This is a genomic window from Ferroplasma sp. Type II (genome assembly GCF_000496155.1).
In genome coordinates, this window is record NZ_KI542707.1 from 1 (window position 1) to 51,795 (window position 51,795).

49 protein-coding genes, 1 rRNA gene and 4 pseudogenes are annotated in these 51,795 nt (G+C 36.7%); 28 read left to right on the plus strand and 26 right to left on the minus strand.

Features of this window, described 5'->3' with window-relative positions; translation table 11 throughout:
- Nucleotide 1: 1 nt before the first annotated feature.
- From AMDU4_RS04725 to AMDU4_RS04735, 3 genes and pseudogenes are all read right to left on the minus strand, one after another.
- The gene (locus AMDU4_RS04725; protein WP_021786838.1) at nucleotides 2-319 is read right to left on the minus strand and encodes a helix-turn-helix domain-containing protein; all 318 of its coding nucleotides are present in this window, start codon (nucleotides 317-319) and stop codon (nucleotides 2-4) included.
- Nucleotides 320-392: 73 nt separating this feature from the next.
- Nucleotides 393-554, minus strand: a pseudogene (locus AMDU4_RS04730) (IS200/IS605 family transposase); the annotation flags it as partial.
- 79 nt (nucleotides 555-633) lie between these two features.
- Nucleotides 634-1,647 (minus strand): TrmB family transcriptional regulator, encoded by a 1,014-nt coding sequence (locus AMDU4_RS04735; RefSeq protein WP_021786840.1) that lies wholly within the window; start codon nucleotides 1,645-1,647, stop codon nucleotides 634-636.
- A gap of 357 nt (nucleotides 1,648-2,004) precedes the next feature.
- On the opposite strand from AMDU4_RS04735, the gene AMDU4_RS04740 reads away from it, so the two are divergent.
- Together AMDU4_RS04740 and AMDU4_RS04745 are read left to right on the plus strand one after the other, a co-directional pair.
- A complete protein-coding gene (locus AMDU4_RS04740; protein WP_290704228.1) occupies nucleotides 2,005-2,208 on the plus strand; it encodes a hypothetical protein in 204 nt (67 codons plus the stop codon).
- Nucleotide 2,209: 1 nt separating this feature from the next.
- Nucleotides 2,210-3,208, plus strand: coding sequence for an alpha/beta hydrolase (locus AMDU4_RS04745; protein WP_021786842.1), 999 nt, complete (start codon nucleotides 2,210-2,212; stop codon nucleotides 3,206-3,208).
- Between the two features lie 416 nt (nucleotides 3,209-3,624).
- Here the strand turns inward: AMDU4_RS04745 and AMDU4_RS04750 are convergent, their stop codons facing one another.
- The 5 genes from AMDU4_RS04750 to AMDU4_RS04770 form a co-directional block, all read right to left on the minus strand.
- Entirely contained in the window at nucleotides 3,625-4,611 is a 987-nt protein-coding gene (locus AMDU4_RS04750) for an ABC transporter ATP-binding protein (protein WP_021786843.1), read from the minus strand.
- Between the two features lie 8 nt (nucleotides 4,612-4,619).
- The gene (locus AMDU4_RS04755; RefSeq protein ID WP_021786844.1) at nucleotides 4,620-5,402 is read right to left on the minus strand and encodes an ABC transporter ATP-binding protein; all 783 of its coding nucleotides are present in this window, start codon (nucleotides 5,400-5,402) and stop codon (nucleotides 4,620-4,622) included.
- Complete coding sequence (locus AMDU4_RS04760) at nucleotides 5,383-6,354, minus strand: ABC transporter permease (protein WP_021786845.1); 972 nt, start codon at nucleotides 6,352-6,354, stop codon at nucleotides 5,383-5,385. Before AMDU4_RS04760 ends, AMDU4_RS04755 begins: the two co-directional genes overlap by 20 nt.
- Nucleotides 6,355-6,358: 4 nt before the next feature.
- Complete coding sequence (locus AMDU4_RS04765; protein ID WP_021786846.1) at nucleotides 6,359-7,363, minus strand: ABC transporter permease; 1,005 nt, start codon at nucleotides 7,361-7,363, stop codon at nucleotides 6,359-6,361.
- Nucleotides 7,364-7,523: 160 nt separating this feature from the next.
- Nucleotides 7,524-9,332, minus strand: a complete 1,809-nt coding sequence (locus AMDU4_RS04770; RefSeq protein ID WP_021786847.1) for an ABC transporter substrate-binding protein — start codon at nucleotides 9,330-9,332, stop codon at nucleotides 7,524-7,526.
- A 423-nt stretch (nucleotides 9,333-9,755) separates the two neighbouring features.
- On the opposite strand from AMDU4_RS04770, the gene AMDU4_RS04775 reads away from it, so the two are divergent.
- Nucleotides 9,756-10,529 carry a HesA/MoeB/ThiF family protein gene (locus AMDU4_RS04775; RefSeq protein WP_021786848.1) on the plus strand — a complete coding sequence of 258 codons (774 nt, stop codon included), beginning with the start codon at nucleotides 9,756-9,758 and terminating at the stop codon, nucleotides 10,527-10,529.
- Here the strand turns inward: AMDU4_RS04775 and AMDU4_RS04780 are convergent.
- Nucleotides 10,524-11,294, minus strand: coding sequence for a sulfite exporter TauE/SafE family protein (locus AMDU4_RS04780; protein WP_021786849.1), 771 nt, complete (start codon nucleotides 11,292-11,294; stop codon nucleotides 10,524-10,526). The genes AMDU4_RS04775 and AMDU4_RS04780 overlap by 6 nt on opposite strands.
- Nucleotides 11,295-11,394: 100 nt before the next feature.
- Between AMDU4_RS04780 and AMDU4_RS04785 the strand changes: the two genes are divergently transcribed.
- Nucleotides 11,395-11,868, plus strand: coding sequence for an NOB1 family endonuclease (locus tag AMDU4_RS04785; RefSeq protein ID WP_021786850.1), 474 nt, complete (start codon nucleotides 11,395-11,397; stop codon nucleotides 11,866-11,868).
- Between the two features lies 1 nt (nucleotide 11,869).
- On the opposite strand, the gene AMDU4_RS04790 is transcribed toward AMDU4_RS04785, so the two are convergent.
- The 3 genes from AMDU4_RS04790 to AMDU4_RS04800 form a co-directional block, all read right to left on the minus strand.
- On the minus strand, nucleotides 11,870-12,451 hold the full coding sequence (locus AMDU4_RS04790) for a hypothetical protein (protein WP_021786851.1): 582 nt from the start codon (nucleotides 12,449-12,451) through the stop codon (nucleotides 11,870-11,872).
- 121 nt (nucleotides 12,452-12,572) lie between these two features.
- Nucleotides 12,573-14,246: an FAD-binding protein gene (locus AMDU4_RS04795; protein ID WP_021786852.1), complete on the minus strand. Its 1,674-nt coding sequence runs from the start codon at nucleotides 14,244-14,246 to the stop codon at nucleotides 12,573-12,575.
- Nucleotides 14,246-14,563, minus strand: coding sequence for a Rieske 2Fe-2S domain-containing protein (locus tag AMDU4_RS04800; protein WP_021786853.1), 318 nt, complete (start codon nucleotides 14,561-14,563; stop codon nucleotides 14,246-14,248). The genes AMDU4_RS04795 and AMDU4_RS04800 overlap by 1 nt, the downstream gene beginning before the upstream one ends.
- 128 nt (nucleotides 14,564-14,691) lie before the next feature.
- Between AMDU4_RS04800 and AMDU4_RS04805 the strand changes: the two genes are divergently transcribed.
- Nucleotides 14,692-15,534 carry an SMP-30/gluconolactonase/LRE family protein gene (locus tag AMDU4_RS04805; protein WP_290704231.1) on the plus strand — a complete coding sequence of 281 codons (843 nt, stop codon included), beginning with the start codon at nucleotides 14,692-14,694 and terminating at the stop codon, nucleotides 15,532-15,534.
- A gap of 82 nt (nucleotides 15,535-15,616) precedes the next feature.
- Nucleotides 15,617-17,012: pseudogene (locus AMDU4_RS04810) on the plus strand (MFS transporter).
- Nucleotides 17,013-17,048: 36 nt separating this feature from the next.
- Here the strand turns inward: AMDU4_RS04810 and AMDU4_RS04815 are convergent.
- The 4 genes from AMDU4_RS04815 to AMDU4_RS04830 all read right to left on the minus strand — a co-directional run bounded on the left by AMDU4_RS04815 (nucleotide 17,049) and on the right by AMDU4_RS04830 (nucleotide 21,121).
- A complete protein-coding gene (locus AMDU4_RS04815; RefSeq protein ID WP_021786857.1) occupies nucleotides 17,049-17,621 on the minus strand; it encodes a DUF99 family protein in 573 nt (190 codons plus the stop codon).
- Entirely contained in the window at nucleotides 17,618-18,481 is an 864-nt protein-coding gene (locus AMDU4_RS04820) for a ribose-phosphate diphosphokinase (RefSeq protein ID WP_021786858.1), read from the minus strand. Before AMDU4_RS04820 ends, AMDU4_RS04815 begins: the two co-directional genes overlap by 4 nt.
- A gap of 165 nt (nucleotides 18,482-18,646) precedes the next feature.
- Nucleotides 18,647-19,573, minus strand: coding sequence for a zinc-binding dehydrogenase (locus AMDU4_RS04825; protein ID WP_306766119.1), 927 nt, complete (start codon nucleotides 19,571-19,573; stop codon nucleotides 18,647-18,649).
- A gap of 132 nt (nucleotides 19,574-19,705) precedes the next feature.
- Nucleotides 19,706-21,121: an MFS transporter gene (locus AMDU4_RS04830; RefSeq protein ID WP_021786860.1), complete on the minus strand. Its 1,416-nt coding sequence runs from the start codon at nucleotides 21,119-21,121 to the stop codon at nucleotides 19,706-19,708.
- Nucleotides 21,122-21,355: 234 nt separating this feature from the next.
- Here AMDU4_RS04830 and AMDU4_RS04835 point away from each other — a divergent pair.
- The 4 genes and pseudogenes from AMDU4_RS04835 to AMDU4_RS04850 all read left to right on the plus strand — a co-directional run bounded on the left by AMDU4_RS04835 (nucleotide 21,356) and on the right by AMDU4_RS04850 (nucleotide 24,359).
- Nucleotides 21,356-21,812 (plus strand): annotated as a pseudogene (locus AMDU4_RS04835) (peptidylprolyl isomerase).
- A gap of 72 nt (nucleotides 21,813-21,884) precedes the next feature.
- Nucleotides 21,885-22,235, plus strand: a complete 351-nt coding sequence (locus tag AMDU4_RS04840; RefSeq protein ID WP_021786862.1) for a hypothetical protein — start codon at nucleotides 21,885-21,887, stop codon at nucleotides 22,233-22,235.
- Nucleotides 22,236-22,240: 5 nt separating this feature from the next.
- Nucleotides 22,241-22,477: a hypothetical protein gene (locus AMDU4_RS04845; RefSeq protein WP_021786863.1), complete on the plus strand. Its 237-nt coding sequence runs from the start codon at nucleotides 22,241-22,243 to the stop codon at nucleotides 22,475-22,477.
- Nucleotides 22,446-24,359, plus strand: coding sequence for a type B DNA-directed DNA polymerase (locus AMDU4_RS04850; protein WP_021786864.1), 1,914 nt, complete (start codon nucleotides 22,446-22,448; stop codon nucleotides 24,357-24,359). Before AMDU4_RS04845 ends, AMDU4_RS04850 begins: the two co-directional genes overlap by 32 nt.
- Here the strand turns inward: AMDU4_RS04850 and AMDU4_RS04855 are convergent.
- The gene (locus tag AMDU4_RS04855) at nucleotides 24,324-25,412 is read right to left on the minus strand and encodes a Cdc6/Cdc18 family protein (protein WP_021786865.1); all 1,089 of its coding nucleotides are present in this window, start codon (nucleotides 25,410-25,412) and stop codon (nucleotides 24,324-24,326) included. The genes AMDU4_RS04850 and AMDU4_RS04855 overlap by 36 nt on opposite strands.
- Before the next feature lie 437 nt (nucleotides 25,413-25,849).
- Here AMDU4_RS04855 and AMDU4_RS04860 point away from each other — a divergent pair, with 437 nt between their 5' ends.
- Both AMDU4_RS04860 and AMDU4_RS04865 read left to right on the plus strand, forming a co-directional pair.
- Nucleotides 25,850-26,770 carry a hypothetical protein gene (locus AMDU4_RS04860; protein ID WP_021786866.1) on the plus strand — a complete coding sequence of 307 codons (921 nt, stop codon included), beginning with the start codon at nucleotides 25,850-25,852 and terminating at the stop codon, nucleotides 26,768-26,770.
- Between the two features lie 571 nt (nucleotides 26,771-27,341).
- Nucleotides 27,342-27,590 (plus strand): hypothetical protein, encoded by a 249-nt coding sequence (locus AMDU4_RS04865; RefSeq protein ID WP_290704234.1) that lies wholly within the window; start codon nucleotides 27,342-27,344, stop codon nucleotides 27,588-27,590.
- A 469-nt stretch (nucleotides 27,591-28,059) separates the two neighbouring features.
- On the opposite strand, the gene lysS is transcribed toward AMDU4_RS04865, so the two are convergent.
- From lysS to AMDU4_RS04880, 3 genes are read right to left on the minus strand one after another with little or no spacing between them, the layout of a single operon-like run.
- Nucleotides 28,060-29,583: a lysine--tRNA ligase gene (lysS, locus tag AMDU4_RS04870; RefSeq protein WP_021786870.1), complete on the minus strand. Its 1,524-nt coding sequence runs from the start codon at nucleotides 29,581-29,583 to the stop codon at nucleotides 28,060-28,062.
- A gap of 2 nt (nucleotides 29,584-29,585) precedes the next feature.
- Nucleotides 29,586-30,167 carry an orotate phosphoribosyltransferase-like protein gene (locus tag AMDU4_RS04875; protein ID WP_021786871.1) on the minus strand — a complete coding sequence of 194 codons (582 nt, stop codon included), beginning with the start codon at nucleotides 30,165-30,167 and terminating at the stop codon, nucleotides 29,586-29,588.
- Complete coding sequence (locus AMDU4_RS04880) at nucleotides 30,164-30,589, minus strand: HIT family protein (RefSeq protein ID WP_021786872.1); 426 nt, start codon at nucleotides 30,587-30,589, stop codon at nucleotides 30,164-30,166. Before AMDU4_RS04880 ends, AMDU4_RS04875 begins: the two co-directional genes overlap by 4 nt.
- Nucleotides 30,590-30,679: 90 nt before the next feature.
- Here AMDU4_RS04880 and AMDU4_RS04885 point away from each other — a divergent pair, with 90 nt between their 5' ends.
- Both AMDU4_RS04885 and AMDU4_RS04890 read left to right on the plus strand, forming a co-directional pair.
- Nucleotides 30,680-31,573 (plus strand): ribokinase, encoded by an 894-nt coding sequence (locus tag AMDU4_RS04885; RefSeq protein WP_021786873.1) that lies wholly within the window; start codon nucleotides 30,680-30,682, stop codon nucleotides 31,571-31,573.
- 48 nt (nucleotides 31,574-31,621) lie between these two features.
- A complete protein-coding gene (locus AMDU4_RS04890) occupies nucleotides 31,622-32,452 on the plus strand; it encodes an Mrp/NBP35 family ATP-binding protein (protein WP_021786874.1) in 831 nt (276 codons plus the stop codon).
- A gap of 189 nt (nucleotides 32,453-32,641) precedes the next feature.
- Here AMDU4_RS04890 and AMDU4_RS04895 read toward each other — a convergent pair.
- Nucleotides 32,642-35,552 (minus strand): 23S ribosomal RNA (locus AMDU4_RS04895).
- A gap of 451 nt (nucleotides 35,553-36,003) precedes the next feature.
- A complete protein-coding gene (locus tag AMDU4_RS04900) occupies nucleotides 36,004-36,243 on the minus strand; it encodes a hypothetical protein (protein ID WP_021786876.1) in 240 nt (79 codons plus the stop codon).
- Between the two features lie 85 nt (nucleotides 36,244-36,328).
- On the opposite strand from AMDU4_RS04900, the gene AMDU4_RS04905 reads away from it, so the two are divergent.
- From AMDU4_RS04905 to AMDU4_RS04920, 4 genes are all read left to right on the plus strand, one after another.
- Nucleotides 36,329-36,553, plus strand: a complete 225-nt coding sequence (locus tag AMDU4_RS04905; RefSeq protein WP_290704236.1) for a winged helix DNA-binding protein — start codon at nucleotides 36,329-36,331, stop codon at nucleotides 36,551-36,553.
- A gap of 68 nt (nucleotides 36,554-36,621) precedes the next feature.
- Nucleotides 36,622-37,236 (plus strand): peroxiredoxin, encoded by a 615-nt coding sequence (locus tag AMDU4_RS04910; RefSeq protein ID WP_021786877.1) that lies wholly within the window; start codon nucleotides 36,622-36,624, stop codon nucleotides 37,234-37,236.
- A 90-nt stretch (nucleotides 37,237-37,326) separates the two neighbouring features.
- A complete protein-coding gene (locus AMDU4_RS04915; RefSeq protein ID WP_021786878.1) occupies nucleotides 37,327-37,554 on the plus strand; it encodes a hypothetical protein in 228 nt (75 codons plus the stop codon).
- A 70-nt stretch (nucleotides 37,555-37,624) separates the two neighbouring features.
- Nucleotides 37,625-37,963, plus strand: coding sequence for a carboxymuconolactone decarboxylase family protein (locus AMDU4_RS04920; RefSeq protein ID WP_021786879.1), 339 nt, complete (start codon nucleotides 37,625-37,627; stop codon nucleotides 37,961-37,963).
- 11 nt (nucleotides 37,964-37,974) lie between these two features.
- On the opposite strand, the gene AMDU4_RS04925 is transcribed toward AMDU4_RS04920, so the two are convergent.
- Nucleotides 37,975-38,328 carry a hypothetical protein gene (locus AMDU4_RS04925; RefSeq protein ID WP_021786880.1) on the minus strand — a complete coding sequence of 118 codons (354 nt, stop codon included), beginning with the start codon at nucleotides 38,326-38,328 and terminating at the stop codon, nucleotides 37,975-37,977.
- A 58-nt stretch (nucleotides 38,329-38,386) separates the two neighbouring features.
- The gene (gene purM, locus AMDU4_RS04930) at nucleotides 38,387-39,394 is read right to left on the minus strand and encodes a phosphoribosylformylglycinamidine cyclo-ligase (protein WP_021786881.1); all 1,008 of its coding nucleotides are present in this window, start codon (nucleotides 39,392-39,394) and stop codon (nucleotides 38,387-38,389) included.
- A gap of 187 nt (nucleotides 39,395-39,581) precedes the next feature.
- Between purM and AMDU4_RS04935 the strand changes: the two genes are divergently transcribed.
- A complete protein-coding gene (locus AMDU4_RS04935; RefSeq protein ID WP_021786882.1) occupies nucleotides 39,582-40,016 on the plus strand; it encodes a ferredoxin family protein in 435 nt (144 codons plus the stop codon).
- Nucleotides 40,017-40,032: 16 nt separating this feature from the next.
- On the opposite strand, the gene AMDU4_RS04940 is transcribed toward AMDU4_RS04935, so the two are convergent.
- Nucleotides 40,033-40,620, minus strand: a complete 588-nt coding sequence (locus tag AMDU4_RS04940) for a hypothetical protein (protein ID WP_021786883.1) — start codon at nucleotides 40,618-40,620, stop codon at nucleotides 40,033-40,035.
- A gap of 121 nt (nucleotides 40,621-40,741) precedes the next feature.
- On the opposite strand from AMDU4_RS04940, the gene AMDU4_RS04945 reads away from it, so the two are divergent.
- The 3 genes from AMDU4_RS04945 to AMDU4_RS04955 all read left to right on the plus strand — a co-directional run bounded on the left by AMDU4_RS04945 (nucleotide 40,742) and on the right by AMDU4_RS04955 (nucleotide 46,166).
- Complete coding sequence (locus tag AMDU4_RS04945) at nucleotides 40,742-41,932, plus strand: argininosuccinate synthase (RefSeq protein ID WP_021786884.1); 1,191 nt, start codon at nucleotides 40,742-40,744, stop codon at nucleotides 41,930-41,932.
- 437 nt (nucleotides 41,933-42,369) lie between these two features.
- Nucleotides 42,370-43,692 carry a lyase family protein gene (locus AMDU4_RS04950; RefSeq protein WP_290704242.1) on the plus strand — a complete coding sequence of 441 codons (1,323 nt, stop codon included), beginning with the start codon at nucleotides 42,370-42,372 and terminating at the stop codon, nucleotides 43,690-43,692.
- A 155-nt stretch (nucleotides 43,693-43,847) separates the two neighbouring features.
- Nucleotides 43,848-46,166 carry a valine--tRNA ligase gene (locus AMDU4_RS04955; RefSeq protein ID WP_021786886.1) on the plus strand — a complete coding sequence of 773 codons (2,319 nt, stop codon included), beginning with the start codon at nucleotides 43,848-43,850 and terminating at the stop codon, nucleotides 46,164-46,166.
- Here the strand turns inward: AMDU4_RS04955 and glnA are convergent.
- Nucleotides 46,160-47,484 (minus strand): annotated as a pseudogene (gene glnA, locus AMDU4_RS04965) (type I glutamate--ammonia ligase). The gene AMDU4_RS04955 and the pseudogene glnA overlap by 7 nt on opposite strands.
- A gap of 345 nt (nucleotides 47,485-47,829) precedes the next feature.
- Between glnA and AMDU4_RS04970 the strand changes: the two are divergent.
- The 6 genes from AMDU4_RS04970 to AMDU4_RS04995 all read left to right on the plus strand — a co-directional run bounded on the left by AMDU4_RS04970 (nucleotide 47,830) and on the right by AMDU4_RS04995 (nucleotide 51,580).
- Entirely contained in the window at nucleotides 47,830-48,804 is a 975-nt protein-coding gene (locus tag AMDU4_RS04970; RefSeq protein WP_290704245.1) for a hypothetical protein, read from the plus strand.
- A 24-nt stretch (nucleotides 48,805-48,828) separates the two neighbouring features.
- Nucleotides 48,829-49,161 (plus strand): nascent polypeptide-associated complex protein, encoded by a 333-nt coding sequence (locus AMDU4_RS04975; protein WP_021786890.1) that lies wholly within the window; start codon nucleotides 48,829-48,831, stop codon nucleotides 49,159-49,161.
- A gap of 70 nt (nucleotides 49,162-49,231) precedes the next feature.
- On the plus strand, nucleotides 49,232-49,360 hold the full coding sequence (locus AMDU4_RS04980; protein ID WP_290704248.1) for a hypothetical protein: 129 nt from the start codon (nucleotides 49,232-49,234) through the stop codon (nucleotides 49,358-49,360).
- Nucleotides 49,357-50,640, plus strand: a complete 1,284-nt coding sequence (gene cca / locus AMDU4_RS04985; protein WP_021786891.1) for a CCA tRNA nucleotidyltransferase — start codon at nucleotides 49,357-49,359, stop codon at nucleotides 50,638-50,640. Before AMDU4_RS04980 ends, cca begins: the two co-directional genes overlap by 4 nt.
- A gap of 148 nt (nucleotides 50,641-50,788) precedes the next feature.
- Nucleotides 50,789-51,337: a hypothetical protein gene (locus AMDU4_RS04990; protein ID WP_021786892.1), complete on the plus strand. Its 549-nt coding sequence runs from the start codon at nucleotides 50,789-50,791 to the stop codon at nucleotides 51,335-51,337.
- A gap of 9 nt (nucleotides 51,338-51,346) precedes the next feature.
- Nucleotides 51,347-51,580, plus strand: a complete 234-nt coding sequence (locus tag AMDU4_RS04995) for a hypothetical protein (RefSeq protein ID WP_021786893.1) — start codon at nucleotides 51,347-51,349, stop codon at nucleotides 51,578-51,580.
- Nucleotides 51,581-51,795 lie beyond the last annotated feature (215 nt).

Here is a 51,795-nt window from a genome sequence, read left to right on the forward strand (position 1 = left end):
TTTATTTTTTACCTTTTTCCTTTTCATTTATTCTTCTAAAGAAATTATCATATGCTTTGTCTAACCTATTTGCAACATCCTGAAGTACCTGTGAATATATATATTTATATTCAGGGAATTCTTTTTTTAACTCTGGTAATTGATTCTGCTGGTATGTATAATTAACATTTATATTATAATAAAAATCCTTCTTTAATTCATATGCCATCTTTCTCTGTTCTAACATTGCATTGTATAAATTATAGGATAAATCAAGAATATAATCTATCTTTTTGATTTGCTCTTTATTCGGGTATATTCTGAATTTATAAGCCCTCATGCCTTTTTGCCTCCTGTGAGTCTACATATTCTTTTAAAACATCTTGTATAATGATTTTAACCATAACACCATTATGGGAATGATCCTTATCGCATTCTATATCCAGTACATCAACATTGAATGTTTCTGATATTTCCCTTAAAAATACTTTCTTTCTGTATTTTACAACCTGAATAAAGTGGTAATACAAAGAGTACACTGAATGCTGACCCTTATCCAGATTATATGGTGACATAGTTGTATAATAACTTAATAGGCTATAAAATTTGCACTTTCATCCCCCCTCTAACGAAAGGGGACTTCCCGCTTATATGTTAAACCGCCCTTGTAATAGTTATATTGATCAATTTAATATCCTCATAAAGCGCCGATTTACCCCCTACAGAATATGTTTTACCTTCAGAACTTATATAAAATGTCTGTCTTTTTCCGTTAATGCGCTCCGTTTTAATGATATTTCCCTTAATTGTTATATCATTTTTTTTGCAGAATCCATTTAATTCACCTTTAAGGTTTATATTATTTTTAAGGTAATAATCTATTATATCGCACGCAAGCCATATATTTGTCAGCCGGTAATAAATAAAATCTCCTGGAGATTTAATATATTCCGATGGTGCCCATATTTCATAATAGAAATAATAGCTCAGGGCATGAAGGAGCTGATCCTCCTCCAGATATATGGCATAATCACCGTTGTCTAGCCCTCCCTTCAGATTTGATAATACCCATGTTCTGTCAACTAGAACCATTTCAAGCGGTTTTCCGTCTATGTATTTCAGTATGACTCCTTCGGTCACATTCAAAAGTTCCTTCTTTGGAGTATCATTAAATAACACTAAACCCACAGTTATTCCATTTTTTATCTGCCTTGGCAAAATCGTGCTTATATATTTATATGATTCGTGGGAAAGTGCCATTATAATTTCATTCCTTGCTGAATATACCATTGATTTTATCCTGTCCTGAACGTTTTTGTTGCCTTTCACAAACCATATATATGGATCTTTAAGAGGCACCGTTTCAACATGTTTTTCTATATAAGTGTCTAGCTCTTGCATGTAGTTATCCATCCATAGCATTTCCTTACGCATAACAGTATCAACAGGAACTGCTCTGTATAAATGCTTCTTGCCTGTAACAACATCTACGAATCCCTTTTCCTGCAAGGCATTAAAAAGATCATATATTCTTGGCTGCGGAACACCGGCGATTTTAACCGCTCCTGTAGGGGTATTAGGGCCATAAAGCAAAAGGACTCTATAAAGCTTTATCTCATAATTGGACAAGCCGAATCTTGAAAGACTTGAAAAAATGTCTTCACCCATATATTTTATATGATTATTTTATATAAGAATGTATTTATGCTATAGTGGTTATATAAAGTTGACACTATAATTTTATTTTATATCATTTGCTATTGAAAATACTAGGTATAGAAAATCACATGTGACCAAGAATGGTGGGATACTATGAAATTGCTGATATTAGAGGAATAAATGGGAATGTTATAACCAGATATGTCGGGGAAATGTATATTCCTCTATGTGTAGATGTCTGATTCTGAAATAAGGGATATACTTCATATAATAATAAAATGAAGGATAAAGATAGTGCAATACTAAATTAGAGCATTACAAAATAGGAAATTGGGTGGGGTTAATCATCTATTCCCCAGAGGGAGTATGGAAATATTTTTATTTAGCAATCACTATCTAATGCCAAAGGTATTCTGTAATAAACAGGGGAAATCAATCATTATAAAAGGAGTAGAAAAGAATATGAATACAAATATAAAAAAGGTCAAAATGATAACAGACAGCAAAGGATTGAAGTCCAGCGCCCAATTCCTCCCAACGTTTTCCTATGAGGTCTCCCTGGGGATGTAAGATGACAGATGAGATAAAGTTTGATCCAGAACTTAAAGCCGCAATAGAAGAAGGACGTGCACATACTAAAATGATTCTGGACGCTATTCAGTCATTCAAGGATCCAGATGAAAGGGCAATGGCACTTAAGAGAGCATTGCTGAAATTTGACTATTCAGACAATATTGGCAATACCCTGGAATTGAATGAAGCATCAGAACAGATCACCATCCCAAGGAGCAATTCTGGAGGCTCCATAAGGCTTAAGATTTACAGACCTGATTCACATGACCGGAAATTACCGTGTGTATACAACATTCACGGAGGGGGAATGATAGTTGGTAGTATTGATAACAGTGAGGCTCAGCTATCATCTCTTTCAGAGACTCTCGGGGCAATAATAATTGATGTTGATTACAGACTAGCCCCGGAAAACCCATATCCTGCAGGAGTGGATGACTGTTATGACGGACTGGTTTGGGTATGGAACCATGCTGACGATCTTAATATAGATTCTTCCAGGATAGGGCTATTTGGTGAAAGTGCTGGCGGAGGCTTGGCTGCGGCCACAGCTCTTAAAGCTAGGGATAGTGGTGGACCAGAGATACTGTTTCAGGCCCTCATAACACCAATGCTGGATGACAGAAATAATACACCATCCAGCCATATGTGTTCAGGCCTATGGCCATCATGGCCAAGGGAAATGAACGTTCTTGGATGGCGTGCCCTGCTTGGGGATCGTGTGGGAATGGATAATGTCTCACCCTATGCAGCACCGGCACGTGCCGAAAACCTATGTAATTTGCCATCTGCCTACATTGAAGTCGGAGGTATGGAAGTTTTCAGGGATGAAGACATATCCTATGCCAGGAGACTTATGGAAAATAATGTTCCAGTGGAGCTTCATGTTTATCCAGGCACATTCCACACATGGTATGCACAAGTTCCTGAGGCCACGGTGTCAAAACGTGCACTCAGAAACAGGATGGAATGGATTCAAAATCAACTGAAGAAAAAATAAAGGAGATTTTACGAAATAACCAATGGACAGACCCTGGTTGAAATACTAATCAATCAGTGCGCCCGTTTTAAACTTGAGTTACGGATGCCCTCGAAATCTCATGATGTGTCAGGCTCAGAGCGTGGAATATTTCGACCTCTATAGCGCCATTCTTTTCTGGGAGTGAATCAAGAGGCCTGTTTTACTATCATCACTTGTGTATGTTTCCCAGGGATAGTACACCCTTTTATCTATGTCTATGAGGTAATGTCTGAGTATGGGTCAAACACCTGAAAGTAACATAAAGGATGCTGTTTCTGCATAGGAATTGGTATGATTTTCCAGTATTCATGACATACCATTCCTCTCCATCATAAATAATTGGAGATCCATTGCGATGGTAATTATGAATGAGATGGAATTTCTCACTCACAATGTTATATTCTCTGTGCCCATGAAGGATAAAGTCTGCATCTCTGAAAGTGGTAAGCATTGTCCGCAGCTCTCAATTCAGGATGAATTCCGGTACATTCTGGTTCGGCAAAATTACATCTGGGAGAAAAATAACATCCCTCAGGTCTTGAAGTAAAATCTATGGTTGAACCCTTAATTATCATGCTCCTGTCTAATTTATGGCCTATCATTGGTATGCTTTTCATGAGCTGGTATGTATAGGGATGTGCGGGGTGTTCAAGCACATCAGCATATGTTCCCGATTCTACTATTTCTCCACCATACATCATGATTATTTCATCTGACATAGCGAAAAGTATGGATAAATCATGCGATATGAATATCATGGTTAGCCCCAATTTTTCCTGTATTTTTTTTATATCTGCAAGTATTTCATGCTCCACAAGAACATCAAGGCCGGTTGTGGGCTCGTCTAATATGATAAATTCTGGGGACAATAAAAGCGACATTGCTATTACAACACGCTGTTTCATTCCACCAGAGAGTTCGTGCGGAAAACTGTCAAGCACATTTTTATTTAGACGCACCAGTTCCAGTATTGATGAAATCTTTTCATCGAATTTGTCCTCATGCACATTATGGGCGATCATTACGTCATAAAACTGTAGGCGTATTTTTTTTACGGGGTTAAGTGCGTTCATTGCGGCCTGGGGTATAAAGGATATCTGTGTTCCACGAATTTGTCTCAGTTCGTTTGCCTTCATTTTGAACAAGTTATTTCCCTTAAATAAAATATCTCCTCCTGTGATTTTGCCTGGATATTTGAATGAATTATAGAGAACTGATGCAAGGGTGCTTTTGCCCGATCCAGACTCACCTGCTATACCGAGTATTATATTTTTTTTCACAGAAAAATTGATTTTGTTTAGTATAGGCACATAGCCATTTTCAGTTTCATATCCGGCATTTAGATTTTTTACATTCATCATTTGATAAGAATCATTGTACATTGTTACACCTATATTCTTTTGTAGGGGTTCGGGGCTGCTTCAATTAACTTTCTCGTATACTCCTTTGATGGATTATTTATTATGCTATCTGTATATCCTTCCTCAACAACTTTGCCATCCTGCATTACATATAGTCTATCTGTGATCATGCTTACAGTATTCAAGTCATGTGTAATATATATAATGCTTATGCCCAGTTTATCCTTTATCCTCTGGAGAAGCGTCAGTATCTCTATCCTTACTGAAACATCAAGCATTGAAACGGGTTCATCGGCTATGAGTATTTTCGGGTTTACAGCCAGAGCCCTCGCAAGATAAACTCTCTGTCTTTGGCCACCTGAAAGCTGGTGAGGGAATTTTGCCCTGTATCCAGGGTTAAGCGTCACCATATTCAGTAATTCGTTTATCCTGTCGTCTATATTGCCGTTGTATCTAGATAAAATGAGCGGGCGTTTGATATGCCACTCTACACTGTGATTTGGGTCCAGAGAGGCATATGGATCCTGAAATACCATCTGTATTTCTCTCCTGTATCTTTTTATCTGTTTTGAATTGTATTTGGTAATGTTCTCATCCATGAAGTATATATTTCCAGAGGTGGGTTTATATAAAAATACAAGGATTTTTGCCAGAGTACTTTTGCCGCTTCCGCTTGCACCCACTATTCCTATAAGTTCCCCATTTTCCAGGGTTATATCTATATTGCTTAAAGCCTGTATTTTGTCTGCAGCAAGCAATCCGTGCCTGGAAATGAAGGTTTTACTCAGGTTTTCAGTTCTCAGTATTGACATTTAAATCATCACTTATTTTCTTATTCTTTTTACTTTTTTTGCTGTCGAATCTCCTCAAAGAAGGATTTCCTATTTCGTCCATTCCAAAATTGAGGAGTATAAAGGAAAACATTAATATGGAAATCATAAAGCTGGGGGGAAGAATCCACCACCACATCCCTGTAAGATATGCTTCGTTGTTTATGGCCCAGTATAGCATTGTTCCCCAGTTAATCTGCAAGAGATTCCCTACTCCAAGGTATTCCACGAAGGTCAACCCCATGGTCCCGTACATTGCTGTGAAAAAGAAATTTGATATTATCACAGGAAATATGGCGCGGATTATCTGCCTAAATATTATGCTTAACCTTGATTCCCCTATTAATATCGACGAAAGGATAAAATCCCTTTTGGCAATAGATAGTGTAATAGATCTGAACGTCCTTGCACCAAACGCCCAGCCAGTTATTATGAGTATAAGTATGGTAGGCAGGTATCCCAGTGATTTATGAATTCCAAGGAAAAATGAACCGAATAGCATTATCAGCAAGACTCCTGGAATTATAAGGAATATATTTATAATGCCGGTTATAAATGTGTTTACCCGTTCTGATGCAAAGCCTGCAGAAATGCCTACGGCTATGGAAATTAATGTCCCAAGTATTCCAACAGCAAATCCCACCATAAGCGTAGGCGCTGCACCATAAAACAATTGTGAAAATACATCCTGCCCATATATGGTTGTTCCAAGAAGATGGGCATAGCTAGGGCCCAATCCTCCGGTAAATTCATATCTATTAGGATTGTATGGCGTAAAAAACTGCCCTAGTATCCCGAATATAATCAGCGATGCCAGCAATATGAAACCAGCTTTTGACTTATTATTGACAAGCAATATTTTAAGTGGTTTTACCATCTTGCCTGCTATTAATCTTAAATTTAAGGACTTCTTTGCATCACTCTGACTTTCCATAAAGTTATTCACTCTCCTGTCTTATTCTCGGATCAAAAAATCCGTAGAGTATGTCAACAATAAAATTTCCAACTAGCACTGCTATAATAACCATAAGGAAAATTCCCTGTATCAATGGGTAATCAAGATTGTCTATTGCCGTAATCATATATAATCCAACGCCAGGATATGAAAAAATTGATTCCTCTATGATAACACCGCTCACTGAAAGTCCCACAGACATAGCAAATCCTGTTAGATTGGGAAGTATGGCATTTCTATAAGCTATTTGATTTATCTGGTATTTTTTATAGCCTAAGTTTTCTGAGTAGTTTATGAAATCGCTGTTGACATTTGGTATAATGTTGTTCCTCATTCCAAGCTCCCATCCCCCAAGGGAAGTTAAAATAATAGTAAGTATGGGAAGTACAGAATGATACAATGCACTTATTATAAATGGTAGATTAAATCCTATATTCACTGAAGTACTGTATGCACCTCCAAGGGGAAACAATTTCAGGTCAAGTGAAAACATATCAAGCAGTATGAAAGCGAGAACGAATGCTGGAAATGAGGCCATAAACATGGCAAAAATATCAGTAAACAGATCTTTTGAAGAATTTCTATGTATTCCTGCGTATCTGCCCATTCTGTTTCCAATGAAGAATGATATTGTTATGGATGTTATAACAAGAAACAACGTCCATGGCAGTGCATTATAAAGTATGTATGACACTGGTTCCGGGAAAAATGCTATAGAAACGCCGAGGTTACCGTGCAGTAGGTCTGCAAGATAGTTATAATACTGAACATAAAGTGGTGCATTGGATATGCCGTATTCAGATTCCAGCTGATGAAGATATGTAGGATTGACGCTCCCGCCACCTTCTCTCAGTATTGTAAGATAAACGGTCTCGGCTGGATTTCCAGGCATAAGCCTTGGCAAAATAAAATTTAATGTGATTGCACCGTAAAGGACAGCAAAAAATGCAATTGTTTTTTTTAAAATATATTTATATGGAATAATCATGTTATTTCATCTCCCGATTTTAGCAAGTGGCTTCACACTTTTTTCACTACGTATACTAGTAGGGAAAATAATATTAGGAGAGTAATAATAAAGCTTTCGCTTTCTTTCATCTCCAAGCTTACGAAAGGAAAATTCTCCGTTATAAATGCTGAATCTCACGTTAATCCTTTTCCCTTCTTCTTTTCCTGTTGTATACAGTTAGCAATGACAATGCAACCAACACGGCTATTATCCCTCCGGCTATTTCATAACTTAGATAGGGGTTTGTTGCTTTTTTGATACCAGCAGTCGAGTAGAGATGAAGCATTACTATTTCCATGGGTCCGGGGTACCATGGCATCGGTATTCCATATGGATTATTCTGGTTCGGGAACCCCTGGATTGTAGTGTTAATATATTCATACCAATCTGCAGAATATACTAGTGGAATCACGGGCATCTGATTTAACATTACACTAGTCATATTATTTATAAGTGCTCTCTGACCGCTTGGGCTTGACGTTTTTGGAAATTGATTGAAATATGTCATGAAATTCGTTCCTGTGTAATTCCATCTTTCTTCATTTACACCTGTCGAATTGCCACTTGCCGTTGTCGAATTGCCAACAAGTCCTTGATAATCATACCATGGATTAGGCCCTATTCCTGTAACGGTTACCAGAGCCATTTGGAAGTTTCCAGAGGCAACATCACTCTGCACCTGGCTTAAAGTAGGTGTTGATATATGTACATTAATTCCTATCTTTGCAAGGTCTGATGCTATTATTGAAATATCTGTATCCCAATCTGTATATCCAGCAACGGACATTAAATTGATAGTTGGTACTTCCGTGCCGTTTGGCTCGTATAGCCTTCCATTCCTTCCAATGGTAAAGCCATGGTTTTTCAGTAAGCTCAGTGCCTTAGCTGGATTATACGCTGCAAGGCTTGCGGCTTCCGCCTTATTTGTGGAGTTAAGATACGAAAGCTGCTGCTGCAGTATGTTTGCGGCATTAGCCGGGCGTTCATACCCGTATTCTCCGACCTTACATATTTTAGTCCTGTTTATGGAAAGGCTTAACGCCTGCCTGAAATAACTCTGATTCATTGGGTATATATGATCGTTGGTTATCATGCTAACTGGCTGTCCAGGAGGGAACCAATAATGTGCATTGGGATTTTTCGATGTCAGAAGTGTGGTTATATTTGGTTCAAATGCAGATGTCCACTGAACCTTACCTTGCTCAAGGGCAGTTGTCAGAGCGCTCCCGCTTGTATAATCAACATAAACAACGTTTTTTATATGAGGTTCATTTGGCTGCCAGTAATGGGGATTTGCTGTCAGAACTATTTTCTGGCCGCTGAAGCTGCTAAGCACATAAGGACCTGTCCCTACTGGATTCTTTACAATCTGTGTGTTTGGTGATTTTACTCCCTGCCATAGCTGCTTCGGTACCATAAAAGTGCCTCCTATATAAAACAGGCATTGAGTATTTTCTTTGGTAAAATTAAAGTCCACTGTATACTGGCCTGCGGCCGATATATTCCCAATATTTGACCAATATCCATATAATGTCTTCTGCTCATTGAACATATATACAACATCGCTGGAATTGAACGCCATTCCGTTGCTAAATGTGACATTATGCCTTAAATTAAGAACGAGCTGCGTATTATTATTATGCCATGTATAATTTGTTGCAAGCCATGGTATTACTGTACCGTTGTATGTATTTATCTGCAATAGTGGTTCATAAATTAGTGACATTATGCCTGCAGGTGGAGACCATACATTAAACGGGTTAAAGTTGTCCACAAAGGCTGGCGTCGGTCCGGGGGATATATAAATAGTCCCCTGCTGGGCTATAGAAGAAGATGAGGGTGTGTTATTGGCACCCCTCGTATTTTGCAGTCCTCCATATAAACTTGTTCCCACCATTATTACAACTGTTATAACAACAAGGAACGAAACTAACTTTTTATTATTCATAGGTTTTCCCTCATAAAAGTAAGAATTTTAATTTATATTTAAAAGTTGAGTGTTTACTTTAAAGATTAGTATATAAAATTGTAAATTATCAAAACATTGACTATTATATTTTTACATATTAATTATGTTTTTCTGACAAAAACTATGATGGAAATTCAACAACCTGAAACTGTCAATTTTTATATCATTTCTTGAGGAAATTCAGTGTGCTATAATATCTAGAATTTAGTTCCAATATAAAGGTCATAATTTATAGAAGAGCCTTAAAAAAAGATGAAGTTAAACAACAGAAGGATGAAATACATAATTAGTTTTAATATAATGAATTTACAGTAAATTTATTATACTATCTTATCGCAGAATATAATAGAGAATATATAATCATGAATAAGATTATTTACCCTGTTTAATATTGATTAGATAATGGAAATGATACGGTACTCAAGACAAATAGTTTTAAAATATATTGGAGAGGACAATCAAAGGAAATTGCTGGAAAAATCTATCCTTATAGTTGGCCTGGGCGGAACAGGAAGCACCGCCGCGGAAATGTTTTCACGGCTCGGTGTGAAAAAGTTAATTCTTGTGGATCGTGATAAGATAGAACTTACTAATCTTCACAGGCAGATACTCTATGGCATGGATGATTTAAAAAAATACAAGGCAGAAACGGCTGCAGAAAAATTAAGGAACATTAATCCCGGTGTTCAGGTTGAATTTTATAATGAAACTTTTGATTCTTCAATGGCATGGCTGGTAAACTCCGTGGATCTTGTGTTCGATGGAACAGATAACATGACAACTAGATTTATTATTAACGATGCCTGTGACAAATATGGAAAACCATGGGTTTTTACCTCTGCAATAGAAATGTATGGTGAATTTAAGGCCGTGATTCCTGAAAAAACATCCTGTTATGCTTGCTTCAACAGTGAGCCGACAGAATTGCCGGCATGTGAGGTTTCCGGAGTATTGAACACAGTTCCTACCATAATTGCATCCTATGGAGTCAATCTTGCAATGAAAGTTTTGCTGGATTACAAAATAGACGGCAGTATTTACTTCATAGATGCTTTTAGTTTTGAAATTAACAGAATAGACATAGAGAGAAATAATAAATGCAGATGCTGCCATGAAAAAAATTATAAGTATCTTGGAAAGGAATATTCAGGAATAGGGAAATCAATACTTTTATAATACAACAATTTTTACTATTTCACTTATTACAACTATTATGAAAACTATTCCAAGAAAACGGTAGATATATTTCTGGTCTAGTTTATGGGCAAAAATTGAGAAATAGTACCCTGAGACAAGTGCTATTATACCTATTAATATTGCAGCCAGAAAATCAATATGCCCTATCCTGAAATAGCCTATGGCCCCGCTTGAAGCAGATAAAAACATTGCAAGTGTGGCAGTTCCGACCATATCCTGGGCTTTCATTGAGAAAAATACCATAATAATAAGCACAAACATAATGCCTCCACTTGTCCCTATTATCCCCGTAAGCATGCCTATGGGTATGCTTAGCAGAAATCCTATAATAATTGCCACACTCCTCTTTAGCCCTAATTTTTTAACGTTTTTTCTGTTAAGATTGTATGATTTCCTGAGAACATAATAACTCATATACGCCGTCATCAGGGTGAAGGCAATTTCCAGTGGAAGCACGGGTACTATTCCAGCTATAAGGGCTCCAAACTGTGCGCCCAGTATTGCACCAAAACCAAGAATTATTCCTATTCCCGGTTCCAGCGTTTTCTTCTTAAGATAGACGTATATTACAATTATGGTGGTTATCACATCAACAAGGAGGCTGGTACCTATTGCTGTTTTGAAATTAATGCCCATATATGAAAGAACAGGCACTACAACAAGTACCCCGCTGCTGCCGGTGATTCCTGTAAGTGCACCAACTGCAATCCCTATGATAAGTACGATTATGTAGAACAACAGCATATATTGAAAATTGCTGCTTAACTAAAATAAACTGTTAAAAACAGAAATTGTTTTATAATAAATTCAGGTAGTTTTATTACTATAAAGAATATTTTGTAATGTGGGTGAAAAGAAAAAATATATTATAGACACTTCGGCAATATTATCCGGCAAATTAAACATATGGGAAAATGATTATATATACCCAGATTCAGTAATAAAAGAGATAAGAAGTGGGTCTCTTGAAAAAATTCTTGAAGTGGCAGACATTAAAACGTGCAGCCCAGATCCTGAATATATAAAAATGGCAGGTGAAGCAGCATTAAAAACCGGTGACTATCATGTACTAAGTTCTACGGACATTGATGTCATTGCACTTGCCATTGAACTCAATGGCATAATAATAACAGATGATTATGCAATACAAAATGTTGCAAGGTACTGTGGAATTGAATACACAGAAGGAGGAATTTCAGGAATAAAAAAGAATATAATATGGAAATACAGATGCACCGGGTGCCATAAAATATACAATGAATATCGTAAAATATGCCCTGTGTGTGGACATGAAGTAAAACGCTATTCAAAAAAATAGGTTATCTGCGGTGCAGTTCATAATCTATGACGTCTATAATTTCCCTGATCTTGTCCTTATAAACAGAGAAATTATTATATAGATTTAAAACAACAGGCATCCATTCTATAAGATCTTCTGGAGGTATAAGTGTAACTTTATAATTGCTTCTGAATTCTTTAACGGTCTTTCCTGATGGCTCATGCATTACGATAAATTTTTTGTATATTCCTTTGTAAAACTCAAAGGGATCAAATACTGAGGGTTGAATTATAAAAAGATGTTCGAAATATTTTCTTGAAATCTCTACATGTGCAAACATCTTTCCATACTGTTTCCCATAATTGAATAACCTTATATGTAATTCCCATGGGAACGTTAATTCCCTGGCCATACTGTATTTTTCACCCTTGAAAAAACTTGGTGTTGCATCATGAAAGCCGTTTTTTATGAGATTTATGGCAATGCGATCCGTTGATTTTTCTGGAAAAAGCAGTGAAAATAATGATTCATCAGAAATTTTGTCTGTTTCAATATGTATATTTCTCCCGTCCTCCAGTACTATATTTTTTGGAAAATTTACGGTGACATTATGCATATCCATTATGGTTGATACTCCAGTGGTAAATTATTGTTTCCACATTTTTCATTTTATAGGGAGAATTTGGCGGCGCGGGATACGGGAAAATCATACTGTGCATATCTTTGATTTATAAATATCTGGTTTATCTATTAACATAGTCATAGAGTTTTTCTATGAATTCGTGTGAATCCATAACCATGCCGAAATCCGAATGCTTGAATATATTGGCTTCAGGATCCCTGTTGACAGCTATTATTTTATCTGCATATCTAATGCCCACAGTATGGTTATCCGAACCAGATAGACCAATAGCAATGTATAACTCAGGCGATATTGACATGCCGGTGATACCTATCTGGAATTGCCTTGGAATTCTTTCCATGTCTACAACCCTTCTTGTTGCTCCCACAGAAGCATTTATCTTTCCGGCGATTTCAAGAATTGCTGATATGTCGTTTATATGTACCCCAGTGCCAATTCCAAATATAATGGGAGTATCCAGCATGTGCATCCTATTATCAATGGGAATGGTTTCAAGTTCCTGGAAATACTTGCTTTTTTCCAACCTTACATTCTGCACTTCGTATGATTTACTGGTGAATTTAATTTTGAACATGCCCTTTCTCACAGTTGCCATATCCGGTACTGTTTTCGATTTTATAACTGCTATTATGCCGCCGCCAAAGGATGGCTTATACTGGATCATCTTGCCATTCTCAAATTTTATGTCCACACAATCGGCGGTAAGTCCGAGACCCATGGATGCCGCAATATGCGATGATATATCCCTGCCATTAAGATTGGAGGGGGCAAGAACGTGGCTGACCTTATTTTTTCTTATAAAATTCTCCACATATTCTGAGAATGAAACATTGTCGGAATTTTCCAGGAATATATATTTATGGCATGCCATTCCAGCCAGGCGGGAAGGGGCAATATTTCCGATGATTATTATTCTATGACCTCCAATTTCCGCTATTTTAGAAGAAATTTCAAGGGATATCCGGGGATCATCCACAGCCAGTCCCAGAAAGATTTTCTCTGTGGCCGGATTGCCAAGAGTTAAGTGTTCTTCTTCCTGTACAGGCTTTCTAGATTCGTTCATTATTCGCAAAAGTTCCTGAAATGTGATAAGTTTATTATTTCTTGTACCGTTCATGGAAAATGTATCGATAACCTCAGTTGGTGAGTCGCTTCCTTTCCATGTAGTGAACCCAGAATCGTATATAGTTATATTTTCAACTTTTGCATATGGATCTATTTGCCGGGCCCTGTTGATTTTCTCACTAACAGAGAATAATGCAGGTAATGAAACTTCCAGTTTTCTCAGTCCGTTATCTTCATCCCTTGACACTATCACGCTGTTTTCCATTATTTCTATTGAGGATACGTTTGAAACAAAGTTATAGCCAGCCATTTCTGCAGTTTCAGGTGGTACCTGGGATGTTTCACCATCCAGTGATGATTTCCCCGATAAAACTATATCAGGATTTATATGCATAATTAGTGATGAGAGTATACGTGATGTCACGTATGTGTCTGCACCTGCAAAATTACGGTCGTTCAACAATATGGCATGGTTTATGCCCATCTTCATTGAGTCGTTTAGTATATCCGATGCATCTACTGGGCCCATAGAAACCACATATGTTTCACATTTATATTTCTCAGACAGCCTTACTGCGGCTTCAACTGCCTTTTTATCATAGGAATTGAATAATAGCTTCACACCAGTTCTTATTATTCTCTTCGTTTTTTCATCGAATTTTATTGCATTAACATCTGGTATCTGTTTGACCAAAACCATTATCTTCATCAAAGTTCCACCATTATCATCCCATCTTCAACTTTTGTATTGTATACATTTAGATTCTTTATTGGGCCGCTTTCACCTTCCGGACCTGAAACTACCTTTCCATCTTTCAGGTTAAAAGATGCAAAATGTGCTGAACAGACAATATTGCACCCCTCTATGAAGCCTTCGGAGAGAGAGGTTTGCTCATGTGTGCAGTAAAGGTCACTAACGTATATTTTACCATTTACCTTTGCAACAAGCAATGGAACGCCACCTACTGTAACATCCCTAATCGTGTTGTCATCGAGTTCCTTGCCTTTAAACAGAGTTTCCCACATGATTATTAATAATTATGAGGATTATAATCTTTATGGGAATATTTATTACATGAAAATCAATAAAAATTTTTGTATAAGTTACAACCATTCACGCCAGAAATATATAATATAAAGGTAATAATACTTACATGATGAAAGCTAAGATAGTGAGTGAATCACCTCAGTCAAAACTGGGCGAATCACCTGTATGGAAAGATGGTGTATTGTATTATGTCGATATTTTAGAGGGAAAAATATACTCATATGATGGAAATATAAAGGTACTGCATAGCGACAGTATGATCCCATTCATAGTCCCATGCAATGATGGGTTAGTGTTTGCAACTAAGGATTCCATAAAACACCTGATATTCAAAAACGATGAAGTTAAAATGCTTTTTGACATGGAATTCGAACCAGATATCAGGTTTAATGATGGAAAATGCGATATGAAAGGCGTGCTTTTTGCGGGTACTATGGACATGAATGAAAAGGAACCATTAGGATCTTTATACAGACTCGATGACCAAGTTAACAGAGTTCTGGATGACATAACAATATCCAATGGAACAATTTGGGATGCGGATAAAAAAATTATGTATTATATAGACTCCCCAACAAGAAAAATAAGGGTTTTTGACTATGATGCAGGTAATTCCTCTATTATTGGTGAAAGGAAAAGCATAGATGTTTCTTCATTTATGGGAGTCCCAGATGGTATGACTATAGATTCCCTTGGAAATTTATATGTGGCCTTCCATGGAGGATCATGCGTAGTTGTTTTTGATGGTTCTGGAAAGGTTCTGAGAAAAATTTACGTGGGGGCAAAAAACGTAGACTCCTGTGTATTCGGAGGTGATGATATGAAAACACTGTATATTACAACGGCTATGGATGAAAAGGGAAATGGGGGGCATCTATATAAAATAAAAAATGATGTGGAAGGCATGCCCACAGCGGAATTTAAATTCTGCAATTCGAAATTAATATAATAAATATATATAACACATATGAAAATATATACTATATGGGGTAATTATATATATTTTCAGATTATATTAATAATTGAGGTTAATGGCGGATATATTTGACGATTTAGATAAACAAAAATTTGGATGGTTTCATGCCCGATCAATACTAACCACAGGCATGGGAGTATTCACTGACGGCTACGATTTGTCCTCTGTGGGAATAGTTCTTCTCATTATACTATCATCATATGGCATTACATCCAGCACCCCGGGCTATGTGTTAATAACAAGCCTTGTAGCTGGTACCGCACTTATTGGTGCTGCAGCAGGTGCTTTAGTTTTTGGAGAGCTCGCGAGAAGAGGAAGAGTGAAATTCTATGGTGTTGATGTCCTAATACTTGGTGTTGGTGCATTGATGCAGATATTTGCAGTAAATGTATGGGTTCTCATAATAATAAGGCTTATCCTGGGAATAGGGGTTGGAGCTGATTATGTTATGTCTCCTATAATAATGGGAGAACACTCCAATGCAAAGGACCGGGGCAAGGCCATGGGTTTTGGATTCGGAATGATGTGGGGGTTCGGAGCCTTGACGGCTGCCTTTACATTCATGGTTTTCGGCCCTATACTGGGTGTTTCTGACGCAATATTATGGAGAATTGTCCTGGCAGCTGGTGCAATACCGGCGCTTGCTGTAGTATATTTGAGAAGAAATGCCAGAAACGCCAAGATTTATTGCCAGAATAGCTGGGGACAAAAAAACTTTCGAGCAGGAAGTAAACTATATTGCACACAAGAGTGTAAGAATTCAGGGAGATATACAGGATAAGCACAATTTTAAGTATTATTTCCATAAATACAAAAGGCAATATATTGCGGCAATGTTATTATGGTTCTTTTATGACCAGGTAGCCTATGCAGGCATATTATTTGGCCCTACCCTGATTGCGAAAAAAATGGGATTATCCCCTGATGCCTGGACATATTTAATGGAGGTATTTACCATAGTAGGAGGAATAGTCATGCTGGCGCTCATTGACAGGAAGGGAAGGAAATTCCTTCAGATAGCCGGTTTTATGGGCATGGGCATATTCCTGTTGATATTTGAGGAAATAAGTGGACTGGGAATTGTAGCTGCACTCCCAATAGCGGGAATGTTGGTTTACGGAATAGGGATGAACTTCTTCAACCAGGCAGGTCCGGGATCAATAACAGCTTCCGGGTTATATGGCGTTGAACTTGCACCGGCGAAGATAAGATCGCAGATACAATCTTACACAGTATCTGCCGGCAGAACCGGTGCAGCAATTGCCACATTTGTTTTCCCTGTACTGTTTCTAACTGTAGGTGAAGTATATGCCTTTTACTATCTTGCCGCGCTTGCAATGATTTCAGCCGTTGTCACACTAGTATTCATACCAGAAACAAAGGGTGCCCTTGAGGATTCTTCTAATGAAACAAATGAAATGAAAGATGTTGTTGTGGCTGGCAGCAAATAATTTTTTAAATTTTATGGTATATTTTTTTTATCAATTTTATGTTTTTCCATGGCTTTCTCCATTTATAATTGCGGTGGCTATCAGATGTGCCATTCTTATAGGTTCTGGTATATTTCCCATCACAGTAGTCTTTTTTATCAGGTAAATGGCTTCATTCTGCGATATGCCAGAACAATTTATATACAATTTTTTTCCATCATATCCAATTTCATTTACTGAAGTCTTTTTTAATATTTCTATTCTCTCAGCATAATCAGAAAAATGCAATTCCAATGCAGAAAACATGGAATCCATATCTGGCTTTTTCCTTGTTATAGAAATTATTGGGATTCCTGTTGCCTGGTTTATCGTTGAAATATCCATGATATTGAATCCGGCAAATGTAATGCCGTTGGACATGATAAAATCTATATCTTCCCTGAAACGCCCATAGACCATTGATAATATTGTTTCAGTGGAATCTATGCCATCAACTGTTATATTCCTGACTGAAATTCCTTCCACATAGGAATTTACCCTCATTAAAACTCCTACTAGAACAGTTTTTGTATCAGAATCCCTTTTGAATGGGCCATCGTCCAGCCCAAGGATCCTGAGTCCGCTTTTCATATGCTTATCTTGCTTTTCAACGATGCGGCAATTTCATCGGCAACCGTTATATTGCTGTATTTTGTCTCTATTGTGTCAGTTACGGCAAGCTCGTTCACGTATTTTTCAATTTTTTCATTGCTGTTATTGGCAAATACGCCGTGTATAGCGCATGCATATATATTTTTGGCACCACTCCTTCTCAGCATATTGGATGCTTTCATTATTGTGCCGCCAGTTGAAATGATATCATCGAGCAGGAGTATATTCTTATCCCTGTAATCCTCTTCCGGAAGTATCATCTTTACTGTAGTAGAATCTATTCTTTTTTTATCAATATAATATGCCGGAATACCCAGTTTTGCAGCCATTAATTTAACACGTTCATAACCGCCATCATCCGGTGACATGACAAAATCTATATTTTTATTCTTGAAGTAGTTATATATTGGGTTTATGATTTTTATATTTGTAAATGGTATATCAGAATAATCAAGGGTTTGTTCATTATGGAGTTCCACAGTGATAATTCTGTCGGCATACTGATTTATTGCCTTTGTAAAGACCTTTGATGATACGGGTTCACCATTATTATACCTCATATGCTGCCTTGCATATCCAAAGAATGGAACAACTGCGGTAATGCTTTTAGGGTCTTCCTCCTTGATGGCATCCAGAAGCAGAAGATATTCAACAATATCAGAATCACTTCTTGTGTTTCCCACAAGAAGTACATCCTCTCCATTAACATCGTCAATTATCTTCAGATACATTTCATTGTCCGGAAATCGTTTCCTGACAACCCCGGAAACATTGCATGAAAAAATGCTTGCCAGTTTCCTTGATACGTTATAAGCGGTAGATGAGGGAACAATATACATTTTATTATCTATACTTTATCAATAACTTTTAAAAAAGGTTTTTGTTTATTTAAATTTTAACATTGATGAATGATAGCCACTTCGAACGAAGTTAAATACAGCTCCATGAAGATTCCGCCAGCAACCTTTGAAGTGGGAAGCTCCCTGCAAAATCTGGGAAGGAGGTCACTTATACTGTATTAATAATCTGCCGAATACATTCCTGTCAAGCATATCCTTATAGCCTTTGTTTATGTCAGAAAGCTGTATTTTTCCACCTATTACGGGTAATATCAGTGATTTGGACAGTTCAAGTGCTTTCTTGAGGTCTTCTTTCGTGGAGCTGATACTGCCTTTTATACTGATGCCCTTTAGAATAATTAGACCAAGTGGAAGTTCAACAGGCTCCGGTTTCAAATTTCCTATTACTACCAGCCTCCCACCGGTCTTCAGGCTTCTCAGGCTTTTTGAAAATGTTGCAATACCCACATCCTCCAGCACAATATCTGCCCCCTGACCGGTTATATCTTTAACGTCTTTGTTATATTCCCTGTCCGGTGAAACAATATATTCCGCACCAAGCTTATAAAGTTCTTCCTCCTTCCACTTTGAACTTGTTTCTGCAATTGGATGTCCTCCCAGCGCCTTTACCATCTGAACAGCGTGTACACCTACACCTCCTCCAGCTCCGGTAATAAGAACATGGTCTCCCTTTTTGATTTTGCCTACTCTTGCTATTGCGTGGTAAAGCATTGCTATGACACATGCAGCAATAGGGATTATTTCATCCGGAACTCCTTCCGGTACCTTTACAAGAGACCTTGCATTGGCATTTACATATTTTGAATAGCCGCCGTTTATTCCCTCCCCATAAGCAATTTTATTGGGACACAAATTTTCATTACCTGAAAGGCAGAATTCGCATTTTCCGCATGGTATGTATATAAGGCTTGACACTTTATCGCCTATGCTGAAGCCCCTGACATTCCTGCCTTTTTTTATTATTGTTCCGCCTATTTCATGGCCGGGTATTATGGGAAGTGAAACTCTTGGAAAGAATCCTTCCTGTGTAAGTATATCTCTAAAACAAACACCGGTATATTTTTGTTCTATTGTTACCTCGTTATTCCGGGGTCTGGTAGTTCATAATCTCTTAAAACTATTTCAGAATTTAATTTTTCCAGAAATCCAGCTTTCATTCCTTAAAATATCAAATATATATTTAAAAATTGTTAAAAATAAAAATTAATCAGATTCCCGGTGTTCCTGCGCCGATCCTGGAGATTGTTTTTCAGATCCGGATCCGGGTTTCTTTGTTCCATGCATGGCGTTGATTTCAAGTGTTTTGTCCTTTGTTTCAAATGACAGTAGATAAAGAACTATTCCGCCTATTACCACCATTATGGTATCGTATATGAAGGAATAGAACAGCCCTATATACGCATATAATGTCAGTGCCGGCAATGCAAGCCCAAACTCAAATAGTTTTTCCCAGCCAACTGCCAGACCTCTGGATTTTGTTGTGGAAACCTCTGCTGCAGGGAGGTACTGAAGAGTCCCAACCAGCCCCACATTTATGAAAAAGAATAGGCCAAACATAGATATTACAAGGGGAATTGTCATTGCATGGTATACATCAGCGAATATTAGCACAGCCAGTGGTATGGCGCCAAGAACGAAACCGAAAAGTCCCATTAATCTTCTTCCTATCCTGTCCACTACAATAAGTGTCAATACAACACCAAATGTTCCTATTATATCTATTATAAGTGCCCCTTCTTCGGCAAAGAATGATGAGGCTCCAAGGCCTGTCAGGACTGTAGTTGCATATACGCTCACAAGGTTAACTGTTAGGGCATATGCAGCCCCTATCCAGAATATGTATGCAACCGTTTTCCTGTTCTTTGAATTAAAAAATTCGTGCATATTTTCCCTGATTGTCTGTGGTTTATCTACTATTATTGTTTCGGGATCTATGTCTATGCCCTCCTTATGCAGCTTCTTAAGTATTTTTGGTATAAGGTCTTTCCTTCCTGAAGCTTTAGCCCATCTCAGTGATGCTGGCATCTCAAACCTTAATCCAAATAATATTATTGCGGGTACTGCAGCTATAAGGAAATCATATCTCCATGCAAGAAGTACTCCCACATAATATGTGAATCCCATACCTATTACCACAGTCGCTATTGTTCCAAACATAAAAAATAGTTTTTCTGTTGATAGGAGCCCACCTCTTCTATGGGATGGGGAATATTCTGAAAGAAGTGGCACTGCAGCTGCATAATCCATTCCTATAAATATTCCAAGTGCAAGCCTTGTTAGGAAATATGTTATATAACCAGTGGATATTGCACTGAGAACTGCGAAAACTGCCATCCCTATTGTATCATATAAAAATATCTGTTTCCGCCCTATTGCATCTGATGCTATTCCGCCGAATATTGCACCGCCTGCCACACCTACCCAGTAGGCAGCTGTGGCTACCGCAACAAGTACAGGGGGCAGATGGAATAGTATGCCTACCGCAATCAGCGATATTGATGCACCAAATTCATTAAATGCATCTGTAAATGGCCCAAGTGCAGCAGTTACAGCCAGTCTTCTTTGGAACTTACCAACCTTTGCATTATCTATGGCTGCGTAAATATTATCATTCTGCATAGGGTAATATCATATTATATTATTTAAATTTATCTTATATTATTGACGAATATTTAAATACTATAATTTTTAACTTATGATTATTTCCTTATAATAAGCACATTGTATAATAATTTCTATGGTAATTTTTGCTTTTTTCTTTATGTGTATATAATTCTATTAATAGTTACATAATTACACCATACTATGGCGTCTGCGTGGAAAAGTATATAATTATAGATATTATCAGAGCATATGGCAATAGCAGAGCTGGAAACCAGTATAGGGAATATTGAAATTGAACTATTTGAGAAGGATATGCCAATTACAGCAGGCAATTTCAGAAAACTTATTGAACAGGGATTCTATAATAATACTATATTTCACCGGGTTATACCTGATTTCATGATACAGGGTGGTGATCCCACAGGAACTGGAATGGGTGGCCCGGGTTATAAAATAAAGGATGAGTTCACAAAAAACAACAGAAATGACAGAGGAACTATAGCTATGGCAAATGCAGGCCCGAACACTGGAGGGTCACAATTTTTCATAAATGTGGTGAACAACAACTATCTTGACAAAATGCATCCTGTATTCGGAAAGGTTGTGAAAGGGACTTGATGTGGCAGATAAAATAAGCAAAGTGAAGAGGGACAGGAACGACAGGCCTCTTGAAAAGGTTGTGATCAAGAAAGCCACTATAAAATAAAATTATTAACCTCATTTTCTCATTTTTTCCTCAATGACAAAACTATTTTCTTAACATTATCATTTTAATTTTATGAAGTATTTCAGGATAATAGAGATAGAAAATGTTGATATATCATCCGAAATAGCAAAATATAAGTCCACAAAACTTTTGATATCCGATGGGATACGATTAGGAAGGAATATCATGCATTATGATATAAAAATACAGAGAATTCTGACTCCTTATCAACTGGAACGCATAATAATAGATGGAGGCATTGAAAGGTATCTTATATTGATTTCCTCCTCTGTTTTTGACTCCTGGAGCCTTATAGTGATCGATGAATTAAGTTTTATAATGGAGCAGGCAGCATACAATGGCAATATGATAATATTCGAAATTGTAGGTTATAAAACGGTAAATGAGGCATTTATGGGGTGATAAAAATGGGAAGAAACACACAGTCGCCCAGGGAATATGTAAAATCAATGGAGGAAGAGATACTCTCCATGCATACATATATGAAAAAGGGAGATATTGAAGTACTGAAAACCATTCTTTCAATGGCAGAGAAACACTCAAATGAAATCTCTAACTTTAATCAGTTTTTCGCTGCCATTATTGTGGAATTGTATAAGAAAATAGATGAATATGGAGACAATAATAAACGCCACTGGTTCTGATTTGATAGAACTGTGGATCTATAAATCCGGAAATATAGTTAAAAAGTATTTTAATAACAGGACATGGATATTTGTTGCAGGTGATGCATATAATTTATCCATGCTTGAGAGGAGCCTGGACGCTACTAATTACATTTATCGCTATACTTCAATGACCGATATTTACGGATTTCACAGGGGCATTCAGATATATCTCAGGCCATCGAAGTCCATGGATATTGCATCTAGAATCGAAAGATCCTTTGGTTACAGACTGAAAATTTATAATGCTGATATAAACAGCATTTTAAGGTTCATGGTAAGCAGGAGGCTTGAATTCTACAACATCAATAATCCATATGAAGGGGATATAAATTTGCCCACTGCAAAAATAGAGCCATTTTCTGCTGGTGGAAGAATAAAATATGCTGTTATAAATGGCCACAAATATTCCAGCAATATATATGAGGAAGTTTACAGGGCAATAGAAGAGAATACCATTATAGTATACCGGAATTATAGCAATGAATTCAATATATTGATTGAGGAAATGGAAAAACATGGTTATTATATTAGCAGTAAATTTTATAGAGAAAAGACTTTTGAATCCTATGGAAGGCATTCATACATGCCAATGAACGTTAAAATAAAAAATAAAATATGTATAAATTCAAATTCATTTGTGTATAATGATGCAGGCCTTACAGGTTTAATTGAACTATCCAGAGTTTCCTCACTCCCGATTGAAACGGTTTCTTATATAACACCTGGAACAGTTGTATCTGCTGTTGAGGAAAAAGAAGCATTGAAAAGAAAAATACTTGTGCCTCTCAGAAAGGATGATTATGAAATTCCTAAAAACCCCCTGAAGTTTTTCAGTGCTGATAGAGGTGGCGTAGTTTTTAATCCAGATCCAGGAGTTTATACCAATGTATACGAAATTGATTTCTCATCAATGTATCCGGGAATAATTGTGGAGTATGGAATATCTCCAGAGAATATTTCAGGAGGAAATACAGCATTTCTATCTATGTTTCTTAGAGAATTACTGGACAGAAGGCTTTTGTACAAAGCGATGGCTAACAGATTAGAGATTTACGAAAATAGAAATAAGACATTAAAAACGCTTCTTCTTAACTCGTTCGGATATACAGGGTATAAAAATGCTAAATTTGGAAGGATAGATGCACATGAAAAAATAACAGGTATAGGAAGGGAAATAATAAGAGAGGCTATGAGAATATCAGAAAACAATGGATTTACAGTTATGCATGGAGTTGTGGACTCCCTCTGGCTTTCGGGAAACGGCAATATAGTGAAAACATTGAAGGAGATATATGAAAAAACAGGAATACATATAGTCCTGGATTCCAGCTACATATGGATTGCTTTTCTGCCCCAGAACAATGGCATTGGGTCTGCAAACAGATATATAGGATTGAAAAAAGATGGAAGTTTTAAGGTAAGGGGTATAGAACTCAGAAGAAGGGATGCTCCACCAATAATAAAGAAATTTCAGCAGGAAGCTCTTGACATCCTTAATTGTAATTTTGATGAATTGCCATCAAGAAAAGAAAATCTGGAGAACCTGAAAAAGCATTATATGAAACTTGAAAATTTTGATATTGAAGATTTTAGGATAGAATTGGGCATCAACAGGCATATTGACGAATATAAATCCAAAAATATTACATATTATCTACTGAAAAACATTGACAGGAAAAATAAAATATATCCGGGAATGGTTATTTCAGGAATTGTAATGGATAAAGCACACAACATTGTAAAAAATGGTTCAGAATTTTTTGACAGAGAATATTATACAAAGCTTTTGAAAAGGTCGTTTAAACCCTTTGATTTTATTATTTCAGAGTCTGGGAATAAGATCCCGTATCTTTATTGAAAGTATGGAAACAGGCACATCATTTATGGATATGAGTTTTGATACGCTGGACCTGTTTCCGCTACTCCTTAGGGATGATGATATAATATCCATGCCTTCAAGCTTGCGGATTATTTTGTATATTTCTGTTCGTTTGAGTTCAACACCATATTCTTCTCCTTCAAGCTCAACCTCTTTTTCTATTGAGTGCACATCAACTGAAAGAGAATCCGAAAGGAGGGAACATATTGCAAGGAGTACAACAAGCTCACTCTTATCCAGAAGTGAGAGTTTGCTTTCTGTTATATATGGATTTATAAGTGATACAGCAGATCGCACATCATCATTTTCTATTGTTTTTGAAAGCCGGTATTCTGCCATGTATGCCGCTTTTTGCAGGAGTTCTATGGCGAATCTGGCACTACCGAACTGACCGGAGATTTCAGATATATACTGGAGTATGGAATCTGGGCATGTGCCAGGATCAAGAGCCATAGATGCCCGGTCAGTTATAATGCGGTTTATTTCATCGCTGCTGTATTTATTGAATTTGAGCTCCACTATTGTTCCATATTTCCTTTCCATATACATAAATGGGCTCTCCATGGATATCAGGATAGTGCTTAATTCAGTCCCGTAGATTTCGGATGCCCTAAACAGGTTGTACAATCCTGTGGAATCACCTTTTAGTATCCCAGTGGCTTCATCTATTACAAGAATTATATTTCCACGGAAAGATATTAGGGAATTAAGGGTGGAAAAAATATCTGAGTATGAAAGCCCGCGATATGACACCGGCCTCCCCAATCTTGAAATAACATGTTCCAGCAAATTTTTTACATTTCTGAATGACAGTGCATTTTCGTAAATAATGGATTTGTTGTCCCGCATGAGAAATTTCACAGTAGAGGTTTTGCCAGTGCCGGAATCTCCATGAATTATGATATTGTTTGTTATTCCACTTGCTGATGGGTCAATAACAGTGGACTGGATAGTAGCTATTTTATCATCCCTGAAAAATAATTTCTCAGGTACATAGGAAGTGTCAAGAGGGGCAGGATTTACAACTATCATTGCATATGCAATTTCATTAAAGTAATAAATTTTCCCGTTTTAGAATTCCGTTACTTATGGTTCCGTGACTTTACACCTATTTTATTTTCATTGACTTGGGAGTACCATTTTTCAATGTTTTCCAAATACTATGGTGTGGGTACACTAATCTTTAATCATACTTTCCATATCCATTGTTTTACCTATGAGGTCAGAGATCTCTGATTTACATTCTATTTTAGATGTTACACTCTTTCCCCTTGCTGCGTAATTGAGATTTATGTGCTTCAGGTATCATACTATGAATATAAGGGAAACAGATTTATCATGTGAGTAGATTTTATTATAAAAGAATTGCAAGATAATTTCTACATAGTGAAATAGTATATTTAATCGAATGGAAATATTTAAATAAAATATAATATATATATATATATATATATATATATATATATATTATGAAACAGAGATATATAATGTTGATATCTGTAGCCATAGTAGCTTTGTTTATAATGATGGCATTTTCAGATTCTGTTTATAGTGATAAAAATAATAATATGCAAAATAGTGCTGATAGCAGCAATAATGTAAAAATTGGGAATATTACATTCATGCACAATTATAACATATCCAGTAATTACATATCAACCAGCAATATAAATAAGACATCAATAAACAGTGTGTACAGTTATGAAAATAGGGATGTTAAAAATAATGATAATAATACAACTTCCTATAAGTACGATTACATAGCAACAAACAGTACAAATTATTTATTGCAATATTATAATAATTCTAATGTAAAGTATACAATTGCATATACAGATACATTCAAGCATTATAAGGTGGAGATAGGGGATATAATATACAGAAATGGCAATGGGAATATATCATATGTCTATGCCAATATAGTTCCTATAAATTCATCTAAAATATTATTGGGAAATGAATTTACACTGGATAATAAGGGTACATACGGCAATGTAATGGAAAAATTAATAAATAGTATAAAATTAATATCATTTAACTATATGTATTCCAGTAATAAGACATTAAATAGGTTTGGCATAGAATATTCATATATTGCAACGGCAATGGGTAATATGTTAAAATCAACGAATAATGAGATTAAAAATGTTAACATAGATAAAACTGTTAGTATACTTATAGACTGGAGTTACATTTGCGATTTAAGTGTGTTGCTTGAAATAGTATCTGTTATTGGTTTAATTGGTTCGGCTGCAGCGTTGGTAGCAGCCACAGGTGGTCTTGCATTGCCTATTTTCTTTTTGGTTGTTTCCGTGATTGGGGTAATAGGGGGATGGACTGCCATGGGATACAGTTGTCATTGGCCATTAGGGAATCCCTGGTTTAATTGAGGTGAGAAATATAATGAATAAAAATAAAGTTTATAATTATATAATATTAATCGTTATAACTTCGTTTTATTTTGAGTCGATTCTCGGAATTATAGTATCCATTCATGGTCTAGCAAAAAATCAGCCAATTTTTAAATATCTTTTAATTTTATATGTCTTCATTTTAATTGTAGCGATATATGGTACTTTATACTTATTTTTTAAAAAGCATAAAATCCTTATAAAGAGTAGAAAGTGAAACGTTTAAATGTTGAGATTTTTCTAATAACATCTTTTTTATTCATAAATAATTGGGTTTTTTAGTGCCGATACAGGCAGCATTCTTTTCAACGTGGTCTTCAGTGATATATCCATTTGACGCGTAATTTACTATATTTAAAATCGAAATTTTATCCACATGATCATAATCAATATGTATGGGTATAATAAATTACAATATTAGGGAGAACCGGTTCCTGTAAATTCATCTAAAATATTACTGGGGAATGAATTTACACTGGATAATAAGGGTACATACAGCAATATAATGGAAAAATTAATAAATAGTATAAAATTAATATCATTTAACTATATGTATTCCAGTAATAAGACATTAGATAGGTTTGGCATAGAATATTCATATATTGCATCGGCAATGAACAGTATGTTGAAATCAACGAATAATGGAATTAGAAATGTTAGCATAGGTGAAAGCAATGGAATTATAATAGATGCAAATTGGTGGTGTGCTGTTTCGGCAATAGCTTCTTTGTTACGTGGGGTGCAGCAATATTTTTTGCACCTGAAAGTGGAAGTTTATCAGTTTATATTGGATATATGATAACCATGGACTTTTTAGGAGGTGTAGCTGAAATATCCGCTTTGCACTCATGTTTCGGAGGGTGGTAATTATAAATAAAAATGTATACAGAAAATTAAAACTAAAATTAAAGATGCTTTATATAATATATCCTTTGATTATTTCGTATTTGGTAATCCTATTTTTCATTTCTAAAGGTGTAATACATTATCTACTGTTATTAATGAGCATTGGGTCATTATTGCTTGGGATATTGAGTTATATTGGTATAAATAAGGAAATAAAAAACAACAATATAACAGACATAAAATTTATCTCTAAAAAATATATTGTCTTATCTTTTTTATGTACAACATTTGTTATATTACTCTTATTTTATTTATACAGGATATTCAATTGATTCGTATCATTGAAAGTTGGAGATTTTTTTATTAATTTTAAGAAATTGATGCGCAAATACAAAATTATTTTGGATGCCTGGAATATCGCTTTATGCGGGAGTGTCCGGCTGGATAAGGTTTTTTATCCTGTTTACCACATAGTTTCTGTCCATACTGGACAAAAAGTATCCAAGGCGGGGTCCACGCTCCTTATCAATGAAAACCGTGTAAAACAATGTAAATACATCCTTCGGAGTAAGATTGCGCTCGCCTATTATACTGTAAATTGTTGAGTGTATTCCATCTGAAGTCCACTCGACACCGTCAATTTTATCGAGGAATTCCTCAAGTATGGCCTTTTGATCATCCGTAAGCAGGAATTGCTTATCCGTGAGTGTAAATTTAATATTGTCTGGAGCGTATTTGGACAGCCAGTATTTTGCTATAACAATCTCATTTTTAAGGTAGTCATCTATTTCATCTTTTTCGTATCCGCTTCTTTTAAGGGCCGGAAGCAGGCTTTTACCATTTCCATATATCTGCACCAGTGTTACTATATGCCTGAAATTTATTTTTTCTGGAGCATCCAGTACCTTTATTCTTGACATTTCATAGATGCGTTTGAAGTTTTCATTGTTTGATTCATCAATGCCGAAATATGCGCGTTCCATTTTTTCATAGTCATCTATGAGGTTCAATAGCCCCATGCCTGGATCAAAGTCTATATGCCTGCCGGGGTCATTTTTGGCTATAAGGAATCTCAATATTTCCGGAGGCGCAAATGTTGTTACCTCAGATGCTGTTATTGCAACACCTGTTGAAGAATGCATAACACCCACGCCTTTCAATAGTATTCTCTCATACATCAATGGTACTGGAGGAGTAATCTTGAATACTTTATCAGCAATTTCCTTACCAGTATCGTATGATCCTCCGGCGGCAGCATGGTCTTTTCCGAATGGTTCTACGGTAACGCCAAGTGCAAACCATTTTGCGGGCCATTCAACACGCCATGGCATTTTACCGTCGTCCTTCCTTATGTCTGCTTTGTCCTCGTTGCCACATGCACTGCATTTATAATATGCATATGGGTTCTCATATCTGGTTACAATAGATGAGTTTATTTTGCCGCATTTTGAACATCTTGGCTCATAGGGGTACCAATCCTGACCAAGATCTGATCCGGCAACATCGTGCATTATTTTTGCGATTTCTTCTCTGTTGTCCATGGCTATGTTAATTGCTTCTGCCAGCTTTCCATCCCTGTATAATTCTGTTGTGCTTATAACTTCCACATTGACATTTATTTTTTTAAGGGTTTCAAGAAAAGGTTTCAGGAAATAATCTGAATATTTCCCATTTCCTTCAGGAGCAGGTATATAGCTGAGTGGCATGCCTACATATTGGGAATAGCTGTTGTCTAGAAAAGGATAGACCTTTCTTAAGGGGTCAAGATCATCGCAAAGGTATACGAATCTTGATTCCAACTTTCTGTCAAGTGATGCTTTATAAATTATATCACCAGTGAGTATTTCTCTCATATTGCCCACGTGAATCGGGCCAGATGGTGATATTCCTGTGGAGATAAGCTGTTTTCCCTTCAGATTTTCAACCAAGGCATCTGCCCAGTACATATCTATCCCACCATAGTAGCACGGATAAGTGACCTGACCGGAACATTATTTATCTCATCTGAACTTATTTTGGAAACAAGAACAACGCATAGTATCACTTCTCCTCCCTGGCTCCGTACATCGTCTATTGTCCGTTTCATTGTTTCTCCAGTACTGATAACATCATCTATTATGACAACTTTTTTACCCTTTACACCGGCAAAGTTGCTGCTGAACATACCTTCTTTCCTGGATGGGTGTGGCCTGTATACGATTAATTCTCTCTCCAGTAGATCTGATAGCATCGTTGCGTAGGGTATTCCGTTTATGGTTATTCCCATTATGGATGTTACATTATCCATGGATACATCTTCCATTATTATATCTCCCATTATCTCGGCTATTTTCTCTATTCTGTTTCCATATACTCCTATGCTGCGCCACCCGATCTTTGTATCTGAAATCCGATTTCCCCTAAGATCCTTGCTCAGAAGCCATGTTATAGTATTTACAGAAAGATGCAGCTCTGTTGATATTTCCTTATCGGACATGCCCTTATTCTTCAATTCCAATGCTCTATTATATAATTCCTCAAGACTTTTCATAATTCTACCTCTTTAATGCCTGCCCTAATCCTGGTTGCAATGATTTCAAGGTCATCAATACGGGCAGTTTCCCTTTCCCAGTTTATCTTTTTCCTGTAATACCTGGGTATTATATGTACATGATAATGCATTACCATCTGATTTGCAACCCTGCCATTGTTCTGGCCTATATTGAGCCCATCTGTTTTCAGCGTTTCCCTTATGGCTATTGCTATACGTTTTACTGCCAGCTGGAGTTCAAGGTATATATCCTTATCAACATCATATATATTTTCATAATGGTTTCTGGGTATTACAAGAACATGGCCTTCTTCTATGGGTGCATTATCCATAAATGCGAGTATGTTTGAATTTCCGTAGACAAATGCCGCATTTCCCTTATTTGCTATTTCCCTGCAGAAAACACATGTTTCATCGTACATTTAAAGTATATTGTATACAGTATAAAAAATATTTTCGTTTGTCTAGTCCATGATTCAGTAAATATTTAAATTATACTAATATAATCCTGGATGAAACATATAAAAGTCATCGGCAGCATAAATATGGATATTATTCTGTCCTCAGCCAGATTACCAGTAACCGGTGAAACTATAAAGGCCGATAAATATTACATGTACCCCGGAGGGAAAGGGGCAAATCAGGCAGTGGCTGTTGCACGTACCGGAGTGCGACCACAGCTCATAGGAAAACTTGGAAATGATTATTTTGCTGAGATGATAACAACCTATTTGAAAAAAGAGAATATAGATCTATCCTTAACATACGGAGATAAAACAGGGATTGCAATGATTAATGTTGAATCATCTGGAAAAAATATGATCACTGTATATCCCGGGTCAAATGGGAGCATGGCCTATGATGATTTTCATGACATTAATATAAAAAATTCCATTGTGATGTTTCAGCAGGAGATACCGCTGAAAACTATACGTGATTTCATAAGTAATATTGCCGGAAATGGGAATATGATAATTACAGACCCAAGCCCATTCAATGAAGACCGTTATATACTGGAGAATACGGATATTTTAACGCCAAATGAAAACGAGGCACAGCTTCTTGCTGGATGCAATATAAAAAATGTGGAAGATGCTAAAAAGGCATCCCGTATAATATTAGAGAAATATAAAAGCAATGTAATCATAAAACTGGGGGATAATGGTTCCCTTATAAATTATGAAGGTAATATAAAGTATTTCAAGCCGTATAAAGTTGGAACAGTAGACACTACCGGGGCTGGTGACTGTTTTAACGGAGCATTCGCGTCTGAATTTCTCAGAACTGAAAGTATAGACAAAAGCATGGAATTTGCCAACATAGCAGGTGCACTGTCCACCACAGGATATGGCGCCTTTCCATCTTTTCCATACAGAAACCAGATTATCTCTATAATGGAGGAATGATCGAATAAAAAGCGGGTAACATTATATATTAATATAAAATATAAGGACATGGCTGGAACAATAAAAATTAATGAGCCACCACCAAGACCTTCACTTACGCCAGGAAAATCAATTAAATATAATGTAAAACACACTATAATGGTTATGAGCGGAAAAGGTGGGGTGGGAAAATCAACAATCGCAACAAATCTAGCAGTTACCCTTGCACAGAAAAATTTTAAGGTAGGCTTACTGGATGCCGACATAAATGGCCCGGATGACCCAAAAATGCTGGGGATAGAAGAGGAAAAAGCCTTTGGAAATGAGGAAGGCAAAATAGAACCTGCAAAAACAAAGTATAATGTGGATGTAATCTCAATGGAAATGGCATTGCCCACACATGATACTCCAGTAGTATGGAGGGGGGCCATAAGGCATAAGGCAGTACAGCAATTTCTTGAGGATACATCATGGGAAAATAAGGATCTTTTGGTCATCGATCTCCCTCCAGGAACCGGAGATGAACCGTTAAGTATCTGCCAACTTATACCGGATGCAGATGGGATAGTTATTGTAATAACGCCACAGGAGGTAGCTTTGCTTGATGCGAAAAAGGCAATAAATTTCGCAAAAAAAGTCAACATGCCTGTCCTTGGAATAATTGAAAATATGAGTGGTTTTGTGTGCCCACATTGCGGCCAGGAAACGGATATATTCAAGAAGGGTGGAACTGAACAGATTGCAAAGGATTATAACATACCTTATCTCGGAAATATACCGATAATGCCCGAAATAGTTCAAGATTCAGATTCTGGAATTCCCGCAGTGGCTAACAATGATTACATAAAGAAGTTTTTTGATAGTGTAGCAGATAATCTGATAAAGAATCTTAAAAAATAATTTTTGATTTAATTATTATTCTCAAATTGTTGTTTATTCACTTAAAACATTTACCGCTATTAAAAGACGGAATTTTAAAGTTCTGAAAAAAACGAATTATAATTAAATATGAAAATGTACAGTAAAAAAAACATTAAATAAAGAATAAAAATAATACCAATGAAATGGCAATACCGGATAATTGATTTATAGATTGTAGATTTTCGACCAGTTAGTAGTCGTGGACTTAATACCTCGCAAAAGCTTGATACTTATATCCCGACTCTATCAACCTCTTCTTTTAAGAGTGGTCTCAAACAATGTCTATTTTCAGGGACGACTTCAAGCTTAGATGCTTTCAGCTTTTATTCGCGTATGACGTGGCTACTCGGCAACTGCCCTGTCGGACAACCGATAAACTAGAGGTCACGAACCCCCGTTCCTCTCGTACTAAAGGCTCCTTCCCTTCAGACATTGAACACTCCCACAGAGAAGCAACCCTACTGTCTCGCGACGTAGTGAACCCATCTCAGGATCCCTTTTAATGGGCGAACAGCCCCACCCTTGGTGTCTTATGCAGCACCAGGATAGGAACAGACGACATCGAAGTAGCAAACCCTCGGGTCGATGTGTACTCTTACCGAGGACAACTCAGTTATCCCTGGGGTAACTTCTCTCTTATCACCTGCCCTCATAAAGAGGGTACTAGGTGGTTCGTTAGGCCCTGCTTTCGCATCTGCGTTTCCTATTGGCTGAAACACAGTCAAGTTAGCTTTTACCCTTATACTCTTTGAAGGATTTCTGACCCTTCTGAGCTAACCATTGGAGACCTCTGTTTTCTTCTTAGAGGCGTGGCGCCCCACCCAAACTGCCTACCAATAGTTGTCCCTTTTTTAAAGGTTAGTGACGCAACTTTTAAAGGGAAGTGTTTCATCGTTGCCTCCGTTCCGGCCACGACCGAAACATCTACGACTCCTTCCTACCCTACGCATTAAAAATCGCGTCACAGCCACAGGCTGCAGTAAAGCTCCACGGGGACTTCGCTTTCATGTGGGAGAGACTGGATTGTGCACCAGTACATTAATTTCACGGGGCTGAATGTGGGGACAGTGGGACTCTCGTTGAACCTTCATGCGAGCCGCCAATTAAGCGGCTAGGTATTACGCTACCTTGAGAGGGTCATAGTTACCCCCGCCGTTTATTGGCCCTTCTTCTCCTTGAAAAGAGCTTTCAGGTACCAACACTGGGCAGGTTTCGGCCGCTATACACATCCTTACGGACTAGCAGCGGTCTGTGTTTTTGGTAAACAGTCGGGGTCCCCTTGCCACTGCGACCTATCCTATTTCTGGATAGGCATCCCTTCTACCTAAGATACGGGACTATTTGGCCGAGTTCCCTCACATCCATTATTCCCAAACGCCTTAGACTGTTCATCTAGGGGCACCTGTGTCGGTTCTTGGTACGAACTCAGGCTTGACCCATATATATCTTTCATAGACTCCGGGACTTGAAAAAATTCCCATACGGGAACAGATATTACTTTGTAAACTTCTCGTCATTACAACTCTCCATTTACTTATAAATACCCATACGTAGACAAGCATACACTTTCTATCCCAAAGCGTATATATATGGCAAAACACCTGAGGCGCTGGAATATTAACCAGCTTCCCTTTCGATCACTTCCTGTTAGGGGTGACCTTAGGATCGGCTAACCCTCGGCTGACGAACATTGCCAAGGAACCTTTGCCCTTTCGGCGGAATGGATTTTCACCATTCTATTCTGCTACTTTTACCAGGATCCGCGATACTATACGGTCCATCCCTCCTCTCGAAGAAACTTCTATCCATATAGCACGCCCCCCTACCACATCACCTTTCGGTGGTCTAATGTATCGGTAACTGGCTTTAGCCTCTTCCATCTTGGAGGCAAATAACCTCGGTGAGTGAGCTGTTACGCACTCTTTAAAGGATAGCTGCTTCTAAGCTAACCTCCACACTGTCTTTGGTCATTAACCTCTTTAAATCGCACTTAGCCAATTTTAGAGACCTTAACATTAGTCTCGGTTGTTTCCGTCACGGGCGTAAAGCTTATCCCTACGCCCTAGCACCTGGTCTCTACGATTCTAGCAAGTTCGGAGTTTGACAAAGTGGTGCAGTATTTCTACTGCTGGCCACCCAATCGGTCGCTCTACCTCACCAGAAATCTCCACCAAGGTCTACCTGCGGGTAGTATTGGGGGGAACCCGCTATTGCCACTCTAGATTAGCCTTTAACCCCTATACCCAAGTCATCCAAACGATTTGCACATCAGAACTGGTTCGGTCCTCCATCTAGCTTTCGCTAAACTTCAACCTGCTCAGGTATAGATCGAGTGGCTTCGGGTCTGCCACAGATGACTAAACGCATTTATTACGTTACTCCTCCATTGCTGTGCGAGTAATCGCTTTCGCTACGGCTGCTTCTTTTAGAATTAGCCTCGCCATCCATCACAACTCCCTGGCCCGTTCTTCAACACGGACAATAGAACACCGGTCACTCTTTCGAGATCATTCCTTTAATGCCCTATAAAGTTTTCACTACTTGGTTTCAGGCTCTTTTTACAGCCCTTCCGGGTTGCTTTTCAGTTTTCCCTCACGGTACTTCTTTGCTATCGGACTTGAGTAATATTTAGGGTTGGATGTTCATGCCACCCATATTCCCACGCGAATAATGACGCATGGTACTCAGGATATCTTTCCTCGTAGCCGCTTTAGTTACTTTCAGGGGACTATCACCCTCTCTGGTAAAGCTTTCCAACTTTTTAAAATTCCTAAAGTAGGCATTGAGAAAGATCCGTACTCCACATCTCTATTTCTTTTCAGAAAAGATTCGGTTTGCCCTCTACCGCTTTCGATCGCCTTTAATCACGGTATCTCTATTGATTTCTCTTCCTCCCGGTACTAAGATGTTTCAATTCCCGGGGTTCCCTCTCCTTTCGGAGTGTAAACAGGAAGTCCCATTCGGAGATCCTTGGATCAACGGCTCCATGCACCTCCCCAAGGCATATCGCAGCTTGGCACGTCCTTCATCGGTTCTCAAACCAAAACCATCCCCCAAGTAGTTTGTATGATACACAATCTATATCTCTTAATTATCCGGTATCATCGGTTATTAAATAACCTCGCCCTTCCCTATTAATTATTGAATTAATAAGTGCATTCATTTATTGGTATAATTGATATTACAAACTGTAATATAAACGTTTTGATAAAGATAATCTTAATCAAAAATATGCCCATATAAGAATAAAATAACCTATTTTTTGCGTATAAAATTATAAAAATATTAAAATTGCCCACAACCCAAGAATTTGTATGTTAAATGATAATATGTTTAAATATTTATAACATCGTATTCATTATAAAGGTAATTAAAGGTAATATTTAAAAGCCGGCAATGCATATTTTCCATGTATGTTACTATTATCTTATCTATCCTGTAATCTATAATATTATCAGGCATCTCAAAGGATACTTCCAATTATTTAATGAAATAGCGGAATCAATATCTGAATATATTGTATTATATACCTATTTCTTTAATATCAAGTGTATTTCATTATTAATCCGCTCTATATTGACAAGGTCTAACTGACAGTAATTTGCTATTTTCTCGAATATTTTATCAGTGTATGGAAATTTATCTTCCATAATCATAACTTTCACGTAATCAGATAGTTTAATGTCCAACTGGATGGATTTTATTGTGGACATAAGAAAGTTGAAAGGATCTCCACCACAGGAAACGTTTCTGTAATCTTCCTCCATCATATTTAATGATATTATTATATAAATTAAGAAATCAGTAACGTTGCACCTAACAAAAATATAATAAGAGGATAAATGCTATAACCCCATGGATCAGGGACTTAAAATGCTAACCCCTTCAACAAGGCTGGTATTAATTACGCTGAGGCAATTAAAGATTGCAAGGCTCTGCCAGATCATAGAAAGTACTGGGCTTTCTAAGAGATCCGTTCTATATTCTGTAAAAAAATTAAAACAGATGGGGTTGATAGAAATAAACGTATGCCTTTCTGACACAAGGCAGAGGTTTTACTGCATCACAATTAATGAATAATGGTGCAAATTTTGCATCTTAACCAATCGTATTATAGAATTTTTCCATAGTCCAGAGAAGGTGATAATATGGCAGTGTATTTAGGGCAGAAAGCTCCTGGCTTCATTGTTAACACAACAAAGGGGCCACTGGACCTGGAGAGTTACAAGGGAAAGTGGATCATACTGTTTTCACACCCGGCGGATTTTACACCAGTGTGCACTACAGAATTCATGGAATTTGCCAGGAGATATGAGGAATTTAAAAAGATGGATGTTGAGTTAATTGGATTGAGTGTTGACAGCATCTATAGCCATATCCAGTGGATGAAAGACATAAGGGAAAAATTTGGGGTGGAAATACCTTTTCCGGTAATAGCAGATATAAACAAAGATGTTGCCCGGGAGTATAACCTGATGGATGAAAAAACAGGGTCAACTGTAAGGGGCGTATTCATTATAGACCCAAACATGGTGGTAAGGTTAATGATATATTACCCTGCAGAGACGGGCAGAAACATTGATGAAATTATGCGTTCTGTTAAGGCGCTTCAGGTCAACTGGAATAGAAAACTTGCGACCCCGGTCAATTGGCAACCAGGTGGAGATGGAATAGTTTCAGCACCTGGAACGCTGGAAGAAGCCATAAAAAGAGAGAAGAATGGCAGCAAGACGTGGTATTTAAAATATAAGAGTGTGGAATAAGTCAACTACTCCTGGCTCACGCAGGGGGCCTGTTCCGTGAGGAACAGCGTAAGAGTTGATTAGAGAGCTTTAAAAAATATAGTGAAAAACATGAAAGAAAAGCAGAAGTTAGACAAAAGAGATACATACACACCCGCGGATGCTCCACAAGTCCGTGGCAACTGTGATCATGCATTAAACAGAGAGGAAACTCTCAGTGTGCATGGTTTAAAAACTCCTTCTAACAACCCCGATGTGGACCTACAGTCATGCATGACTGGACAGGATCTGAGGGTTCCCGTCATAAACATGCGCGACATGTATAATCAGTCGTTATAAAAGGAGGAGAAAATAATATGAATATAAGCATAAAAAAGGTTAAAATGGTAAGATATGGTGAGGGATTGAAATGAACCCGGAGAAAAAAATAGAAGAAGTTGGAAGAGTAATGCAGGAAGTAACAGGCGACAACAAGGCATACATGAATGCATTTATGGGTCTCATGCAGAACACAATGGGGCCTGGTGTGCTTACTGTAAAGCAGAAAGAATTGATTGCGCTGGCACTAAGTATAGCAGCCAGATGTGAATGGTGCATTTCATATCATGTGAAGGCAGCAAAGGATGCCGGAGCAACAAAAAAAGAGTTAATGGAAACAGGTTATGTGACTGTACTTATGTATGGTTCACAGGCAATGATGGAACTTAATAATCTGCTTGATGCTATAGAAAAATTTTATAAAAAATAAGAGAATTATTTTTAATGTTCTCTGTAAAGCACTGGCTCTAACTCTTCAACAGCCTTGCTTTCAAGTTCTTCAATATTTTTTATTACATCAGAAATGGGTTTTTCCTCTGTAACAGCATATTTTACCTTTCCAAGGGACATATTATATGAACCAGGACAAAGTGAGTTTTCGGTCACTATGAAAACATCCGGTTTTAGTGAGAGAATTCCGGCCATGGCAACCTCCCTTCCACCATGTGTTCTTCCAAATCCAGGGTTTTCGTATTCTTCTATCTTCTTTGTCTCATCGTCAATAAGGAATATTGAATTGCCATATTCCAGCGGGCTCAACATATTTTCATCGTCTACTACGCATGCTACTTTCATAACTAAGGTAAATATAACAAAAAATTTAAGCTGATTGTATATTTTAAAACTAAAAAAATTAATAATATCCGTGCATTTCCACTGAATATTCAGGTATTACAATTCCGCTTCCGTTCTCCACATGCCCGATTTCTTTAACTGGAACACGGTTTCTTACAGTGTTTAAAAAGTCTGTTTTACTTTCAGGATCTATTATAACAATATATCCCATGCCCATGTTAAATATTTCAAACATTTCATTGAATGATAGATTTCCCAAATCCATCAGGCGCAGGAATACATTATCAGGATCAAAGGCATTGTTTATAACATATTTCATATCCTTCATCCTTGGGACATTTTTTATTCCCCCACCGGTTATATTTGCCATGCCTTTAATGGGAACAAGGCTCATAGCGTCAAGTACCTCTCTTACATATATTCTTGTAGGTTCAAGAAGTACATCTGCAACTGTTTTATTGTCGCCGGGAAACTTTTCATCATAGTTAATATTGTTATTTTTGATTATTTGCCTGACCGTTGTGTAACCATTAGAATGCAGGCCGCTGCTCTTCATTGCGAATATCAGGTCACCGTCAGATATTTTTTCTCCAGTGATTATCTGGTCCTTATGTATCAGGCCGAGTGATGTTGCAGATATATCTATATTTTTTACAAGATCTGGGACTATGGCTGTTTCTCCTCCAACTATGTTTACATTGGCTATTTGAGCTCCAACGTTGAATCCAATTCCAAGCTGCCTGGCTATATCATTATCCATTTCCTTAAGAGATATATAATCAAGCATGGCTATTGGTTCTGCACCTACTGTGATAGCATCGTTTACGTTCATTGCCACGCAGTCAATCCCTATTGTATTGTATCTGTTTGTCTCTGCAGCAATTATGGTTTTTGTGCCGACACCATCATTATTCAAAGAAACTGCAAAATTCCCCAGATCAATAAGTGATGTGAATCCACCTAGTGGGTTTATTGTCCTGAAATCGGATCTCCTAAATTTTATCTGCCTCAGAAAAGTGGAGACAAATTCTCCCTGTGATTTCCGGTCTATTATTTTCCTTTCCATGTATAACAATTACATTATTAAATAAAGGTTTATATATTTTTATAAATTAATCAATCAGCTCTAAACCACAATAGTTTCTGGAGTTGTTTAATAGAGGTGTAATATTTGCTAAATTATGGATTTTGGACTTAATGGAAAAGGAAAAATATTTTAAATAGATAAAGCATTACTCTTTAAGGTGACATTAGTGGTACAGAGAGAAGATGTGGATTTTGATCCAAAGCACATAGATGAAAATTTTCTGAGCGATGAGAAAAACTATCCTGTAACAGGAGAGGAAAATGGTCTGAAGGTGAGAGCAGGCGGCATGCAGAGAATGGATGACAACGGAAAACCATACCCGACAAAATTAGGTGTCCATGGAACAACAGTTGCCGTTGATTGGGACGGGTGCATTGCCGATGGAGCATGTATGGATGTCTGCCCTGTAGATCTCTTTGAATGGAAGTTGAATCCGGGAAATTCTGGAACCGGAAACGAGAAGAAGGTTGAAAAGGGAACACCGGAATGGGACCAGTACAGAACCGACAAATCAAACCCTGTAAGGGAGTCTGAATGTATATTCTGCATGGCATGTGTTACAGCCTGCCCGTGGAGTGTAATAAAAGTAAACAACGAATAAATTATTTTTAAAATTATTAACTCATAAGAGCTTCATAGGCTCTTATTGCATCTTTTCTATTTACTATAATTATGGTTTCATTTGAACATGAGATTAACTGCAGAACGTTTATTTCGTAGGAAAAGAGCCTTTCATTTATTTTCATGACAAACCCTGGTGTTTTTACTATTTCCATTGAGGAAAATATATGCAATGAACTCACATTCCTTTCTATAACAGCATTTTTAGCTAGATCCAATTTTTTATTCTTGGTTTCATCAATGATATATACTATTGAATCGGTAAGATAAGTTGCAGAAAGGAAATTCAGGTTGTCAATTTTCTTATCAACTGTAATAACCATTATTTTATCCTGCAGTGTAATTTTGCTTTCAGACAGGAGCCTGTCAATATGAACCGTGTCTGCAGTGGAATTCTCCATAAACACCTTATTCAATGCCGATCTTATTGAAATTATGTTATAACCTTTCTCTTCCTGCGCTATCCTTCTTGAAAGTTTGCTGACATTCAATATTCCCATTCTCATGGAAATTATAAGCTCGGGATTTTTTTTGATATAATCCCTTACCATAGTTTCCACATTCCCCCTGGCTATTCTTGACATAGTATGATATATGTAATTATAATATAATATTTTACATTAAAACATATATTATATTATTAATACTACTAATATACTAAATATTTATAAAAAATATCATATATGCAAAAAATATTATTTCCCCATGGATAAAGTCTTATTATTATATTCAGGCGGCCTTGACACCTCTGTCATGGTAAAATGGATTCAGAAGGAAATGAAAAAGGAAGTTGTTACCCTTACATTGAACATAGGTAACAGCAATCTAGATCAAATAAGGGAAAAGGCGTTGTCTCTTGGTGTTTCAGATGCCATAGTCATGGACGTAAAAAAGGAATTTGCTGACAAGTATATTAAAAAAGAGATATACGCAGACGGCATGTATGAAGGTTACCCGCTGTCAACTGCAATTGCCAGGCCCCTGATGGCAGAAAAGGCTGTGCTTTACGCAGAGGAATATGGTTGCAACACAATTGCACATGGTTCAACTGGTAAGGGAAATGACCAGGTAAGGTTTGAGGTCACCATGAAAGCCCTTAATGAAGATATCAATGTTATAGCGCCTGTAAGGGACTGGAATATGAACAGGCCGGACGAGATAAAATATGCAAAGGCCAATAATATAGAGATTCCCATGGGTGGAAAATACTCCGTTGATGAGAACATATGGGGAAGGTCTGTTGAGGGCTCTACCATAGAGAACATTTCACAGCCGCTTGAATGGGACGTTTACGAGTGGGTCAGGCCACTTGAGGAAACTGGGAATGGAGATATAATAGAAATTGAATTCAAGAATGGTATTCCAGTTTCCTTAGACGGCAAACAGTACGGTCTTAAAGATCTTGTAGAAAAACTAAACGTTATTGCCGGAAATAATGGAATCGGGCTGATAAACCATATGGAAGACAGGGTAACAGGAATCAAAAGCCATGAGGTATATGAAGTCCCGGGAGCAATGGCCATAATAAAGGCTCACAAAATAATGGAATCACTTACATTGAACAAATATGAACTTGATATGAAGGGATACATGGATAATCAATGGTCAAATTTTGTCTATAATGGGTTGTGGTACGACCCGGTTATGGAGCATATAAACCAGTTTGAATACAGCATGAATAAATATATAAATGGCAGTGTAAAATTGAAACTGTACAAAGGAAACATTGTGATGCAATCCATAGAGAGCGAGAGTTCCATATACAACTATGAAAAAATAAGCTATGACAACAGCAATTTCAATCAGGACTCTGCAAAAGGATTTATAGATATATATAAAAACAATACAGTATATGCAAGCAATGCAAGGAAAGAAAAGATAAAATTGGTACAATAAATATTATATTTATTGTATATTGTTACCGGTATTGTCAACTGCCCCTACCTGAAGAACAGCGCAAGAGTTGATTATAGTGCTTTGAAACGTGAAAGAAAAGCAGAAGTTAGATCGGAGAAATACATACACACCTACGGATTCTCCGCAAGTCCGTAGCTCTGTGAATCTGTCTTTAAACAGAGAGGCAACTCTGAGAGGACAGGTCTTAAAAACACTTTCTAACAACCCTATGTGGATCTACAGACAGGCATGACTGGAAGGACTTGAGGTATTCTGTAATAAACATGCACAATATGGAAAATCAATCATTATAAAAGGAGGAGAAAAGATGGATATAAGCATAAAAAAGGTTAAACTGGTAAAATACGGCAAGGGATTGAGGTTCACTACCCAATTCATCCCAGCGTTTTCGCATGGTGTCTCACTGGGGATGTAAGATGAAAATATGGTCTGGAAGCGCAGCACCCGAATCAGGTAATGAAGCGTATAGAATTATGTTGGAAAAGGATATAGATGTGGATAAACAGCTTATACCCTATGAAATTTTATCGTTAATGGCATACAACCTCAACGCATATGAAAAAAAACTTCCCAACAGTTCCGATGCACGTGAAACACTGAGGGAGCTTTTATCTTTATATGATAAGAAAATAGAACTTAATCCTGAACTTGAAGATGTCCATGGGAATATAGAAAATCTGGCAATAAAGGAAACGAATGGGTCCGCAAGAAACATGCGAATGTTTCTGTCAAGGAATGAGCAGGTACATACAGATGTAAATTTTTTCCTTATGGACATTCTCCTGGAATATGAGAAAATTATATTTAATACTCTTATAGGCCTTGAAAAAATCAAGGCAAATGGCATTATGCCTGGATATACCCATTACAGGCAGGGCATGCCCACCACGTTCCAGACATATGTTGATTTTATTAAGAATATATTCGTGTATAATTTTAATAATATTGATGATGTGTGGAATGAATTGCGGGAACTTCCTCTGGGTTATGGATCAGGGTTTGGATCAATGTCTGATGTGAATTTCAGTGAAGTTGCCGGATATATGAATATGGAAAAAAATATTAAAAATCCACTGTTTTCCTTTATGCTTTATACTGACAATTATATTAAGGTCTTATCCAGCATAAATTCTTTCCTCATAGACATTAGCAGAATATTCCAGGATATGATAATCTTCAGTGGAGACGAAATGAAAATTATTGAATTGCCGGCTGGTTACGTTACTGGGAGTTCATTGATGCCCAATAAGGTTAACCCGGATTTTCTGGAGATATTCCAGGGATATGCTGCAAAATCTATAGCACTGATGAATTTGCTATATTCCGGAGTGATAAACAAAACTACAGGATACCACAGAGATTTTCAGATTTTAAAGGATGAAATCATCCCTTTTATGATTGAGTTAAAGGGGATAATAAATGGATTCCCCGATCTTTTTTCTGGCATAAAATTCAATAATGAGGCATCGGAAAAAATCATAGGAAATTCTATCTATGCAACATATAATTCAAAATTAAATTTCAAGACCAACGGAAACTGGAAAGAATCCTATAAAATGACGGGAGATATGATCAAATCTGGAAAAATATTAAGGTCATATATGCCAGAGGATATAATTTCTTATAAGAATTTTGATTTTATAGGGAATAGAATCAATGAAAATATTTCTTTCATAGACAGTGGCAAAAAACAGCTTTTGAAAATGGTAAAAGATGTTGTGTCAAAGGATAAAAAATAAGTCATTTAATCGGAATATTCTATAATTAAGTATTCTTTTTATGGTGACACTTCTATAGGCATGCCGTAAATTTGAGTTGAAACTGATAGACATTTTTGTATTTTTAATATTTTTGATAAAAAAATATATAATTATATGAAACATTAAGATGACACATGATCGACACAAAGGCAATGGAGGATAAATGGAAAAAATACTGGTTCAACAATAACACTTTCAAATTTAAAAAGGGTATTAAGAATTATACCATAGATACACCGCCCCCAACAGTTTCCGGGAAAATGCATGTAGGCCATGCGTTTTCCTATCCCCAGCAGGATTTTATTGCAAGGTATAAACGTATGAAAGGCTATAATGTATTATATCCCTGGGGATTTGATGATAACGGCCTTCCAACCGAACGTTTTGTGGAAAAGGAGAGGAGGGTAACTATTGATAACACACCACTGAAAGATTACATAAAAATATGCAAGGAGGTAAGCAAAGAGGCAGAAAAGGATCTGTATAAGGCATGGTATGATACGGGATTAAGTGCGGATTTTAAAAACTACATAGATACATCATCTGATTTTTCAATTAAAATATCACAGGAACTCTTTCTTGATCTGGTGGAAAAGAAAAGAGCATACAGGGACGAAGCCCCATATGTAACATGCCCCACATGCCGGACCGCAATATCACAGATAGACATGAAGGACGCAGTTATCAACACAGAACTTGTTTATATCAATTTTAATGGCATTGAAATAGCTACAACAAGGCCGGAAATGCTGGGTGCATGCGTGGCAATTTTTGTGAATCCCGATGATGATAGATACAGGAAATTTATAGGAACTGAAATAAATGTTCCAATCTATGATTACCCTGTAAAGGTTATGGCAGATAATTCTATTAATATGGAATTTGGGACCGGAGCCGAAATGCTATGTACATTCGGGGATCAGCATGACCTTGAACTGTGGAAGAAATACGACCTGAAAGCAAGGATTATACTAAAAAATAACCGGATAAATGATGGCAACATAATAGAAAATCTCCCTATTAAGGATGCCCGGAAGAAAATCGTAGATGAACTGATAAATAGAAATTATGTTGTAAAAATTGAAAAAATAAAACATTCTGTGAATACCCATGAGAGATGTGGAACTCCAATTGAAATAGGAATAAGCAAGCAATGGTATATAAAGGATCTTGACATAAAAAATGAACTTATAGACTTCGGAAACAGGATAGAGTGGATACCAGAACATATGAAGACAAGATATAATAACTGGGTAACTGGGCTAAAATGGGACTGGTGTATATCCAGGCAGAGATATTTTGGAGTTCCTTTCCCGGTATGGTACTGCAATGATTGTGGTGAAATTCTCTTTGCCGAAAAGGAAGAGCTGCCTGTTGATCCCAGGCTTGATGAGAGGAAACGTAAATGTGAAAAATGCGAATCAGAGAATATAGTGCCTGAAACGGATGTAATGGATACATGGGCAACCTCGTCATTAAGCCCTACACTGTATCTGAAACATATAGGTGAAATGGACATATATACTATGGATGCAAGATTCCAGGGGCATGATATAATTACATCGTGGGCATTCACCACAATATTGAGATCCTATTTACATTATGGAGAAATACCATGGAAGAAAATAGTTATCAGTGGAAATGTGTATGATCCATTCGGCCAGAAAATGAGTAAAAGCAAGGGAAATATAGTGGAACCAAGAGTCATTATAGACAATTACGGTGCCGATGCACTGAGATACTGGGCCTCAACAACAATGCAGGGGGAGAATATTAAGCTAAGAGAACAGGATCTCATGAGGGGGCGGAAAACCATTATAAAACTTGAAAATTCACTGAAACTTATTATGCTACTTGCAAATAATAAAAAACCTGAAAAAGCTCAACCCAGTTTTCCGGTAAACAGATGGATAATAACTAAAATGGAAAAAACCATAAAAGAGGTTACAGAATATATGGAAAGCAATGAAATCATGAAGGCCAGAATAGTTCTTGACAAATTTTTCTGGAACCAGTACTGTGATAACTACCTTGAAATAATCAAAAATGAGGCTTCCAAGGAAGACCGCAGAAATGAAACACTTTTCACGGCGTTTTCTGTAATGGAGAATATACTAAAAATGTACTCACCAATAATGCCATTTATAACCGAGGAGCTATACCATGAAATAAATCCTTCATCAGGAAGCATAGGTCTTGAACCATATCCGGAATTTGATATGAAAATGATGTATGAAGAGGAGGATGAAATAGACTATATAATAGGCATAATAGACATAATCAGGAACCTGAAAAGCAAGATGAAACTGTCAATGGCTGCACCGCTTGAAAACATAAAAATACACGGAAACTCAAAACTGATAAATAAATATGATTACATACTCACAGGCATGATGCATATAAAGGGCATAGAAATAATAAATTCAGATGAAGATTATATTGAAAATCAATAGATATCAAGGTATCTATCAATTTCCCAGTCTGTCACATGTGACCTGAATTCGTCCCATTCCTTTTCCTTAAGGCGCAGAAGGTTGTTATATACATATTCCCCGAATATTTTCTTCATCAATTCACTCTGGCCGAATGTTTCAATTGCCTGACCAAGGGATGCTGGCATGGATTTTATCCCATATTTTTTTCTTTCTTCAGGGTTCATGTCGAATATATTTCTCTCCATTGATTCTGGAGGGTCTATTTTATTTTCAATTCCATCAAGGCCCATTCCCAGTATAACAGCGAACTGAAGATACTGGTTTCCAGCGGAATCTGGAAATCTGAGCTCCATCCTTTTGCCCTTTGGAGGTGCTGATGGAATTCTCACAAGGGCACTCCTGTTTCTGTTCGCCCATGCAATATAAACTGGTGCCTCATAACCGGGATCAGTCTCTTGTATGAATTGACTGTGGAAGCAAGAACGAGAGATGCGTCCCGTACATTCCTCAAAATTCCACCAAGATAATGCATCGCATAGTCACTCAAGCCATATTTATTTGATTCACGATAGAAGAGATTCTCATCTCCGGAAAATATGCTCTGGTGTACATGCATTCCGTTGCCGTTTACACCCTTTATGGGTTTTGGCATGAATGTGGCATAGTATCCATATTCATTGGCTGTTTCCTTGACAACGCTTTTGATCATTATAATCCTGTCTGCCATGGTGATGGCGTCAGAATATTTCACATCGATTTCGTGCTGTCCATAGGCAACTTCATGATGTGATGCCTCTGGATAGTAATTGAGACCTTCCAGTTTCTTTATAATTTCCTGCTTGACTGTAAAGGACCTGTCAAGTGGCTCCTTGTCAAAGTATCCGCCGTAGTCACTTGGCTCTATTGTAGGTTCACCGTCTTCATCCTGCTTAAAAATGAAATACTCCAGTTCTGGGCCTATGTAGTATGTTTTATTTTCCTTTGTAAGCCTTTCCACCTGTTTTTCCAGAATATATCTCGGATCTCCCTCAAATCTTGTTCCGTCAGGATTAAATATTTTACACATAAATCGGACAGTTTTACCGGCATAGTTCTCATTTGTAAGTATGGTATAGGAAGATAGCTCAGGAACCGCTTTCATGTCTGAGTTTTCTATCTCCTTATACCCCACTATGGAACTGCCATCAAACATAACCCCATTATATATAACATCCTCAAACCTATTCTTCGGGATTGTCAATGATTTTACAGAGCCAATAATATCTGTAAACTGTAATTGCAAAAACTCAACTTCATCTTTCTTTAACTTTTCAATATAGGATTCCTCATCCTGCATATACCCTCATACAAACAAGTAATAAATACTTTTATAGAGATAATCCGGATAAATGATTTATTTTTGCTTAAATATAAAATTTTACTTATGAGTGTTTCAATTTCTTAATAAATATTACTCATATAATATAATCGGAAAACGTTTAATACACTAATATAATAATCTAAAACAGTGAATATTTTAAATAAAAACAGTGTAATTGATTTGATCTATTCAATAAAAAATTCTTCTCTATTATTATTGCTATTGATATTTCCCTACCATTTATATGATAAATCCATGAAAATCTACATATTCCCAATAATTATTATTTCCTTTGGGATTTTTTATTATATATCATATGTTATGTCGAGGAATATCATAGAAATATTGAAGAAAAACTCTGTACTTTTAGGTGGCATCATATTTTCTCTTATTCTTCCACTTATATTTTATGTAGACAATTATTTTATCCTGTTTGTGCTGGCCGCAGTTCTTGCTTTCAGTGCATCCCTTATAGATTACTGGAGCAATATGTACAGGAAAAGGCATAATATGGCTTATGTTTATACTGGTATAGTCCTGGGAGGGATTTTTGCAGGAATACGCTTTATGGATTTAAAAATAATATATATTGTTATAATTTTATCATCACTGCTGGTTATTTTCTCCGTAATTTTTAACCTTTTCACCTATCAGAATGTGAATTATAAAAAAACATTACTGGCAAAAAAAATAAAAAGGTACATAATATCCATAGGTGATATAAGAAGAATAAGAAATGGATGGGCGCTATTTTCTGCCATTATAATAAACTCGCTTTTATATATGTCTGTTGCTATTATTTTAATAGCTTTTCCTCTACTGGTAATAGAAATACATGCAATTTCCATAATATATGAATTTATATGCATTTCTTCCATATCATTTTTTACAATTTTCCTGGGCAGCCTGTTAAAATCAAGATTATTTCAGGGAATTTCCTTTATAGCTATATTTCCCTTACTTATTTTAATAGGGTTCATTATCTCAATAAAAAATGTGTCTGCAAATTTGTCTCTCAGTCTACTATTCATACCATTGGTTACATTCATGGTACCTGGATATAGAAAGTATATATCCAGAAAATTCCCAGGGAGTGAAATTTATTACGTAAATAAATTTGCAAATTTTTTCACTGGAATTTTTATTATGTCAGTACCGTTTATTATGCTATTCCTGATTGGATTTCCTGTGTATGCTGTCATAATTGAGCTGGTGGCTTCAATGATTGCACTTATCCTGTGCCTTAAATTCATAAACTATCCAGAAATAGTATTTCCCAGAAAACATAAAAATTAATAAAAGAAGTTATAATTAATCTCTATGAATCCGAGGGATGTAAGAAGAATGATGAACCAGATGGGAATTAAATCCACTGAAATGCCTGATGTTAAAGAGGTTATATTGAAAGGGAAGGATAAGGACTACATAATAGAAAACGCATCGGTAACCATGATAGAGGCACAGGGCCAGAAGACATTCCAGGTACTGGGCACTATGAAAGAAAAAGCTAAATCCGTGGCCGTGCAGGAATTTGATGAGGAGGATATAAAACTTGTAATGGGGCAATGCAACGTTTCAAGGGAAAAGGCTATTGAAGCGCTCAAAAAAGCTGATGGTGAACCAGCACAGGCGATTATAGATCTTGGAAACTAGGGGTCAACTATCCGATGGAGGGTTAGTTCCATGAGGAACAGCGCAAGAGTTGATTAGGGAGCTTTAAAACATGAAAGAAAAGAAGATGGACATAAGCACGAAGAATGCCAAACTGGTAAAATACGGCAAAGAATTGAGATTCACTACACAATTCCTCCCCAAGCTTTCGCATGTGATCTCCCTGGGAGGACTCAGATGAATTATTTAGAAACTCTTTTAATGGAACAGACCCCAACGGAGGAGGAACAGAAAAAATTAAAATTTATAGCTTCGGATGTTATTAAAAAAATTAATTTTATATGCAAAAAGGAAAATATAGAGGCAACACCAGTGGAAGTGGGATCGGTTTCAAAAAATACAAATCTTAAATCGAGTGATATAGATATATTTATTACATTTGCAAAATCATATTCTGTTGAATATGTAGAGAAAAAAGGTCTTGAAATAGGCCATAATGTTGTGAAGAATGCTACTGAAAAATATGCCGAGCATCCATATGTTTCTGGTTATGTGGATGGCATAAAGGTTGACATAGTTCCAGCTTTTAGAATAAATAAGGGAGAGAAAATAGTATCTAGCGTGGATCGAACACCGCTGCATACACTTTACGTCAACAGTATGATAGAAGAAAAGATGATACGGGATATTCGGCTTTTAAAAGTATTTTTAAAAAGCATTAATGTTTATGGATCTGAAGTGTCAAAATCCGGATTTTCCGGTTATATATGCGAACTTATAATAATAACATTCGGCACCTTCAAAAATTTTATTGAATATGCATCTAGGTTAAATGGAAAGATGATAATTCCAAAGGATTGCAAAAAAGAATTCAATGAACCAGTAATTATTATAGATCCAATTGACCCCACAAGAAATGCTGGAGCAGCAGTAAGTGAGGAAAATCTTTCAAAACTTAAATTGGCTGCCAAATTATATGTGGCTAATCGTGAAGATATTATTTTTCATGCCCGTCCAGTTGTTAAGACCGATAGGAAAACGCTGATGAAGGTATTTGTGATAAAAAAACCTGACATAATTGATGATATAGTATATCCTCAGGCTGTACGGCTCAAAAATAAGATATGGAACATATTCCACAGATCCGGTTTTATGCCTGTATCATGCGAACTGTATGTGGGGGATGAAATAGAGATTTTGATAGAATATGAATTAGAAAAATTACCCAATGTGCAGAGACATATGGGGCCGCCAACCGAATCAAACGAGTCTTTAAAATTTATCGATGTTTGGAAGGAAAGAAGTGAACTGATGCGCGGCCCGTATATTGTTGGAGATAGAATCTATGTTGATATGAGGACGCAATATACAGACATAGATGAGATAATAAGAATGGAGCTTAAAAAAATGGATATAGGTAAAAATTTGAATCAGTTTAAGGATGAAATAAAAATATTGTCAGGAAGTCAGATTAATAGCTTAAATGTGATGGAAAAGTTTTATTCTAAATATCTTTTCTGAGCGTTATATACTTAAGATCCATAATTTAACACATATGTACCATCTCTCTGAACATATAAATAATCGTTTCAACAATTATTATGTCTACTGATATTATAATGGCACAAATTCAAAAGAATATATATTACCATTGTATGTTAATAACATAATGAAATCATCATCGTTTATAATAATTAGCAACAACAATACGTTATTCCATATAGTCCCGATAAAATCAAATATATTAAAAAGCACTGAAACATTTAATATAAGCAACATCTCAACTAATAAATCAGTATCGCCGAATATAATAACACCAGATGCGGCACATCTTCTCTGTTTTAGCTTCTATGTAAAGTTCACTTCTGGCAAAATTAAATGGGGAGCAATATCATTTAATAATGAAAACACAGGAAGACTTGAATGTTACATAGCTCTTGGCGGAAGTATAAGTACTTTGGTAGGTGCAGTAGGTGCTAAATTAGCTGGAGTACTTGCAGCAGCAACATTAGATGCATTGAAAACTATTGCTGTGGTATTCGCTGCGATGGCTGTAACGGTTGCTATCATAGCATCTGTAAATGCATATGGTGGCTACGCTGGTATATATTTAGGTTTTGAAGATGGATGGTTTAACGTTCCATATCCTATATTTTCCTATAATCCCTTACCAAGCAGTTTTACGGATATGGTAAACTGTCAACCGATAAATCTATAGGTGTAAAAAATGAATGAAAATAAATTAGAAATTCAAAATAAAGCACATAAAAAGCGAATTCCCAATAATTTTATATTATCATTGATATTAATCACTACTATTTTTGAAGGATATGTGGCATATAGGGCATATTTAGGTCATGTTAATAATGCATACCTCGCAAATATTTCTTTAATAGTGGTTTTTATCGAATTATTATATGTTATTATGGTACTGCGTTATCATATAAAAAGAAAGGTTTAACAAAATGTGATAATAATTACAATCATCCTATGAGCAATAAAACTCCAACGTTGAGGGAGGTCATGAATTGTACAATAATTACATAGTTTCGTGAAACCTGAAATCAGAAGGTAATCCATCGGATAAGTCCTGAAAAATGGCATTATGGAGATTTCTTCCATGAAATCCTCCATAAGAGGTTAGGAACGCCTCTATGTTCCGGTTAGATAATTATA

Coding starts and splice junctions, on each gene's coding strand:
- AMDU4_RS04725 (WP_021786838.1), bottom strand. CDS start 319: ATGAGGGCTTATAAATTCAGAATATACCCGAATAAAGAGCAAATCAAA.
- AMDU4_RS04735 (WP_021786840.1), bottom strand. CDS start 1,647: ATGGGTGAAGACATTTTTTCAAGTCTTTCAAGATTCGGCTTGTCCAAT.
- AMDU4_RS04740 (WP_290704228.1), top strand. CDS start 2,005: ATGGAAATATTTTTATTTAGCAATCACTATCTAATGCCAAAGGTATTC.
- AMDU4_RS04745 (WP_021786842.1), top strand. CDS start 2,210: ATGACAGATGAGATAAAGTTTGATCCAGAACTTAAAGCCGCAATAGAA.
- AMDU4_RS04750 (WP_021786843.1), bottom strand. CDS start 4,611: ATGTACAATGATTCTTATCAAATGATGAATGTAAAAAATCTAAATGCC.
- AMDU4_RS04755 (WP_021786844.1), bottom strand. CDS start 5,402: ATGTCAATACTGAGAACTGAAAACCTGAGTAAAACCTTCATTTCCAGG.
- AMDU4_RS04760 (WP_021786845.1), bottom strand. CDS start 6,354: ATGGAAAGTCAGAGTGATGCAAAGAAGTCCTTAAATTTAAGATTAATA.
- AMDU4_RS04765 (WP_021786846.1), bottom strand. CDS start 7,363: ATGATTATTCCATATAAATATATTTTAAAAAAAACAATTGCATTTTTT.
- AMDU4_RS04770 (WP_021786847.1), bottom strand. CDS start 9,332: ATGAATAATAAAAAGTTAGTTTCGTTCCTTGTTGTTATAACAGTTGTA.
- AMDU4_RS04775 (WP_021786848.1), top strand. CDS start 9,756: ATGGAAATGATACGGTACTCAAGACAAATAGTTTTAAAATATATTGGA.
- AMDU4_RS04780 (WP_021786849.1), bottom strand. CDS start 11,294: ATGCTGTTGTTCTACATAATCGTACTTATCATAGGGATTGCAGTTGGT.
- AMDU4_RS04790 (WP_021786851.1), bottom strand. CDS start 12,451: ATGGATATGCATAATGTCACCGTAAATTTTCCAAAAAATATAGTACTG.
- AMDU4_RS04795 (WP_021786852.1), bottom strand. CDS start 14,246: ATGAAGATAATGGTTTTGGTCAAACAGATACCAGATGTTAATGCAATA.
- AMDU4_RS04800 (WP_021786853.1), bottom strand. CDS start 14,563: ATGTGGGAAACTCTGTTTAAAGGCAAGGAACTCGATGACAACACGATT.
- AMDU4_RS04805 (WP_290704231.1), top strand. CDS start 14,692: ATGATGAAAGCTAAGATAGTGAGTGAATCACCTCAGTCAAAACTGGGC.
- AMDU4_RS04815 (WP_021786857.1), bottom strand. CDS start 17,621: ATGAAAAGCGGACTCAGGATCCTTGGGCTGGACGATGGCCCATTCAAA.
- AMDU4_RS04820 (WP_021786858.1), bottom strand. CDS start 18,481: ATGTATATTGTTCCCTCATCTACCGCTTATAACGTATCAAGGAAACTG.
- AMDU4_RS04830 (WP_021786860.1), bottom strand. CDS start 21,121: ATGCAGAATGATAATATTTACGCAGCCATAGATAATGCAAAGGTTGGT.
- AMDU4_RS04840 (WP_021786862.1), top strand. CDS start 21,885: ATGAAGTATTTCAGGATAATAGAGATAGAAAATGTTGATATATCATCC.
- AMDU4_RS04845 (WP_021786863.1), top strand. CDS start 22,241: ATGGGAAGAAACACACAGTCGCCCAGGGAATATGTAAAATCAATGGAG.
- AMDU4_RS04850 (WP_021786864.1), top strand. CDS start 22,446: ATGGAGACAATAATAAACGCCACTGGTTCTGATTTGATAGAACTGTGG.
- AMDU4_RS04855 (WP_021786865.1), bottom strand. CDS start 25,412: ATGATAGTTGTAAATCCTGCCCCTCTTGACACTTCCTATGTACCTGAG.
- AMDU4_RS04860 (WP_021786866.1), top strand. CDS start 25,850: ATGAAACAGAGATATATAATGTTGATATCTGTAGCCATAGTAGCTTTG.
- AMDU4_RS04865 (WP_290704234.1), top strand. CDS start 27,342: ATGTATTCCAGTAATAAGACATTAGATAGGTTTGGCATAGAATATTCA.
- lysS (WP_021786870.1), bottom strand. CDS start 29,583: ATGTACTGGGCAGATGCCTTGGTTGAAAATCTGAAGGGAAAACAGCTT.
- AMDU4_RS04875 (WP_021786871.1), bottom strand. CDS start 30,167: ATGAAAAGTCTTGAGGAATTATATAATAGAGCATTGGAATTGAAGAAT.
- AMDU4_RS04880 (WP_021786872.1), bottom strand. CDS start 30,589: ATGTACGATGAAACATGTGTTTTCTGCAGGGAAATAGCAAATAAGGGA.
- AMDU4_RS04885 (WP_021786873.1), top strand. CDS start 30,680: ATGAAACATATAAAAGTCATCGGCAGCATAAATATGGATATTATTCTG.
- AMDU4_RS04890 (WP_021786874.1), top strand. CDS start 31,622: ATGGCTGGAACAATAAAAATTAATGAGCCACCACCAAGACCTTCACTT.
- AMDU4_RS04900 (WP_021786876.1), bottom strand. CDS start 36,243: ATGATGGAGGAAGATTACAGAAACGTTTCCTGTGGTGGAGATCCTTTC.
- AMDU4_RS04905 (WP_290704236.1), top strand. CDS start 36,329: ATGGATCAGGGACTTAAAATGCTAACCCCTTCAACAAGGCTGGTATTA.
- AMDU4_RS04910 (WP_021786877.1), top strand. CDS start 36,622: ATGGCAGTGTATTTAGGGCAGAAAGCTCCTGGCTTCATTGTTAACACA.
- AMDU4_RS04915 (WP_021786878.1), top strand. CDS start 37,327: ATGAAAGAAAAGCAGAAGTTAGACAAAAGAGATACATACACACCCGCG.
- AMDU4_RS04920 (WP_021786879.1), top strand. CDS start 37,625: ATGAACCCGGAGAAAAAAATAGAAGAAGTTGGAAGAGTAATGCAGGAA.
- AMDU4_RS04925 (WP_021786880.1), bottom strand. CDS start 38,328: ATGAAAGTAGCATGCGTAGTAGACGATGAAAATATGTTGAGCCCGCTG.
- purM (WP_021786881.1), bottom strand. CDS start 39,394: ATGGAAAGGAAAATAATAGACCGGAAATCACAGGGAGAATTTGTCTCC.
- AMDU4_RS04940 (WP_021786883.1), bottom strand. CDS start 40,620: ATGTCAAGAATAGCCAGGGGGAATGTGGAAACTATGGTAAGGGATTAT.
- AMDU4_RS04945 (WP_021786884.1), top strand. CDS start 40,742: ATGGATAAAGTCTTATTATTATATTCAGGCGGCCTTGACACCTCTGTC.
- AMDU4_RS04950 (WP_290704242.1), top strand. CDS start 42,370: ATGAAAATATGGTCTGGAAGCGCAGCACCCGAATCAGGTAATGAAGCG.
- AMDU4_RS04955 (WP_021786886.1), top strand. CDS start 43,848: ATGATCGACACAAAGGCAATGGAGGATAAATGGAAAAAATACTGGTTC.
- AMDU4_RS04970 (WP_290704245.1), top strand. CDS start 47,830: ATGTCGAGGAATATCATAGAAATATTGAAGAAAAACTCTGTACTTTTA.
- AMDU4_RS04975 (WP_021786890.1), top strand. CDS start 48,829: ATGAATCCGAGGGATGTAAGAAGAATGATGAACCAGATGGGAATTAAA.
- AMDU4_RS04980 (WP_290704248.1), top strand. CDS start 49,232: ATGAAAGAAAAGAAGATGGACATAAGCACGAAGAATGCCAAACTGGTA.
- cca (WP_021786891.1), top strand. CDS start 49,357: ATGAATTATTTAGAAACTCTTTTAATGGAACAGACCCCAACGGAGGAG.
- AMDU4_RS04990 (WP_021786892.1), top strand. CDS start 50,789: ATGAAATCATCATCGTTTATAATAATTAGCAACAACAATACGTTATTC.
- AMDU4_RS04995 (WP_021786893.1), top strand. CDS start 51,347: ATGAATGAAAATAAATTAGAAATTCAAAATAAAGCACATAAAAAGCGA.